Here is a 53,329-nt window from a genome sequence, read left to right on the forward strand (position 1 = left end):
GCCGCACCGGCATCCGGGGCGACGGCGTGGGCGCGTACTCCCGGGTCCACTACAGCAGCGGCTATGTCAACGCCTTCTGGCAGGACGCCTGCTTCTGCATGACGTACGGGGATGGCTCCGGCAACGCCAAGCCGCTGACCTCGATCGACGTGGCGGCGCACGAGATGAGCCACGGCGTCACCGCGGCCACCGCCAAGCTGGTCTACAGCGGCGAGTCCGGCGGCCTCAACGAGGGCACCTCCGACATCTTCGCCGCTGCGGTCGAGTTCTACGCGGACAACGCGTCCGACGTGGGCGACTACCTCGTCGGCGAGAAGATCGACATCAACGGCGACGGCACCCCGCTGCGCTACATGGACAAGCCCAGCAAGGACGGCGCCTCCAAGGACAGCTGGTACTCGGGCGTCGGCAACGTGGACGTGCACTACTCCTCCGGCGTCGCCAACCACTTCTTCTACCTGCTCTCCGAGGGCAGCGGCGCCAAGGTGATCAACGGCGTCAGCTACAACAGCCCGACCTCCGACGGGCTGCCGGTCACCGGCATCGGCCGGGACGCCGCCGAGCAGGTGTGGTTCAAGGCGCTCAGCCAGCGCATGACGTCCAACACCAACTACGCCGCCGCGCGCGAGGCGACGCTGTGGGCGGCGGGCGAGCTGTACGGCCAGGGCAGCCCCCAGTACAACGCGGTGGCGAACGCCTGGGCCGGGGTGAACGTCGGCACCCGTATCGCCGACGGCGTCACCGTCACCCCGCCCGGCGACCAGACCAGCATCGTCGGCCAGGCCACCAGCGTGCAGATCAAGGCCATCAGCTCCAACCCGGGGGCGCTGAGCTACGCGGCCACCGGGCTGCCGGCGGGCCTCGCGATCGACTCCGCCACCGGCCTGATCTCCGGCACCCCGACCACCGAGGGCGCGGGCACGGTGACCGTGACGGTGACCGACGCGGCGGGCAAGACCGGCACCGCGTCGTTCACCTGGACCGTGAACACCACCGGCGGCAACGTCTTCGAGAACACCACGGACGTCGCCATTCCGGACGGAGGGAGCGCCGTCACCTCCCCGATCACCGTGAGCCGGGCCGGGAACGCCCCGTCCGCCCTCCAGGTGACCGTGGACATCACCCACAGCTACCGCGGTGACCTGGTGATCGACCTGATCGCCCCGGACGGCACGGCCTACCGGCTCAAGGACTCCAGCATCTTCGACTCGGCGGACGACGTGAAGGCCACGTACACCGTGGACGCCTCCTCCGAGACCGCGGTCGGCACCTGGAACCTCAAGGTCCAGGACGTCTACCCGCAGGACTCCGGCACCATCAACGGCTGGAAGCTGACCTTCTGACGCGCCGTCCGCACCACCATCCGCACCCCCGCCCTTCGCGGCGGTGAACCACCATAACCAGGCGCCGCCAGGAGTGACCCGACTCCTCCTGGCGGCGCCTCCATGCGCGTTTCCCTGCGCGTTTCCATGAACATTTTCCGCCAGACCCGCCGGGAAACCCGTGACATGTCCGCGGCTTGTATGACAGTCTGCCCACGCATTACGCACCAGTACCTCTTGTTCAGTGCCGAGCCGCGCTTCACGCTGCCCGGCACTGACCCCCCACAGCAACGAGGGAGTTAGCGTGAGCAAGACCTTCAGCATGCCCATATCCGGGGGCGGAAAGCGCCGTTCGGCGATCGCCGCCGGTGCCGCGGTCGCCACCGCCGCACTGCTGGCCACCGGACTGACCACCGGACCGGCCGGCGCCGCACCGGCCGACGCGGGAGCCCGGGCGGGCGCCCAGCCCGTCAAGCTCACCGCGTCCGCCCGCGCCGAACTGCTGCGCGACGCGAACGCCACCAAGGCCGACACGGCGAAGACCCTCGGCCTCGGCGCGAAGGAGAAGCTGGTCGTCAAGGACGTCATCAAGGACGCCGACGGCACCACCCACACCCGCTACGACCGCACCTACGAAGGACTCCCCGTCCTCGGCGGCGACCTGGTGGTCCACCAGGCCAGAAGCGGCAAGGTGAACAGCGTCAGCAAGGCCACGAAGGCCACCGTCGAGGTCGCCACCACCCGGGCCGAGACCGCCCCGGGCACCGCCGCGCGGACCGCCGTGAAGGCCGCCCAAGCGCACAGCAGCACACAGGCGAAGGCGCGGACCCCGCACAAGGTGATCTGGGCCGCCACCGGCAAGCCGGTCCTGGCGTACGAAACCGTCGTCGGCGGCGTCCAGAAGGACGGCACCCCGAACGAGCTGCACGTCATCACCGACGCGGCCACCGGCAAGAAGCTCTACGAGCGCCAGGGCGTCGAAACCGGCAGCGGCCAGAGCGAGTACAGCGGCAAGGTCGAGCTGGGTACCTCCAAGGAGGGCGGCGGCTACACCCTGACCGACGTCGGCCGCGGCGGCCACAAGACCCTCAACCTGGAGAACAAGGAGGACGGCGAGGGCAAGGCGTTCACCGACGAGGACGACGCCTGGGGCAACGGCAAGGGCGACGACCCGCAGACCGCCGCCGTGGACGCCCACTACGGCGCCGCCACCACCTGGGACTACTACAAGAAGGTGCACGGCCGCGACGGCATCGGCGGCGACGGCAAGGCCGCCACGTCCCGCGTCCACTACGGCGACAACTACGTCAACGCGTTCTGGGAAGACTCCTGCTTCTGCATGACGTACGGCGACGGCGAGGGCAACAAGGCCCCGCTGACCGCCATCGACGTCGCGGCGCACGAGATGACCCACGGCGTCACCTCCAAGACCGCGGGCCTGGAGTACACCGGCGAGTCCGGCGGCCTGAACGAGGCCACCTCGGACATCTTCGGCTCCGCCGTCGAGTTCAGCGCCAAGAACACCGAGGACCCCGGCGACTACCTCATCGGCGAGAAGATCGACATCAACGGCGACGGCACCCCGCTGCGCTACATGGACAAGCCCAGCAAGGACGGCGAGTCCGCGGACGCCTGGTCCGAGAAGGTCGGCGACCTCGACGTCCACTACTCCTCCGGTGTCGCCAACCACTTCTTCTACCTGCTCTCCGAGGGCAGCGGCGCCAAGGAGATCGGCGGCGTCAAGTACGACAGCCCGACCTCGGACGGCAAGAAGGTCGAGGGCATCGGGCGGGAGGCGGCCGAGAAGATCTGGTTCAAGGCCCTGACCACGTACATGACCTCCACGACGGACTATCACGCGGCGCGTGAGGCAACCCAGAAGGCCGCGAACGACCTCTATGGGAAGGACAGCCCCGAAGCCAAGGGCGTCGACGCCGCCTGGGCCGGGGTCAACGTGAAGTAGACGCAACGGCGTTACCGATGCGTAACGCACGACATGCGGCCGGTGCCCGGGGATTGTCCCCGGGCACCGGTATGTTTTCTTCACAGCAAAGACACATCTTTGCCCGGTTGACCGACACGTCGGTCAACCTCCCATGACAACAGGAGATACGCGTGGATTCACGCTCGACGTCTGCCATATCCGGTATATCCCGTCACAGACGCTCGCGTACCGCCCTCGCCGCCGGAGCGGCCACCCTGGCCGCCTCCCTGCTCGCCGCCGGTGCCACCGCGGCTCCCGCGGGCGCGGCCACTCCCCCGTCCGGCACCGCCGCGTCCCTCGGGCTGGGCGGCAAGGAGAAGCTGATCGTCCGTGACGTCGTCAAGGACGCCGACGGCTCCGTCCACACCCGCTACGAGCGCACCTACGACGGACTCCCGGTCCTCGGCGGCGACCTGATCGTCCACCAGACGCCGAGCGGCGCGGAGGAGGGCGTCACCAAGGCCACCGACGCGCGCATCAAGGTCGCCGACACCCGCGCCTCCTTCGCCGCCTCCGGTGCCCAGCGCACCGCCCTGGCCGCCGCGAAGGCCGCCGACGTCACCGGCGCCACCACCGAGCGCGCCCCGCGCAAGGTGATCTGGGCTGCCACCGGCAAGCCCGTCCTGGCGTACGAGACCGTCATCGGCGGCCTCCAGAAGGACGGCACGCCGAACCGGCTGCACGTCATCACCGACGCCGACAGCGGCAAGAAGCTGTACGAGTACCAGGCCATCGAGACCGGCACCGGCACCGGCCAGCACAACGGCAAGGTCGCCGTCGGCTCGGTCAAGAGCGGCAGCCAGTGGCTGATGAAGGACACGGCGCGCGGCGGCCACCTGACGTACAACTCCAAGCACTCGTGGGACGAGAACAAGAAGGGGTCGGCGTTCTACGACCCCGACAACGTCTGGGGCAACGGCAAGCCCACCATCGCGCAGACCGCCGCGGTGGACGTGCAGTACGGCGCCGCCATGACCTGGGACTACTACAAGAAGGTCCTCGGCCGCAACGGCATCAAGGGCAACGGCAAGGCCGCGTACTCCCGCGTCCACTACGGTGACGCGTACCAGAACGCCTTCTGGGACGACGCCTGCTTCTGCATGACCTACGGCGACGGCGAGGGCAACAAGAAGCCGCTCACCTCGCTCGACGTCGCGGGCCACGAGATGAGCCACGGCCTCACCTCGGCCACCGCCAACCTGGAGTACTCCGGCGAGTCCGGCGGCCTCAACGAGGCCACCTCGGACATCTTCGGCACCGCCGTCGAGTTCTACTCCAAGAACGCCAAGGACCCCGGCGACTACCTCATCGGCGAGAAGATCGACATCAACGGCGACGGCACCCCGCTGCGCTACATGGACAAGCCCAGCAAGGACGGGCTGTCCTACGACTACTGGAAGAGCGGCGTCGGCGAGGACGACCCGCACTTCACCTCCGGCATCGCCAACCACTTCTTCTACCTGCTGGCCGAGGGCAGTGGCCGCAAGGTCATCGGCGGTGTCACGTACGACAGCCCGACCAAGGACGGCCGGGTCGTCAAGGGCATCGGCCGCGCCAAGGCCGAGAAGATCTGGTACAAGGCCCTGACCACGTACATGACCTCGACCACCAACTACGCCAAGGCCCGCACCGCGACGCTCAGCGCCGCGAAGAAGCTGTACGGCGCCAACAGCACCGAGTACAAGGCGGTCAACAACGCCTGGGGCGGCGTCAACGTCAAGTGACGCCCTTGAGGTGACGCCCGGCCGGGCGGGTCCCAGGGCCCGCCCGACCTGGCTTTCCGGCCGTGTGGGATGTGCTCGTACGGGTTAGGTGGTGTCGTGGTGACGAATCCGACCGGCGCACCATCGGCGCTATCGGCACTGACGAGGCTCCACCCGCCGTCGCGCAGCCGGTCCTCGACGACCTGCGCACACAGCTGCGTGCCTACCGGCGGGTTCGCGGGCGGCGCGGTGTAGGTGTACGCGTACTCCGGCTCCCAGAAGGGGTAGCTCCGCTCGCGCACCGCGCGAATGGAAGGCTTGCGGTGAGCGAGGGCCACCAGATGGAGATCCCCCTGCCGCGCGCTCTCCTCGGCGGAATGCAATTCGGCGTAGCCGATCGCGCCGGGTGTGTTCGCCACCGTCTTCAACACCTCGCCGGTGCTGTCGAGTTCACAGCGGACGACCGTGTCCCCGGTGAATTTCGGGGCCCGGCAGTTGTCGGAGGTCCGCGAGATCTCGTTACGCTCCAGCACTCGGCTCTCGAGCACCCCGCGGGTCCCGGATTTCGCGTCCCGGCTCACCAGCCGCACCGGCAGATCGGGCCCGCCGGGCAGCTGGTTCCAGTTGGCGATCCGGCCCGAATAGAGCCTGCGGAGATCGTCGAGCGAGAGATCCGATACCCGGACGTCCTTGTTCACCACCACGCTGAAGACGGACAGCGCCACCAGATGCTCTGTTTGAGCTTGCGGTTCCCGTCGCCGTCCGGGCCGTCGGAGAAGGCCAGATACGACGGGAACCCGCCCTTCGCCCCCTCCCCGGCGTCGATCAGCGTCTTCGTACCGCGCCCACTGCCCTGCGCCTCCACGGTGACGTGGGCATCGCGGCAGTCGCCCTGATACGCCTTCCCCGCGTCCTGCGCCACCGGCTTGAACGGCACGTTCACGGAGCTTGCGCGGTTCGGCACCCAGGCGAACCTGGCGTGCGGTCGCACTCTGTGACCCAGGCCACTTCATCGGGCAGCGGTGTTCAACTGCCGCCCGACTGGCCTCCACTCCTCCCAACTCCACCTCCCAGCAGGGAGACACGCATGGCCACCGTATCCCCCGACCGACCCGCCTCCGAGCCCTTCGACCTCGGCAAGGAACTCCGCGCCCTCGTCCTCGCCACCGCGCCCCGTCTCTTCGCCGTGGCCCGGATCCATCCGTACGAGGACAGCGGAGAGGCCGATGTGGGGATCGCGGCATGGGGCATGGCCTACGAGGAGGGGCGTACCGAAGTGGTGGGTCCGGGGCAGCGGTTGGTGCTGGCCTCGCCCGAGCGGGTGGAGGCGTGGTTCTCGCGGGACGGAGTCACCGCCCAGCTCGTATGGCTCGCCCCGGCCACCGCCGCCTCGCTCGGCCCCGACCTGGCCGCCTAGCCACGGTCGCCGCCGCGCCATGTCGCACGAACCCGGCGCCACGCCTCAATGACGGCCGAAATCTTGGACAGGAGCTCCCCTGCCATGGTGAGGCTCCAGACGTCGAGGCTGGGTCGATGCGGTTCGTTTCTCCATCCTCACGACAGCCCCTTGGATCCCAAGGTCCCCGCCACCCACTTCTGCCCCCTGCATCCACAGGGAGAGCGGGACCACCTGCTTCGAAATCCCCCTCCGGGCGGCCGAGTGAGAGGAGAATCGACGGGGATCCGGGCTCTACGGGTCAGAATCGGGCCCAAGGCCCGGCGCTACGAAGGGGGAACGTAGTGAGATGGAAGGCGCTGAGCCCGTCGCTTGATGCCAATGGGCGTCGTTTCGTGAGTCGGCTAAGGCTGTTGAAGGACCGCAGCGGGCTGAGCTTGGTGTCGCTCCAGGCAAAGACCCAGTTCAGCGATTCGTCGTGGGAGCGGTATCTCAACGGCAAGGTCCTGCCTCCTTCGACGGCCGTCGAAGCCTTGGCCAGGCTCTCCGGCGAAGACGTCGCACGGCTAATGGAGTTGCGGGACGCCGCCGCAAAGACCTGGTACACCGCCTCCGACGCTGATTCCACGCCCGGAAGCGATACGGCGCGAGGTGTGGCGGAATCCGAGGCGCCGCGGATACGGGCCGTGGCGTTGTCCCTGGCGGCGGGTGGGCTCCTGCTGTCTGCGGCCGTATCCATGCTGCTGGTCATGGATGCCCGGCAGCCGAATGACGGGAGCAATCGAGGGTCCACCGTCGATGTCGGGACATACACCTGCACGTACAGTCGGCGCGGCGATGAGTTGTTCGCCGGGAACAGCACCACCACATCCCGCCTGGTCATGCTCAACAGCACCGGCCCCGACACCGCCGAGGTGCAGTGTCTCCTGCGGCGCCACAAGCTGTCCCCGGGAGACATCGACGGATACTTCGGACAGCAGACAGAGGCGCAAGTCAGGCGACTGCAGCGGCAGGGCCATGTGCCTGCCGACGGCATCGTGGGAGAGCAGACGTGGACACTCCTGCGCCACGTGGAGTGAAACACCCGGCCACAGAGCGGAGGAGGCCAACCGTGGAGAACTCACGGAGCACGTCCCACTGGCGCGAACTGCCCCCAGCCCTGCCCACCGCATACGTGAACCTGGTCACCGACCTGCGGGAGCTGAAACTCCGCAGCGGCCTGAACCTGGCCGGGCTGGCGGAAACGACAGCCATCAGTAAATCCTCCTGGGAGCGGTATCTCAACGGAAAGCAGTTTCCGCCACGCCACGCCGTCGAGGCCTTGTGCCGGGTAGTGGGCGAGGCCGAGTCCGGAATCATGGCGCGGTGGGCACTGGCGGATGCGGCCTGGAGCGGCCGCGAACACTGCATGACGGCCGACCGCGTCCGCCCGTCGCCCGCCGTTGACCACTCCCCTGCCGCCGGGACAGGCACCCCGGCCCCGGGGCCGCGCCCCGGACCGCTGCGCAGAGCGTTACTTGCCACCTCTCTCATCATGACCAGACGTCCCCGGACCGCCGCGGCCGTCGTTCTGCTCGCGTGCGCGGCGATGCTCACCCCTGCCGTCATCTACCACATGTCGCACAGCGCCGCCCCGGCAGCGCCCGCCCGTCCGCCCGTCTGCCGACTGACGTTCTGTGAGGGCCGTAACCCCCGCACCACGGCTTGTGAGGATCCCCTCACCGTGGCATCGCACAGGGCCGCTGACGGCGCCCAGATCGAGATCCGCCTCAGCCCGAGCTGCCAGGCGGGGTGGATCCGCGTACGGCCCACGCACGAAGGTTTCCGTATCGAGATCACCGGACCGGGAGGAGACCGCCAGGCCGCCGTGGTGCCCACCCTTCCGTCGGACCAGGGCCCGGTCACCACGGCCATGATCGCCGCAGCTCATCCCGCACGCCTTCATGCCTGCTATTACCCGTCCGCTCATCGACCCGACAGGGAGTGCTTCGAAGGCACCGATCCCCCAGAGTGAAGCGACGCCGCGCCACACCGCATCATTTCCGCGGCACCATGCGCTCGAGGTGTCCCATGACATCCCATGACGTCCCGAGCCGTCCCGAGCCGTCCCGAGATATCCCCAACCGAATGGAGAAGCTAGCGGCGTTCCTCAAACATCGAGCAGGTTTGATCCGTCATCCGCCGGCACGTGTCGTTCCGGCGACGGTCATCAAGAGGTACGCAAAGGAATCCCATGACATCCGAACGTCTGCGGAACCGCACCGGGTTCGCCGCTCTCACCCTGACCACTCTCGCGGTGCTGACCCCCCTGACGCTCGCCAGCCCGGCCGACGCCAGCGGCACCAAGCTGACGCACGCCCAGGCGGCCAGCCGTCTGCGGGCGGCCGGAATCAGCTGGACCTCCAGCGGCCACTGTTCCAACCGCAACAACCGGCACTGCACCTCCTTCACTCAGATCAACTCGGGTACGGTCAAGGGCATCACCACCTTCAAGCAGTCGAGCCACTGTGCGATCACCATCACCGGTGGCACCGAGACCGGTCACGCCTCCGGGCGCTACAGCCACTGGAACGGCTACAAGGTCGACATCGCGCCGACCAGCTGTGTCACCAACTACATCAAGCGCAACTTCCGCTATGTCGGGCGGCGTGGCGACGGCGCTCCCATGTACAAGTCCTCCGCGGGCAACATCTACGCCCGCGAGAGCAGCCACTGGGACATCACGTACCTGTAAGTGGGAGGGCCGAGATCACCATGAGCACAAGCGCCCACCTCGCGGCCACCGCCATCGCGTCCCTGCTGCTGGTCTCTTCGGCGGCCACAGCCCCCGCTGTCGCGTCGCCCTCCATCGGGGCTTCCGCCTGTTCGGGAAGGAGTTGTGCGGGCAAGAGCCCCGTGACCACTCGCTGCGAGCGCACAGCCCGCACGGTCCGTCGCACCGCCGAAATCGGTCCCCTGGTCGAACTGCGGTACAGCTCCGCATGCCGTGCGGCCTGGGTGCGCGTCACTCACGCACGCGGCGGTGACCGAATCGAGGCACGGAACAAGGCCGGCTCCTGCCGCCACCCGTCGTGCTACGCCGCGACGGTGGCCTCGGGCCGTTCCTCCACTTACACCGCCATGGTCAACGACAAGGGCATCAAGGCCTGGGCATGCCTCGAACGCCGTAACGGCAACATAGTGTGCACCGAGGCGTACTGACCCTCGCGACCGGCCGCCGAAGCGCCTGTGCGCTTCGGCGGTCAAGGACGTCATTCACCGATGCGCCGAGCCCAGAGACGGCCAGGACGAGTGCGGGCTCAGCGCATCAGTACTCCCGCGGCCTCGGAGGTGGATTCCGACGGGAGGGCGGTGAGGCCGAGTTCGGCGGGGGTGGCCAGGAGCGGGTGGATGGGGAGGACGCGGACGGTGTAGCCGAAGGGGCCCGTGCGGTCCAGCGCGAGGGGGCCTTCGTAGAGGTGGCGGCCCTCGTCGTCGGGGCCGGAGGTGGGCTTGAGGGGGATGGCGGTGGTGTCGGTCAGGCGGTCGGCCTCGTCCACCCGGCCCGCCACGGCCTGGACCTCGACGTCGGCGGGGTCCAGGCCGCCGAGGCGGACCTGGACGCGGAGGGAGAGGGCGGAGCCCAGCTCGGCGGCGCCGCCGGGGGCGGGCGGGGTGAGCCGGGTTTCGACGTGGTCGACGGCCACCTCGGGCCAGGCCGCGCGGACCCGGGTCTTCCAGGCGGACAGGTCACGGGCCGTGGCGGGGTCGAGCGCGCGGTGGGCGCGGGCGGCCGGGGCGTAGAGCCGCTCGACGTACTCACGCACCATGCGCCCCGCGTGCACCTTGGGGGCGAGGGTGGTGAGGGTCTGGCGCACCATGTCGATCCAGTGGCCGGGGAGGCCGTCGGGGCCGCGGTCGTAGAACTGCGGTGCGACCCGGTTCTCCAGCAGCTCGTAGAGGGCGGCCGCCTCCAGGTCGTCGCGGCGGTCGTCGTCGACGGCGGAGCCGTCGGCGGTGGGGATGGCCCAGCCGAAGTCGGGTTCGTACCACTCGTCCCACCAGCCGTCGAGGACCGAGAGGTTGAGGCAGCCGTTGAGGGCGGCCTTCATGCCGCTGGTGCCGCACGCCTCCAGCGGGCGCAGCGGGTTGTTGAGCCAGACGTCGCAGCCGGGGTAGAGCTTCTGGGCCATGCCCATGCCGTAGTCGGGCAGGAAGACCAAGCGGTGCCGCACCCGGGGGTCGTCGGCGAAGCGGACGAGTTCCTGGACGAGGCGCTTGCCGCCGTCGTCGGCCGGGTGGGCCTTGCCCGCGACGACGATCTGGACGGGCCGCTCGGGGTGCAGCAGCAGCTCGGTGAGCCGGTCGCGGTCGCGCAGCATGAGGGTGAGCCGCTTGTACGAGGGGACGCGGCGGGCGAAGCCGATGGTGAGGACGTCGGGGTCGAGGACGGAGTCGATCCAGCCCAGTTCGGCGGTGCCCGCGCCGCGCTGCCGCCAGGAGGCGTACAGCCGCTGCCGCACCTCGGCGACGAGCTGCTTGCGCAGGGTGCGGCGCAGCTCCCACAGTTCGGCGGCGGGGAGGTGGCCGAACTGGCGGGCGCCGAGGCGGGTGACCTCGGGGGCGCGCCAGGTGGGCGCGTGGACGCCGTTGGTGACGGAGGTGATGGGCACCTCCTCGGCGTCGAAGCCGGGCCACAGACCGGCGAACATCTCGCGGCTGACCTCACCGTGGAGGGTGGAGACCCCGTTGGCGCGCTGGGCCAGCCGCAGTCCCATGACGGCCATGTTGAACAGGCCGGGCTCGCCGCCGGGGTAGGTCTCCCGGCCGAGGGCGAGGACGCGCTCGACGCCGATGCCGGGCAGTTCGCCATCGTCCCCGAAGTGGCGGGCGACGAGGTCGCGGTCGAACCGGTCGATCCCGGCGGGGACGGGGGTGTGGGTGGTGAAGACGGTGCCGGCGCGGACGGTCTCGTGGGCGGACTCGAAGTCCGCGCCCGTGGTGTCCACGAGTTCGCGGATGCGCTCCAGGCCGAGGAATCCGGCGTGGCCCTCGTTGGTGTGGAAGACCTCGGGCCCGGCGTGCCCGGTGATACGGCAGTACGCGCGCACCGCGCGCACCCCGCCGATGCCGAGCAGCATCTCCTGCAGCAGCCGGTGCTCGCTGCCGCCGCCGTAGAGCCGGTCGGTGACGTCGCGCTCGCCGGGTCCGTTGCCCTCCACGTCCGAGTCGAGCAGCAGCAGCGGCACCCGGCCGACCTGGGCCTGCCAGATCTGGGCGTGCAGCGGGCGGCCGCCGGGGAGGGCGAGCGTGACCCGTGCCGGGCGGCCGACGCCCGCGCCGGGCTCGTGCAGCAGGGTGAGCGGCAGCTCGTTGGGGTCGAGGACGGGGTACTGCTCCTGCTGCCAGCCCTCGCGGGAGAGGGACTGCCGGAAGTAGCCGTGCCGGTAGAGCAGCCCGACGCCGATGAGGGGGACGCCGAGGTCGCTGGCGGCCTTGAGGTGGTCACCGGCGAGGATGCCGAGCCCGCCGGAGTACTGGGGCAGGGCGGCGGTGATGCCGAACTCCGGCGAGAAGTAGGCGATGGCGGCGGGCAGCCGGGGGGACGCGTCGGCTTCCCCCGGCTCCCGGCCCCCGGCCGCGCCGGCCGCCGGAGCCGCGCCGGCCGGCCAGCCCGCCGGGGGCGGGGCGTCCGGCCGGTCCGGGGCGGCCGCTGTGCGGCCCTGGTACCAGCGGGGGGCGTTCATATAGTCGTCCAGGTCCTCGGCGGCCGCCCCGAGCCGCCGCAGGAAGCCGCGGTCCGCGGCGAGTTCCGCCAGCCGGGCGACGGGTACGGCGCTCAGCAGCCGCACCGGGTCGCCGCCGGCCGCCCGCCAGCCCTCGGGGTCCATGGCCTCGAACAGCTCGCGGGTCTCGGGGTGCCACGACCAGCGCAGATTGCGCGCCAGCCGGTGAAGCGGTCGTAGGGGTTCCGGGAGCACGGGACGCACGCTGAAGCGACGGATGGCCTTCACACCTTCGACGGTAGCGGCCGACGCGCCCCCGTTTCGGCTGTTTCGCCTTAGGGAGTGTCTTGCCGGTCATGCCGGGCTCCCGCCTGGCCGACAAGACACCCCCTCGCCCCTTGAAGTTCGGTCGGGAGGCGGCAACCTTTCCGGCCAGGGCGACGACTAGGGGGCGTTCACTTCCCCCCATGCCTTGGAGGCCCCGTGCGTACCCGGGACAGATCGCAGCCCCCACCAGGTCATCCGACCGGACACGCCGCGCGCGTGCCGCTCGGCCGCCCGCGGACGCTGGCCGCGGCGCTCGCGGCGGGCGCGCTGACCGTCACCGGTCTGGCGGGCGTCTCGGGAGCCGCCGAGACGGCGAACGAGACCGGTAAGCAGGCCGGGGCGAAGGCCGCGGCCGCCCAGCTGGAGAAGCTGGACCGGGGCCTGGTCAGCGTCCGCTCGGGCAGCGACAACCTGGTCAGCTGGCGCTGGCTGGCGACCGACCCGTCCAACGTCGCCTTCAACGTCTACCGCGGATCCACGAAGGTCAACGCGTCCCCGATCACGGGTTCGACCAACTACCTGGACAAGGGCGCGGCGGCCACGGAGACGTACACGGTGCGCGCCGTGGTGAACGGCGCGGAGCAGGCCGCCTCCCCCGCCGCCCTCCCGTTCCGCTCGGGCTACCTCGATGTCCCGATCTCGCCCCCGGCCGCCGGGTCCGACTACACGTACGAGGCCAACGACGCCTCCGTGGGCGACCTGGACGGCGACGGCGACCTCGATCTCGTCCTCAAGTGGCAGCCGACGAACGCGAAGGACAACTCGCAGTCCGGCGTCACGGGCAACACGATCGTGGACGGCTACACCCTCCAGGGCAAGCGGCTGTGGCGCATCGACCTGGGCCGCAACATCCGCTCCGGCGCGCACTACACCCAGTTCCAGGTGTACGACTACGACGGCGACGGCCGGGCCGAGGTCGCGATGAAGACCGCGGACGGCACGGTCGACGGCACGGGCAGGACGATCGGCAGCGCGTCCGCCGACTACCGCAACTCCAGCGGCTACGTGCTGAGCGGCCCCGAGTTCCTGACGATGTTCAACGGGAGCACCGGCGCCGCGATGTCCACCATGGACTACGTCCCGGCGCGCGGCACGGTCTCCTCGTGGGGCGACTCGTACGGCAACCGGGTGGACCGCTTCCTGGCCGGGACGGCGTATCTGAACGGTTCCACGCCCTCCCTGATCGCGGCGCGCGGCTACTACACCCGCACCGTCATCGCCGCCTGGGACTTCAAGGGCGGCCAGCTGACCCGCAAGTGGACGTTCGACACGAACAGCTCCACCAACAGCGGCAAGGGCTACGACGGGCAGGGCAACCACGCGCTGGCGATCGGCGATGTGGACGGCGACGGCAAGGACGAGATCGTCTACGGCTCGATGGCCGTGGACGACAACGGCTCCGGGCTGTGGACGACGAAGAACGGCCACGGCGACGCGGCCCACCTCGGCGACCTCGACCCGTCCCGGCCGGGCCTGGAGTACTTCAAGGTGGACGAGGACTCCTCCAAGCCGTCCTCGTACCTGGCCGACGCCAGGACCGGCCAGGTGCTCTGGACGACCCCGGCCAGTGGCGACAACGGGCGCGGGGTGGCCGGTGACATCTGGGCGGGCAACGACGGCGCCGAGATGTGGTCCGCGAAGGACGACCAGATCCGCTCGGCCTCCGGTGCCGCCAAGGGCCGCAAGCCGTCGTCCATGAACTTCCTGTCCTGGTGGGACGGCGACCCGGTGCGCGAGCTGCTGGACGGTACGCACATCGACAAGTACGGCACGTCGGGCGAGACCCGGCAGCTCACCGGCTCCGGGGTGCACTCCAACAACGGCACCAAGGCCAATCCGTCGCTGTCCGGCGACATCCTCGGCGACTGGCGTGAGGAGGTGATCTGGCCGACCAGCGACAACAAGGCGCTGCGGATCTACTCCACGCCGTACGAGACCGACCGGCGGATCACCACGCTGCTGCACGACCGGCAGTACCGGGAGGCGCTGGCCTGGCAGAACACCGCCTACAACCAGCCGCCGCACCCCAGCTTCTTCCTCGGCGACAAGATGGCCACCCCTCCGCGGCCGTCGATCACCACCCCCTGACCCCCTTTCCCCGGTACATCCCTTCCGCACAAGGAGCTGTGACATGGCTGAACCACGCATGAGACGGCGGGCGATCGGCGGCGCACTCGGCGCCATCGCCCTCACCGCGGGCGCGATCACCACGGGTCTCTCCCTGCCGGCCGCGTCGGCCGCCACCTGGCCCTCGCCCAGCGGCACCCCGCAGGCGGTCACCAAGACGATCCCCGTCAGCGGGACCACCGACGGCGGCATGAAGCGCTACTACGGCTCCGGCGACCTCGGCACCGGCGGTCAGAACGAGGACCAGGACCCGCTGTTCGAGCTGGCCGACGGCGCGACCCTCAAGAACGTCATCATCGGCTCCCCGGCCGCCGACGGCGTCCACTGCAAGGGCAGCTGCACGCTGCAGAACGTCTGGTGGGAGGACGTCGGCGAGGACGCCGCCACCTTCCGCGGCACCGGCAAGACGTACAACGTCATCGGGGGCGGCGCCCGCAAGGCCTCGGACAAGGTCTTCCAGTTCAACGGCGGCGGCACGCTCAACATCTCCAACTTCGCCGTGCAGGACTTCGGCAAGCTGGTCCGCTCGTGCGGCAACTGCTCGTCGCAGTACAAGCGCACGATCAATGTGAGCAACACCGAGGTCACCGCCCCCGGCAAGGCCATCGGCGGGATCAACACCAACTACGGCGACTCGCTGACCCTGCGCAAGATCACGATCATCGGGGACAGCAGCAAGAAGATCGTCCCGTGCCAGAAGTACATCGGGAACAACACGGGCAAGGAGCCGACCGAGAACGGCAAGGACGCGGACGGCACGTACTGCAAGTACAGCGCCTCCGACATCACCTACAAGTAGGCGCCCGCACGTAGGCATCGCACGTAGATGAGGTCCGCCGCCCGGTCCGTGATTTTTTCGCGGGCCGGGCGGCAACGTCTTCCGGACCGGCGGCGACTTCAGGGCGTACATCATCCCCCCACTCCCCCCACTCCCCCCACTCCCCCACGGAATGGATACACATGGCACGGCAGCACCACAGACCGCGTCCCACCCGCAAGCGCGCCCTGATCGGCGGCCTCGGCGCCGCCGCCCTCACCATCGGCGCGATCACGGCCGGGACGATGCTCTCCTCCGCCTCGGCGTCCGCAGAGTGGCCCACCCCCGGTGACGACAAGCCGGTCAGCGAGACGCAGAAGATCTCCGGGGTCGTCGACGGCAAGATGCTGCGCTACGTCGGCGAGGGCGAACTCGGCGACGGCGGCCAGGACGAGGGCCAGCCCGCGATGTTCGAGCTGGCCGACGGCGCCACGCTGAAGAACGTCGTCATCGGCTCCCCCGCCGCCGACGGCATCCACTGCGAGGGCAGTTGCACCCTGCAGAACGTCTGGTGGGAGGACGTCGGCGAGGACGCCGCCACCTTCCTGGGCGGCGCCGACGCCACGTACACCGTCAAGGGCGGCGGCGCACGCAAGGCCGACGACAAGGTCTTCCAGCACAACGGCGGCGGCACGCTCACCATCCGCGACTTCGCCGTGCAGGACTTCGGCAAGCTCTACCGCTCGTGCGGCAACTGCTCCAAGCAGCAGAAGCGCGCGGTCGTGGTGGACGGCGTGGAGGTGACCGCTCCGGGCAAGTCGCTGGTCGGCGTCAACGAGAACTTCGGGGACACCGCGAAGCTCAGCAACATCACGATCATCGGCGACGCGAAGAAGAAGATCGGCCCCTGCGTCCGCTTCAAGGGCAACGACACCGGTGAGGAGCCCGAGGAGACCGGCTCCGGCCCGGACGCCAAGACCTGCCTCTACAAGGAGTCCGACATCACCTACAAGTAGGCGCGTCCGCGGGCGTCGAACGGTTCACCGCGCGCCGCGCCCGCCCCCTCCCCGGGGGCGGGCGCGGCGCGCCGGTTCCGCCCCCTGATGCGCACTTGCCGGGGTCCCCTCCCCACGAGACCCTGGCGCCTGCCGCATCGGGGAGGGCCGGGGAGGGATCGTCCATGGCGCACAGGAGGAGCACCAGGAGGAGCAGAGGCCGCCGCCGGACGGCCGGGGCGCTGGCCGCCGCCGCGGTGGTGCTGGGCGCGGGCGGGGCGCTGCCCGCCCAGGCCGCGGGCGCGGGGGCGCGCCACACCTACATCGTGACGCTGCAACGGGGAGCGGGGGCGCCGTCGGCGTCGTCCGCGCGGGGCAAGGGCATCGTGGAGAAGTACGGGGCGAGGGTGCGCCGTACGTACAGCAGCGCGCTGAACGGCTTCGCCGTGCGGGCGGACGAGGCGCAGGCGAGGCGGCTCGCGGCGGACCCGGCCGTCGCCTCGGTCACCCGCGACGCCGAGGTGTCGCTGCGCGCCGCCGCCGATACCGCCGCCCCCAGCGCCACCCAGGCGTATCCGCCGTCGTGGGGTCTGGACCGGGTCGACCAGCCCACCGGGGCGCTGGACGGGTCGTACACGGCACCGGCCGGCGGCGGGCGCGGGACGACGATCTACGTCATCGACTCCGGGGTGCGCACCAGCCACCGGGACTTCGGCGGCCGGGCCCGCTCCGGCTGGGACTTCGTGGACGACGACCCGGTCGCGCAGGACGGCGACGGCCACGGCACCCATGTGGCCGCGACCGCCGCGGGCACGCAGTACGGGGTGGCGAAGCGGGCGGACATCGTCGCCGTACGGGTGCTGGACGACCGGGGCGAGGGCACCAGCGCCGAGGTGCTGGCCGGTCTGGACTGGGTGCTGAAGCACGCCCGGAAGCCGGCGGTGGTCAACCTGAGCCTGGGGGCGGCGGTCGCGGGGCCGGTCCCGGAGTGGGACGCGGGCGTACGCGCCGGGATACGCGCCGGTCTCACCTTCACCGTCGCTGCGGGCAACGCGGACCGGCCGGCGGGCTCCTTCTCGCCGGGCCGGGTGGAGCAGGCGATCACGGTGGGCGCGACGGACCGGGCCGACCGCCGCTCGCCGTTCTCCAACTGGGGCCCGGCAGTTGACCTGTTCGCGCCCGGCGACCGGATCGTCTCGGCCTCCAACGCGAGCGATACGGCGGCCGCGACGCTGTCGGGGACGTCGATGGCGGCGCCCCACGTCGCGGGCGCGGCGGCGCTCTACCTCGCCGCCCACCCCGCGGCGAGCCCGGCCCGGGTGAGCGCGGCGCTGCTGGCCGAGTCGTCCAAGGGCGCGGTACGGAACGCCGGGCGCGGTTCGCCGAACCGCCTGCTGCGCATCGGAGACTGACAGACCATCTGACAACCATAGATTGCGGTCATATCATCGGCCCCGCACGGATACGCGCGGGGCCGAACCATGCACCCCGCGTTACGAACCGGTAGTTAACGGGAACCCGGATTGTCTCCGGGTGTCCGATGGGAAGGCTTCCCGAACGCGCCCCCATGGCCGACCTCATCCGCCCACCAGAGTGAACGCGGACAGGAGCTGTCATGCCCGCAACCCATCGTCCGGCGGTAAAGCCTATACAAAGGACAGAAGCCGCCGCCGACCATCAAGCGCCCTCTGCTCATCAGCCCGCAACGCCGTCAGGTGATCCTATGATCGGTCGTATTCCCCTTCTGGATATCCGTCCGCTGATCGACTGCGGCCGCCGCCCCGCCAAGGCAGTCGTGGGTGAGACCTTCGAGGTCAGCGCCACCGTCTTCCGGGAGGGCCACGACGCGGTCAGCGCCAATGTCGTCCTCCGCGACCCGGCCGGACGGTCGGGGCCCTGGACACCCTTGCGCGAACTCGCCCCCGGCACCGACCGCTGGGGCGCCGAGGTCACCCCCACCTCGCCCGGCCGCTGGTCGTACACGGTCGAAGCGTGGAGCGACCCCGTCGCCACCTGGCGCCATCACGCCCGCATCAAGATCCCGGCCGGGATCGACACCGACCTGGTGCTGGAGGAAGGTGCCCGGCTGCACGAGAGAGCCGCGGCCGGAGTGCCCAAGAACGACGGCCGGGAGGCGGTGCTGGGCGCCGTCGACGCGCTGCGCGACGAGCGCCGCCCGGTCGCCGACCGGCTCGCCGCCACCCTCGCCCCCGACGTCACCGCCGCCCTCGACCGCCATCCGCTGCGCGAACTGGTCACCGCGTCGCGCCCGATGCCGCTCCAGGTCGAGCGGGAGCGCGCGCTGTTCGGCTCCTGGTACGAGCTGTTCCCGCGCTCCGAGGGCGCCAAGGTGGAGGAGGGCCGGCGGCCGGTCAGCGGAACGCTGCGCACCGCCGCCGAGCGGCTGCCCGCCGTCGCCGCCGCCGGGTTCGACGTCGTCTATCTGCCGCCCATCCACCCCATCGGCACCGCCTACCGCAAGGGCCCCAACAACACCCTCTCCGCCGGCCCCTTCGACGTCGGCTCCCCCTGGGCGATCGGCTCACCGGACGGCGGCCACGACGCGATCCACCCCGACCTCGGCACCCTGGAGGACTTCGACCACTTCGTGGCCCGGGCGCGCGAGCTGCGCATGGAGGTGGCGCTCGACTTCGCGCTCCAGTGCTCCCCCGACCACCCCTGGGTCACCGAGCACCCCGAGTGGTTCCACCGGCGCGCGGACGGGACGATCGCGTACGCCGAGAACCCGCCCAAGAAGTACCAGGACATCTACCCCATCGCCTTCGACGCCGACTTCCCCGGCCTCGTCCGCGAGACCGAGCGGCTGCTGCGGTTCTGGATGTCCCACGGCGTGCGGATCTTCCGGGTCGACAATCCGCACACCAAGCCCGTGGTCTTCTGGGAGAAGGTGATCGGGGACATCAACCGCACCGACCCCGACGTCATCTTCCTCGCCGAGGCCTTCACCCGGCCCGCGATGATGAACACCCTCGGCATGATCGGCTTCCAGCAGTCGTACACGTACTTCACCTGGCGCAACGGCAAGCAGGAGCTGACCGACTACCTCACCGAGCTGTCCGGGGACGCGGCCGCCTGGATGCGGCCCAACTTCTTCGTCAACACCCCCGACATCCTCCACGCCTACCTCCAGGACGGCGGCCGCCCGGCCTTCGCGGTACGGGCCGTCCTCGCCGCCACCCTCTCCCCCACCTGGGGTGTCTACGCGGGCTACGAGCTGTGCGAGAACACCCCGCTGCGCGCCGGCAGCGAGGAGTACCTGGACTCGGAGAAGTACCAGCTGCGCCCGCGCGACTGGGCGGCCGCGGAGCGTTCGGACACGACGCTCACCCCGCTCCTCACCCGGCTCAACCGGCTGCGCCGGCGGCACCCCGCCCTGCGCCGGCTGCGCAACCTGCGATTCCACCACGCCGACAACGACTCCGTCATCGCCTACTCCAAGCGCACGGGCGACTCGTGCGTGCTCACCGTCGTCAACCTGGACCCCCACCACACCCAGGAGGCGACGGTCTCGTTGAACATGCCGGAACTCGGCCTCGACTGGCACGAGTCCGTCCCGGTGCGCGACGAGCTCACCGGCGAGACCTATCACTGGGGCAGGGACAACTACGTGCGCCTGGAGCCGGGCCGTGACATGGCTCCCGCGCACGTGCTCTCCCTGCGACCGTCCTCACCGATCGGAGGGTCACCCACAACATGATCGTCAACGAGCCCGTACCGGACAAGTTCGAAGACACCCCGGCCAAGGACCGCGACCCCGACTGGTTCAAACGCGCCGTCTTCTACGAGGTCCTGGTCCGCTCCTTCCAGGACAGCAACGGCGACGGCATCGGCGACCTCAAGGGACTCACGGCCAAACTCGACTACCTCCAGTGGCTCGGCGTCGACTGCCTCTGGCTGCCGCCCTTCTTCGCCTCCCCGCTGCGCGACGGCGGCTACGACGTGTCGGACTACACGGCCGTGCTGCCGGAGTTCGGGGATCTCGCCGACTTCGTCGAGTTCGTGGACGCCGCGCACCAGCGCGGCATGCGCGTCATCATCGACTTTGTCATGAACCACACCAGCGATCAGCATCCGTGGTTCCAGGAGTCCCGCAGCGATCCGGACGGACCGTACGGCGACTACTACGTCTGGGCCGACGACGACAAGCAGTACCAGGACGCCCGCATCATCTTCGTCGACACCGAGACGTCCAACTGGACCTTTGATCCAGTACGCAAGCAGTACTACTGGCACCGCTTCTTCTCGCACCAGCCGGACCTCAACTTCGAGAACCCGGCCGTCCAGGAAGAGGTACTGGCCGCCCTGCGCTTCTGGCTGGACCTCGGCATCGACGGATTCCGGCTCGACGCCGTGCCGTATCTGTACGCGGAGGAGGGCACCAACTGCGAGAACCTCCCCCGCACCCATGAACTCCTCAAGCGGGTCCGCGCCGAGATCGACGCCCACTACCCCGACACCGTACTGCTGGCCGAGGCCAACCAGTGGCCCGAGGACGTCGTCGACTACTTCGGCGACTACGAGGCGGGCGGCGACGAATGCCACATGGCCTTCCACTTCCCGGTCATGCCGCGCATCTTCATGGCGGTGCGCCGCGAATCCCGCTACCCGGTCTCGGAAATCCTCGCCAAGACCCCCGCGATCCCGTCCGGCTGCCAGTGGGGCATCTTCCTGCGCAACCACGACGAGCTGACGCTGGAGATGGTCACCGACGAAGAGCGCGACTACATGTACGCGGAGTACGCCAAGGATCCGCGGATGCGCGCCAACATCGGCATCCGGCGCAGGCTCGCCCCCCTGCTGGACAACGACCGCAACCAGATCGAGCTGTTCACCGCGCTGCTGCTGTCACTGCCCGGCTCGCCGATCCTCTACTACGGCGACGAGATCGGCATGGGCGACAACATCTGGCTCGGCGACCGCGACGCCGTGCGCACCCCGATGCAGTGGACCCCCGACCGCAACGCGGGCTTCTCCTCCTGCGACCCGGGGCGGCTCTTCCTGCCCACGATCATGGACCCGGTCTACGGCTACCAGGTGGCCAACGTCGAGGCGTCCATGAGCAGCCCCTCGTCGCTGCTCCACTGGACCCGTCGGATGATCGAGATCCGCAAGCAGAACCCCGCCTTCGGACTGGGCTCCTTCACCGAGCTGCCCTCCTCCAACCCCGCCGTCCTCGCCTTCCTGCGCGAGGCCCCGCGGACCCGGGACGGGGAGGACGACCTGGTGCTGTGCGTGCACAACTTCTCGCGCTTCGCCCAGCCGACCGAACTGGACCTCCAGTCCTTCGCGGGCCGCCACCCGGTCGAGCTGATCGGGGGCGTCCGCTTCCCCGCGATCGGCGAACTCCCCTACCTGCTCACCATGGCGGGCCACGGCTTCTACTGGTTCCGCCTACGCCCAGCCGACCCCACCCCCCACCGCCCCCCGCTGTAACGGGCACCCGGCGCACTGTCCCCGACCCCGCCCCGGACTCCGCTCTGCGGACCGCGCCGCCGGTCCGGAACCCGGCCGCACCGTGGCCCCGCGGCCCCCGGGACCGGGCGGGCGCCCGGGGCTGCTGGCTGCGCCCCGAGCGGGGCGAGGCGAGGGCCCGGGCAGAGCCCAAGCCCGGACCCCGGGGCGAAGCCTCGAGCCGGAGTGCGGGACCAAGACCAAACCGGCGCCCCGGGCGCAGCCCCGAGGGGTGCGGGGCGGCCCCGGTGGGGCCCCGGGCCGAGCCCCGAGGCGGGGCGCGGGACGGAGCCCCGGTGGGGACCCGGAGCGCAACCCAAGCCGCGGCCCGGGACGCGGCCCCGAGGTGGGGGCGATGCCAAGCCAGGACCGGCGCCCCAGGCGCAGCCCCGAGCCCGGGCCCCGAGGCGCAGCCTCAACCCGGGGGCCGTGGCCGAGCCCGAGCTGGGGCCCGGCGGCGCAGCCCCGAAGGGGCGCGGGACGGTTCCGGTGGGGGCCCGGGGCTCAGACCTAAGCCGAGGCCCGGGGCGCAGCCCCAAGCCGGGGGCCGGGGCCAAGCCCGGGCCGGGGTCCGGGCTGGGGCCCGGGGCCGGGGTGCGGGGCGGAGCCCCGAAGAGGGGCCGGGGCTGTGCCCCGGGGGCGGGGTGGGGAAAAGGCTTCCGCTCCGGTCGGCTGGGGCGTTTTCGTCAGGGCTTCATGGGCACTCTGACTACGTACCGCCACCGGCGGAGCCGATCGCGTACTCCGTACTCGCCGTACGGACGATCCTCGCCCGACACGTCCCGCACCGTCGCACAGTCAACGCCGCAATCCGGGACACTTTGCCCTGATCTGTCGTGTGCCCGGGGAAAGGACGCGACGCCATGCCGGAAGCTTCATTCTCCCGGGGGGCACACCACCCGCCGACCGTCGCACCGTCAGCCGACCCTGCGTCACCCGCCGCCACGGGCCCGGCCGGGCTGCTCGGGTCGCTCGCGCCGCTGCTCGCCGAGTGGCTGCCCCGGCAGCGCTGGTTCGCGGGCAAGGGCCGCCCCGTCACCGGCTTCACCCTCGTCTCGGCGACCGAGATACTGCCCTGCCCGCCGGGCGGGGCGGCCCCCGGGTTACTCCATCTGCTCATCCGCGCCCAGCAGCCGGAACCGTCCGGCCACCGGCACGGCTTCGGCTGCGGCCACCGCCGTGGCGCGGCCGCCAGCGACTGCTACCAGATGCTGCTCGGCGTCCGCTCGGCCCTGCCGCCCTCGCTCGCCCCCGCGCTCATCGGTCACCCCAGCGGCGGGCCGCTGGACGGCCGCACCGTGTACGAGGCGCTGGCCGACCCCCGGCTCGCCTCGCTGCTGCTGGAGCGGCTGCGGGTCCCCGGCCTCCTGGGCCCGCTGCGCTTCGTACGGGAGCCCTCCAGCTCGATCCCGTCCGTCCTGCCGCCCCGGCTGATGACGGCCGAGCAGTCCAACTCCTCGGTGGTGTACGGCGATACGTTCATCCTCAAGCTCTTCCGGCGGGTCAGCCCCGGCACCAACCCCGACCTCGAACTCCCCCTCGCCCTCGCCCGCACCGGCTGCACCCGGGTGCCCGCCCCCGCGGCCTGGTTCGAGGCGGCCCCGCCGCCGGAGGGGCCGGGCCCGCGCCCGGAGCCGTTCACGCTCGGCGTCCTGCAGCCCTACCTCGCCGGGTCCACCGACGGCTGGCAGCTGGCCCTCGACGCCCTGTCCGTGCAGGCCGAGTTCGCCGACGCCGCGCACGCCCTCGGCCAGGCGACGGCCGAGGTGCACCTCGCGATGGCCCGTGCGCTCCCCGCCTCCGTGCTGCGCCGTCCGCAGATCGAACACCTCGCGGCCGCCATGAGCGAACGGCTCGATTCGGCCGCCGCCGCGGTGCCCGCGCTCCAGCCGTACCGGGGCGCGCTGCACGCCGCGTACGAGGACGTCGCCGCCCTCGGCCGCACCGGGCGCACCTGGGCGGCCCAGCGCATCCACGGCGATCTGCACCTGGGGCAGGCCCTGCTGACGGCGGAGCGGCAGTGGTCGCTGATCGACTTCGAGGGCGAGCCGTCCCGCCCGCTGGCCGAGCGCCGCCGCCCGCAGCCACCGGTCCGCGACATCGCCGGAATGCTCCGCTCCTTCGACTACGCGGCGGCCGTGGGCGGCCCTCACACCCCGCGGGACTGGGCAGGCCGCATGCGTGCCGCCTACTGCGCGGGGTACGCGGAGGCCTCCGGTTCGGATCCGCGCGACGAGCCGGAGCTGCTGCGCGCCCATGAGACCGACAAGGCGGTGTACGAGGTTCTCTACGAGGCCCGCCACCGCCCCGACTGGCTGCCGGTCCCGATGGCCGCGATCCGCCGGCTGGCCGCCGCCGCCCGCTGAGGCCGGACACCTCCGGCACACCCCCGACACGCCCGACACCACCTCCGACACCCCCGGGAGGACCACCCCGTGACCGCACGACCGCCGTCCAGCCAGCACCCGTCCGACGAGGGCCCGGGCCGGGGCCCGGCGGTCCCGCCCACCTTCCGCTCCGGCCCCACGACCCGCCCGGCCGCCGCCCCGGACGTCGAGGCCGGGCTGCGCGAGGACGCGTCCCCGCGCCGGGACCCGGCCTCGCCGGAGTCCGCGGGCATCAAGCCCACCTCGCGGCCGTCGTACGGCGCGCCGCCCGAGCCGCGGGCGCCTCGGGCGGCAGCGGCGGCGGACGCCCCGGAGGACGGACCCGGCACGCAACGACCGACCGCGCCGCAGACCGCGCCGTACGACGACCACGGGGTGCGGGCCGCGCCCGCGCTCGGGGGCGAGGACCGGCAGCGGCTGCTCACCGGTTCGCATCACGACCCGCACGCGCTGCTGGGGGCGCACCCGGTGCGCGGCGGGGTGCTGTTCCGGGCGCTGCGCCCGTACGCGCGGGCCGTCACCGTCGTCGCCGCCGGGCTGCGGGCGCGGCTGCGCGCGGAAGGGGACGGGCTGTTCTCGGGGGTGCTGCCACTGACGTCCGTACCCGACTACCAGCTGCTCGTGACGTACGACGACGCCGAAGTGCGGGCCGGCGACCCGTACCGCTTCCTGCCCGCCCTCGGCGAACTCGATCTGCACCTCATCGGCGAGGGCCGCCACGAGGAGCTGTGGCGGGCGCTCGGCGCGCGGCCGATGACGCACCACGGGGTGACCGGGACGCGGTTCACCGTGTGGGCGCCGAACGCGCGCGGCGTCCGGGTCACCGGGGACTTCTGCCACTGGGACGGCACCGGTTTCCCGATGCGCTCGCTCGGCTCCAGCGGCGTATGGGAGCTGTTCGTGCCGGGGGTCGGCGAGGGCGCGCTGTACAAGTTCGAGATCACCCGGCCCGACGGCAGCCGCACGCTGCGCGCGGACCCGATGGCGCGGCGCACCGAGTGCCCGCCCGCGACGGCCTCGGTCGTGCACGCCTCGCACCACCGCTGGGGCGACGGCGACTGGATGGCGCGGCGGGACGGCGGGCGGGTGCACGAGCTGCCGTTCTCGGTGTACGAGCTGCACCTCGCGTCGTGGCGGCCCGGGCTGACGTACCGGCAGCTGGCCGAGCAGCTGCCCGCGTACGTGAAGGACCTCGGATTCACCCACGTCGAGCTGATGCCGGTGGCCGAGCACCCCTTCGGCGGCTCCTGGGGCTACCAGGTGACCGGCTTCTACGCGCCCACGGCCCGCCTCGGCACGCCGGACGACTTCAAGTACCTGGTCGACGCGCTGCACCGGGCGGGGATCGGGGTGCTGGTGGACTGGGTGCCCGCGCACTTCCCCCGGGACGCGTGGGCGCTGGCGGAGTTCGACGGCCGGCCGCTGTACGAGCCGTCCGACCCGCTGCGGGCCGCGCACCCGGACTGGGGCACCCTCGAATTCGACTACGGCCGCACGGAGGTCCGTAACTTCCTGGTGGCGAACGCGGTCTACTGGTGCGAGGAGTTCCACATCGACGGCCTGCGCGTCGACGCCGTCGCGTCCATGCTCTACCTCGACTACTCCCGCGAGCCCGGCCAGTGGACGCCCAACGCGCACGGCGGCCGGGAGAACCTGGACGCGGTGGCGTTCCTCCAGGAGATGAACGCGACGGTCTACCGCCGCTGCCCGGGCGTCGTGACCATCGCCGAGGAGTCCACCGCCTGGGACGGCGTCACCCGGGCCACCCACCATGTGGGGCCGAGCGGCTTCGGCGGGCTCGGCTTCGGGCTGAAGTGGAACATGGGGTGGATGCACGATTCGCTGGGCTATCTGGCGCATGAGCCGGTGCACCGGAAGTACCACCACCATGAGATGACCTTCTCGATGGTGTACGCGTACAGCGAGAACTACGTCCTCCCCATCTCGCACGACGAGGTGGTGCACGGCAAGCGGGCGCTGGTGAGCAAGATGCCGGGCGACTGGTGGCAGCGGCGCGCGACCCACCGGGCGTACCTCGGCTTCATGTGGGCGCATCCGGGCAAGCAACTCCTCTTCATGGGGCAGGAGTTCGCCCAGGGGGCGGAGTGGTCGGAGCGGCACGGCCCCGACTGGTGGCTGCTGGACCCCTCGTACTCCGCCGAACCCGACCACCGGGGGGTGCGCGACCTGGTCCGCGACCTCAACCAGGTGTACGCGGCGACGCCCCCGCTGTGGCAGCGGGACACGGTGCCGGAGGGGTTCGCGTGGGTGGAGGGGGACGGACACGAGGACAACGTGTTCGCCTTCCTCCGCTACGACGCGGACGGCTCCCCGCTGCTGGCCGTCAGCAACTTCTCGCCGGTGGTGCGGCAGGCGTACCGGGTGGGCGTGCCGGACACGGTCCCGCTGTGGCGGGAGGTGCTGAACACCGACGACGAGCGGTACGGCGGAAGCGGCGTCCTCAATCCGGAACCGCTGAAGGCCGAGCCGACGGCCGCCCACGGCCACCCGGCCAGCCTGCTGCCGACCCTGCCGCCGCTGGCCACGATCTGGCTGCGCCCGGCCTGAGACCCGCGCGCACCGGGGTTCGTTCAAAAGGTTGACGAGTGACGTGGACACGCCTAAAGAGGGGTGTGAGAGCGCTCTCACACCCCCTTCAGGAGGTCCGTCCATGCGCCCCCGCAGACACAGATCCGCCCTCAGAGCGGCCTTGGCCGCCTGCGCCGCCACCGCCGTCGCCCTCCTCGGCGCCACGTCCTCACGGGCCGACGTGCCGCCCACGCCCACCGGCTGGAACCTCCAGTGGAGCGATGACTTCAAGGGCGCGGCGAACACCCTCCCCTCCGCCGCCAACTGGCAGATCGACACCGGCCACAACTACCCCGGCGGCCCCGGCAACTGGGGCACCGGAGAGATCCAGAGCTACACCGGCTCCACCAGCAACCTCAGCCTCGACGGCAGCGGCAACCTCCGCATCACCCCGCTCCGCGACGGCGCGGGCAACTGGACCTCGGCCCGCATCGAGACCAAGCGCGCCGACTTCAAGGCCCCGGCCGGCGGCGTGCTGCGCATGGAGGGCCGGATCCAGATGCCGAACGTCACGGGCGACGCCGCCCTCGGCTACTGGCCCGCCTTCTGGGCGCTCGGCAGCCCGTACCGGGGCAACTACCAGAACTGGCCGGGCATCGGTGAGTTCGACATCATGGAGAACGTCAACGGGCTCAACTCCGTGTGGGGGACCCTGCACTGCGGCGTCAGCCCGAACGGTCCCTGCCGGGAGACCTCCGGCCTCGGCGCCAACCGCGCGTGCCCCGGGTCCACCTGCCAGTCCGCGTTCCACACGTACCGCTTCGAATGGGACCGCTCGACCACGCCCAACCAGCTCCGCTGGTACGTCGACGGCACCCAGTTCCACAGCGTCGGCCAGGACCAGGTCGACGCCGCCACCTGGTCGAACATGACCGACCACGCGGGCTACTTCATCCTCCTCAACGTGGCGATCGGCGGCGGCTTCCCCGACGGGGTCAAGGGCTCGCCGACCCCCACCGCGGCCACCGTCCCCGGGCACCCCATGCTCGTCGACTACGTGGCGGTCTGGACCCGGGGCGGAGGCGGCGGGACCGACCCCGGCGGCTCCGCCACCCTCTACCCGGGCCAGGGCGGCGCCCTCGGCGGGGCCTCGACGTCCGCGAGCGCCACGACCCTGGCCTCGGCGGGCGGCGCCAACCACGACGGGACGCCGTACCAGCCGCAGACCTTCACCTCCTCCGGCATCACCCGGACCTACAACGGCGGCTCGACGGCGTTCGACCTGTTCGTGGACGCGGGCACGACCGTGGCCAACGGGCAGCAGGCGCGGATCTCCTACGACCTCACCGGAGACGGCACCTGGGACCGCACCGAGACCTATCAGTACTTCGCCACCGATCCGGCCCCGGGCTACGAGCACTACACGCAGTCCCGCGGCCTGAAATCCGCCACCGGCACGCTGGGCGACCTGAGGGGCGGCAAGGTCCGGGTCGAGGTGTGGAACGCCATCGGCAACGGCACCAGCACCCTGGGCACCGGCAACCAGTCCACCGTCCGCATCCCCTTCGACTGACCGGGGATCGCTGCGGCGGATCGGGGTCGCTGCGGCTGATCAGGACTCGCCGGGCGCGGGCTCGCCCAGCCCGGCGAGTCCGGCCCGCACCCGGTCCGCGTCCGGGTGGCCGAGGGCGTCGAAGCGGCTCAGCGCCGCGCACCAGCTGGCGCGCGCCCCGGCCACGTCCCCGGCGGTCCGCTGGGCGTCGCCCAGCCGGTGCAGCGACTCGGCCTCCCGCACCCGCTCGTCCAGGCCGCGCCGCAGCTCGACCGCGCGCCGGTAGCAGGTGATGGCCTGCTGGTGGTCGCCGAGGTGGTGGTGGGCGTACCCGAGGCTGTCCCAGGCGGCCGACTCCCCGCGCCCGTCGCCCGCCTCCCGCAGGAGGGCGAGCGCCTTGGCGCAGTGCACGAGGGTCTGCTGGAAGTCGCCCAGCACGGCGTACGCCCAGCCCAGGTTGTTGAGGGCGTACGCCTCGCCCTTGCGGTGCCCGGCCGCCTGGTACAGCTCCAGCGACCGCCGGGCGTGGTACAGCAGTTCCTCGTCGCGGCCCTGGCGCTCGGCCGTCATGTTGAGCGCGACGTGGATGCGGGCCTGGCCGATGGGGTTGGCGGTCTCGCCGTGCAGGTCGAGCGAGCGCAGCAGATGGCCGCGGGCCCGCTCGTACCGCCCCATCCGGAAATCGGCGAGGCCCAGCCCGTGGCAGGCGTAGGCCTGCCCGGCCGGATCGGCGACGCGACGGGCGGCGTCCAGGGCGACGCGGTGGACGGTGTGCTGGTCGTGCCAGTGGCCGAGCTGGTCCAGGAACTCCATCAGCGTCCAGGCCAGTTGCCAGGCGTGGGTCTCGAACCCGGCGTCCGCGGCCCGCTGGAGGGCCGCGATCAGCACCGCGTGTTCGTGGGTGAACCAGGTGAGGGCCTGGGCGTGTGCGGTGAACGTCTCGACGGTGACACCGGAGCGCGCCGGGGCGAGCGCGATCGGCTCCCGGTGCGGGGTGAAGGCGCGTCCGGCGGCGAAGGCGGAGTGCAGATAGTGGTCCAGCACCCGGTGCAGCGCGGCCCGGCGGTCGTCGGCCGGGTCGTACTCCTGGGTCAGCTCCGTGGCGTACGCGCGCAGCAGGTCGTGGAACGCGTACCGGCCCGGGCTGCGCTCGGCGATCAGATGGGCCCGGGTGAGCCTGCCCAGCAGCCTGCGGGCCTGGGGGACGTCCACCCCGGCGAGGGAGGCCGCGGCGGGGGCGGCGATGTACGGCCCTGGGTGCACGCCGAGCAGCCGGAACAGCCGGGCGGCGTCGTCGCCGAGGGTGTGGTACGACCACGAGAACACGGCCCGGACGTCGGTGGTGGCGTCCCCGCCCTCGAACGCGTCGAGGCTGCCGCGGGCGTCGTGCAGCTCATCGGCGAGCGCCGCGATCTGGAAGCGGGGGTGGGTGGCGGCGCGGGCGGCCACGATGGCCAGCGCCAGCGGCAGCCCCGCGCACACCGTGACCACGTCCTCCACGGCCTGCGGTTCGGCGGCGGCGCGCTCGGCGCCGATGCGGCCGATGAGCAGGTCGCGCGCCTCGGCGCGGCCGAGCAGATCCAGCGGCAGCGGCCTGGCCTGTTCCGCGACGACCAGGCCGGTGAGTTCGTTACGGCTGGTCAGCACCACCAGGCAGCCGGGCGAGCCGGGCAGCAGCGGGCGCACCTGCCCGGCGTCGCGGGCGTTGTCGAGCAGGATCAGCACCCGCCGGTCGGCCAGCAGGCTGCGGTAGAGGGCGGTCTGCGCCTCCACGGTGGCGGGGATGCGGTGCGCGGGCACCTGGAAGGCGTCGAGGAAGCCGCGGACCGCCTCGGCCACGGTCATCGCCGAGCCGGTGGGGCCGAAGCCGCGCAGGTTGACGTAGAGCTGCCCGTCGGGGAAACGGTCGCGGACCCGGTGCGCCCAGTGCACCGCGAGGGTGGTCTTGCCGAGGCCGCCGCTGCCCGCGATCACCCCGATGACGGCGGCGGTGGACGCCCGGCCGGGGTTTCGCAGCAGGGCGTCCAGACTCGCGAGTTCGCGCTCGCGTCCGGTGAAGTGGGCGACGTCGGGGGGCAGTTGCTGGGGCACGGCGGCAGCACCGGCGAGGGGGGTGGCGGCCGTGTCGTCGGTGTCCCCGGGCGCGTCGGCCACCTCGGGCGCCGGGTGGGGCTCGGATGAGGCGCCGGACGGGGCCTCGGGCCGGGTGTCGGGCCGGGTGTCGAGTGCCTGCCGGTGCAGCCGTTGCAGCTCCTCCCCCGGTTCGATGCCCAGCTCCTCGGCGTACCGCTGCCGGGTGGCGCGGAACAGCGCGAGGGCGTCGGCCCGCCGCCCGGACCGGCGCAGCGCCTCCATCAGCAGGGCCACCGAGCGCTCGCGCAGCGGGTGCTCGGCGACCAGCGCGGACAGCCGCACGACGGCCTCGTGGTGGCGCCCGGCCCGTACGTCGATCGCGGCGCACTCCTCCATCGCGGCCCGCCGCTCCTCCTCGAGACCGGCCCCGACGGTGTCGGACAGCCAGCCGCCCGCCACATCGGCGAGCGCGGGCCCGCGCCACAACCGCAGCGCACCGCGCAGCAGTTCGGCGGCCCGCTCGTCGTGCGCGGCACGTGCCTCGCGCACCAGGTCCCGGAAGCGGTGCAGATCGACGGCCGTGCGCGGGGCGGTGAGGCAGTAGCCCTTGGCGGAGGTGGCCAGTTCGGTTTCGGGCAGGGCGGCGAGGATGCGGCGCAGCTTGGATATCTGGACCTGTACGGCGTTGCGCGCCGAGCCCGGCGGGTCCTCGCCCCATATGGCCATGACCAGCCGGTCGACGGAGACCACCCGGCCCGGTTCCATCAGCAGCATCGCCAGCACGGAACGCTGCTGCGCGGCGGTGGGGCCCAGGAGCTGATCGTCCCGCCATACCCCCACGGGCCCCAAGAGGCGTAACCCGGTCCCGTCCACGCGCTGCCCCCGTCGGTACCAGAGATTCATAAGTGACAGTCCCGCAGCCTACCGACAGGGCCAGGTCAGCGAGGCATCAGCCGAATATCAGCGCTTCGTAGGACGCTGGGCGTCATGACCACGGCCGGAGGCACTCGCCGCAGGCCCCGGATAGGGGACCTCGTCTACGACATCGAGCGCGAGGCCGTCGGCCGCGTGGCGTACATCGACACCGGTGGCAACATCGCGTGGATCAAGCCGCGGCACGGCGGCCCCGAATGGACCGCGCTCCCCGAACAGCTGCGCCCGGTGGCCGACGGAGAGGGCTGACCGCCCTTCCTCCCCCTGTGCCGGTGCCTCGTGTTCTGCCACGGGGGGAGGACACGGGGCACCACTTGCTCGGCGCGGCCGCGTGACACGACTGCCGAACCATCCCGATGTGCCGGAACACGACCGCGGCCCTGCCCCGATTCAGGAGGGCAGGGCCGCTCAGGGCGTGGGGTGTCAGGCAGGCACGTGTTCCTTGGCCGTGTCACCGTCACGCTGCTCGGGGAGCGCCTTGGTGTCGGCGCCGTCGGAGTCCTCGACGGCCGGGCCGTGGCCGCCGCCGTTGGCCGCGAAGGCCGCGGCGTCGAACGGGAGGCGTCCGGAGAGGACTTCGTTCATCCGGTCCTTGTCGATCTCCTTGGTCCAGGTGCCGACCAGGACGGTCGCGACCGCGTTGCCCGCGAAGTTGGTGAGGGCGCGGGCCTCGCTCATGAAGCGGTCCACGCCCACGACCAGGCCGACGCCGCCGACCAGGTCGGGACGGTGCGACTGCAGACCGCCCGCGAGGGTCGCCATACCGGCGCCGGTGACACCGGCCGCGCCCTTGGAGGCGACGATCATGAAGACCAGCAGGGATATCTGCTCGCCGATCGCGAGCGGCTTGCCCATGGCGTCGGCGATGAACAGCGACGTCATGGTCAGGTAGATCGCGGTGCCGTCCAGGTTGAAGGAGTAGCCGGTCGGCACGGTGATGCCGACGACGGGACGGCTGACGCCCGCGTGCTCCATCTTGGCGATCAGCAGCGGCAGCGCCGACTCCGAGGAGGACGTCGACAGGATCAGCAGGAACTCCCGCGCCAGGTACTTCAGCAGCAGGAACAGGTTCACGCCGGCCACCAGGCGCAGGATCGTGCCGAGGACGACGATCACGAAGAGGAGGCAGGTGGTGTAGAAGCCGATCATGATGACGGCGAGCGCCTTGAGCGCGTCCAGACCGGTCGCGCCGACCACCGCCGCCATCGCGCCGAAGGCGCCCACCGGGGCCAGCCACATGACCATCGACAGCAGCTTGAAGACGAGCTGCTGTATGTGGCCTATGCCGCGCAGCACCGGCTCACCGGACTTGCCCATGGCCTGCAGGCCGAAGCCCACGAGGAGGGCGACGAACAGGGTCTGCAGCACCTGCTCCGAGGTGAACGCGGAGACGAGCGTGGTGGGGATGATGCTCAGCAGGAACCCGGACAGGCCCTCGCTGGTGCTGCTGTCGACCTGGTCCTGACCGGCCTTCGCCACTTCCTGGCTGAAGTGCAGCCCGCTGCCGGGCTCCAGGATGTTGCCGACGATCAGACCGATGCCGAGCGCGACGGTCGACATCACCATGAAGTAGCCGAGGGCGAGACCGCCGACCTTGCCGACCTTGGCGGCCTTCCGCACCGATCCGACGCCGAGCACGATCGTGCAGAAGATGATCGGCGAGATCAGCATCTTGATCAGGTTCACGAAGCCGTCGCCGATGGGCTTCAGCTCGACAGCCGTGTCGGGGGCGACGAAGCCCACGAGGATCCCCAGCGCCACCGCGCCGATCACGGCGAGGTAGAGGTAGTGGATCTTTTCCTTCTTCTTCGCCTTCGGCCGCTCCGGCTCTGTGCGTCCCGATGCGGGCGGCGTGATCTCCGCAGCCACGGTGCTGCCTCCTTCTCTTCGGCCGTCCAACTGTCCCGGCGCTGTACCGTGTGCGGCTCGCACACCGCCTTGAACGGTTCCGGCGACTATGCACCACGCCTGTGACGGGGGTCACCCTTCCGTTCATTTCGTTCACACAAAGATTCGTGTGCAGACTGATGGACATGCGCATCCCCCACCCGCGGAGCCTGGCCGGCCAGCTCTTCGCGATGCAGGTCGTGCTCGTTGCCGCCCTGGTGGCGGGATGCGCCGTCTTCGCGTACATCACCGACCGCAACCAGGCCACGTCCGCCGCGCGCAGTCAGGCCACGGCCGCCGCCGCCGCGGTCGCCGACTCCCCCTCGGTGGCCGGGGCCGTACGGTCCGGCGACCCCAGCGCCCGGCTCCAGCCGTACGCGGAGAAGGTGCGCCGGGACACTGGCGTCACCTTCGTGACCATCATGAACCCGCGTGGCATCCGTTGGACACACCCCGATCCGGACAGGATCGGGGAGCGCTACCTCGGCCACATCGAGCCCGCGCTGCGCGGCCGGATCTTCCCCGAGACCTACACCGGCACCCTCGGCTCGTCGGTGCGGGTGGTCGCGCCGGTGCGCGACCAGAAGGCCGGGGGCCGGATCACCGCGCTGGTCAGCGCCGGGATCACGGTGGAGACCATCAGCGCCCAGGTGCGGCGCCAGCTGCTGGCCCTGCTCGGCGTCGCGGCGGGCGCGCTCGCCGTCGGGGGCCTGTGCGCGTACGTCATCAACGCCCGGCTGCGCCGCCACACCCACGGCATGAACGCCACCGAGCTGAGCCGGATGCACGACTACCACGAGGCGGCGCTGCACGCGGTGCGCGAGGGGCTGCTGATGCTGGACGGGCAGCGGCGGATCGCGCTCATCAACGACGGCGGCCGGGAGCTGCTCGGGCTGCCCGACGACGTGGTCGGCGCCTACGTGTCCGAGCTGGGCCTGCCCAGCCCGCTCACCGGCGCCCTGCTGGCCACCGAGCCGCGCGTGGACGAGCTGCACCTCACCGCGGAGCGGGTCGTGGTGGTCAACACCTCCCCGGTGAGCAGCGGCGAACAGCGCGGCACGGTCGTCACGCTGCGCGACCACACCGAGCTGCAGGCGCTCTCCGGTGAGCTGGACTCCGTACGCGGCTTCGCCGAGGCGCTGCGCTCCCAGGCCCATGAGGCCGCCAATCGGCTGCACGCCGTCGTCTCGCTGATCGAGCTGGGCCGGGAGGACGAGGCGGTCGAGTTCGCCACGGCCGAGCTGGAGCTGGCCCAAGCGCTCACCGACCAGGTGGTGGCGGCCGTCGCCGAACCCGTGCTGGCGGCGCTGCTGCTGGGCAAGGCGGCCCAGGCCAGCGAGCGCGGCGTCGAACTCGTCCTCACCCCCGACAGCCGCATCGACGACGGGCTGCTGCCGCCCGGTCTGGCCGCCCGCGACCTGGTGACCATCGTCGGCAACCTCGTCGACAACGCGATCGACGCCGCCACCGAGGGCGTCGGCAGCGGCGCCGCCCGCAGCGCCCGCGTCACGGTCACCGTCCGCGCGGACGACGGCGAGCTGACCCTGCGCATCGCGGACACCGGCGCCGGTCTGGACCCGGCGGCGACCGAGGACGCCTTCCGCCGCGGCTGGTCCACCAAGGCGGCGGGCCGCGGCCTGGGGCTGGCCCTGGTCCAGCAGGCCGTACGCCGCAACGCGGGCACCGTGGACGTGGCCGGGGCGCCCGGCTCCGGCGCCGAGTTCACCGTCCGGCTGCCGCTCGCCACCGCGGCCGCCGCGCCGTGAAACCGCGCGGGACGGTCGCCGGTGGCCATCCCCGGCGGATTCACCGGGCCCCAGCCCTGGCCACTCTTCATTACGCTCCGTAAATTGGGGCCCCGAGCTTTCCGCCTCCCCCCTGACGTGTCCGTCCCCGAGAGGAATCCCGATCCATGAGCCCGCCGCAGGCGAACTCGGCGACGCCGACCCCGGAGCCGATCCGGGTGCTGGTCGTCGAGGACGATCCCGTCGCGGCGGACGCGCACCGGATGTACGTCGAGCGCGTCCCCGGTTTCGCCGTCGTCGGCACCGCGCGCACGGGGGGTGACGCCCAGCGGCTGCTGGAGCGGACACCCGCCGACCTCATCCTGCTCGACCTCTACCTGCCCGACGGGCACGGTCTGCAGCTGGTGCGGGCGCTGCGGGCGGCCGGGCACGCGGCGGACGTCATCGCCGTCACCTCGGCCCGGGACCTCGCCGTGGTCCGGGACGGGGTCTCGCTCGGGGTCGTCCAGTACGTGCTGAAACCGTTCACCTTCTCCACGCTCCGCGACCGGCTCCAGCGGTACGCCGAGTTCCGGTCGACCGCGGGCGAGGCCAGCGGGCAGGCCGAGGTGGACCGGGCGCTGGCCGCCCTGCGCGCACCGCAGCCCGCCTCGATGCCCAAGGGGCTCACCCAGGCCACCCTGCAGGCGGTCACCGAGGCGCTGCGCGGCGCCGAGGACGGCGTCTCGGCGGCGGCGACGGCGGAGGCGGTGGGGATCTCACGGATCACCGCGCGCCGCTATCTGGAGCACCTGGTGGATGCCGGCCGCGCCGCCCGTACCCCGCATTACGGGCAGATAGGGCGCCCGGAGCTGGTCTACCGCTGGCTCAGCGAACACTGAGCGAGTGCTGAGCGGGCACCGAGCGGTCTCCCTCGGCCACCATTAGGAAAGTTTCCTATCCGACGTCTTGTCGTGGCCATGGCCGCTCGCTAGCGTTCAGCCGCACCCCTCCCCGACCCCCAGGAGGACGCCACATGCGCATACTCCCGCGCCACCACAGACGCACCCTGGCCGCCGCGGCCACCGGACTGGCCGCCGTGATCGCCACGGGCGCGGCCGCCACCGCCCAGGCCACGCCCCCGTCGCCGCACACGGCGGCCGCCGCCACCGGCCAGACCGGCCCGTACCTCTACCTCGGCTGGGGCAGTCCGCCCAAGGCCACGGACGTGATGTCGGCGACCGGCACGAAGCAGTTCACGATGGCGTTCATGCTCTCCGACGGCGGCTGCGCCCCCAAGTGGGACGGCTCCCGCGCCCTCACCGGCGGCACCGACCAGTCGACCATCAACGCCATCCGCGCTGCCGGTGGCGAGGTCACGGTCTCCTTCGGCGGCTGGAGCGGCAACAAGCTCGGCGAGAAGTGCTCGTCCGCCTCCGCGCTCGCCACCGCGTACCAGAAGGTCATCGACGCGTACCGGCTCAAGGCGATCGACATCGACATCGAGTCGACCGAGTTCGAGAACGCGACGGTCCGGCAGCGGGTGATCGACGCGCTGAAGACCGTCAAGCAGAAGAACAGCGGCATCAAGGTCTACGTCACCTTCGGCACCACCACGACCGGGCCCGACGCCAACGGCACGGACCTGGTCAAGCGCGGCGCCACGGCCGGGGTCGACGTGGACGGCTGGACGGTCATGCCGTTCGACTTCGGGCAGGGCTCCGTCGACATGGCGGCGGCCACCAAGTCGGCGGTCGACGGCCTGAAGAACACCGTCGCGAGCGCCTACGGCCTCTCCTCGGACGCCGCCTACCGCAAGGTCGGCTTCTCCTCGATGAACGGCAAGACGGACGTCGCGGGCGAGACGGTGACCCTGGCCAACTTCACGTCGATGATCTCGTACGCCCAGAGCCACCACCTGGCCCGGGTCAGCTTCTGGTCCCTCAACCGCGACCGCAAGTGCGGCTCCGGCACGGACGGGGACGCGTGCAGCGGCATCAACCAGGGCACGTACGACTTCACCAAGGCGCTCGCGGGCTACACCGGCTGAACTCCTCTTCCCGCGCCGTGCGTTCGAGCGCCCGGCACGCCAACCATATCCCCGTGTACGGGGATTGACCTTGCGTTGAAGGCGACCTTACGGTCGGCCCGCAGCCCACAGAGGCCAGCAAGGAGGTCGTGCCGTGCGCCCCGCACCCGCCACACTGATCCTCACCGCCGCCGCTCTCGTCGCCACCGCAGGGCTCACCGCCTGCGGTGGCGGCTCGGGCAGCGACCCGGACACCGTCAAGGTCGCGTACAACCGCAGCACCGACAACAAGATCCGCTTCAAGGACCACCACCTCGCCGCGGTGAAGAAGCAGTTCGAGAAGGCGAACCCCGGCAAGAAGGTCAAGCTGATCCCGATCCAGGCGCAGGACAACGACTACGCCACCAAGGTCCAGCAGATGATGCGGTCCCCGAAGACCGCCCCCGACCTGGTCTACGAGGACACCTTCCGGATCAACGCGGACATCAAGGCGGGCTATCTGCGGCCGCTGGACGACTATCTGGCCAAGTGGAAGAGCTGGGACCAGTTCGTCGACACGGCGAAGACGGCGGCCAGGGCCGAGGACGGCAAGACGTACGGCGTCCCCGACGGCACCGACACCCGCGGGCTGTGGTTCAACAAGGAGATCTTCGCCAAGGCCGGGCTGCCCGCCGACTGGGCGCCGAAGAACTGGGACGACATCCTCACCGCCGCGCGCGCCATCAAGAAGAAGGTCCCCGGCGTCACCCCGCTCAACGTGTACACCGGCAAGGCCCCGGGCGAGACCTCCGTGATGCAGGGCTTCGAGATGCTGTTGTACGGGACCGGCGGCGCGGGCGACGAACCGCTCTACAACCCGAAGACCAAGAAGTGGGTCACCGGCGGCCAGGGCTTCCGGGACTCCCTGGCGTTTATGAAGACGGTGTACGACGAGAAGCTCGGCCCCGACATCTCCGACGCCCTCGACCCCAACGTCGGCACCACCGTCTACAGCGAATGGCTCCCCGAGGGCAAGCTCGCCATCGCCCTCGACGGCTCCTGGCTCGGCCAGAACTGGCTGAAGACCGGCGGCAAGCCCTGGCCCGAATGGTCGAAGACCCTCGGCCAGGCGCCGATGCCGACGCAAGCCGGGCAGGCGCCCGGCAAGGTCAGCATGTCCGGCGGCTGGACCTGGGCGATCAGCGCCAAGTCCAAGAACCCCGATCTGGCCTGGAAGTTCATCGAGCGGTTCCAGACCAAGGAGAACGCGGTCCGGTGGGACATCGTCAACGCCCAGATCGCCGTCCGCGAGGACGTCGCGAAGGACCCCGAATACCTCTCCTCCATGCCCGGCATCCGCTTCTTCACCGGCCTGGTGAAGAACACCCACTACCGCCCGGCGCTCCCCGTCTATCCGCAGGTCTCCTCGGCCATCGGCGAGGCCATGGAGGCGGCGACCACGGGTGACGCCTCACCGAGCGAGGCGGCGAAGCGTTACGACGAGCAGCTGAAGTCCGTCACCGACGGCGCCGTGGGCCGATGACCACCGTGGCCAAAGCCTCCGCTGCGGTCTCCCCCGTACGCCGCCGGGGCCGCCCGCTGCGCTGGCTCCCCCTCGCCCCCGCCACCGTCCTGCTGCTGCTCTTCCTCGGCGGGCCGATCGCCTACTGCTGCTACATCGCGTTCACCGACATGCAGCTGACCGGCACCTCCACCACGGAGTTCACCGGCCTCGCCAACTTCCGCCGCGCCTTCGGGGACGGCGACTTCCGCAACGCGGTCGTCCTCACCCTCGTCTTCACGGTCGTCTCCTCCCTCCTCGGCCAGAACACCCTGGGCCTGGCCCTGGCCACCCTGATGCGGCGGGCCTCCAAGCCGGTGCGCACGCTGATCGGGTCGGTCGTGGTCGCGGCCTGGGTCCTCCCCGAGATCGTCGCGGGCTTCCTGCTGTACGCGTTCTTCCGCCGCGAGGGCACGCTCAACGCCGTCCTGGACGGGCTGGGCCTGCCGTCCCAGAACTGGCTGTACACCCTGCCCATCCTCGCCGTGTCGTTCGCCAACGTCTGGCGCGGCACGGCGTTCTCGATGCTCGTCTACTCCGCCGCCCTGTCGGAGATCCCCCAGGAGATCACCGAGGCGGCGGAGGTCGACGGCGCGGGCGGCCTCCGCCGCTTCTGGCACGTCACCCTGCCGATGATCCGCCGCTCCATCGGCACCAATCTGATGCTGAACACGTTGCAGACGCTGTCGGTGTTCGGCCTCATCTGGGCCATGACCCGCGGCGGCCCCGGCAACCGCAGCCAGACGCTGCCGGTGTTCATGTACGACCAGGCGTTCAACAAGTCCCTGATCGGCTACGGCACGGCGGTGGCGCTGTTGCTGCTGCTGGTGGGGGCGGCGTTCTCGGTGGTGTATCTGCGGTTGATGCGGGAGGAAGTCTGACGTCCGACGTCGTGAGGGCGGGCCCGGCCTCACGTACGCCGAGGCCGGACCCGGGGGCCGCGAGCGCGGCCCCCGTGAGCGCCGCCGAGACCAGCAGGGTGCACAGCGCGGCCGCGGAGGTCTTCGACGGCATGCGTCTCAGCCCTCCCGCGAGGGCAGCCGCTTGTTGCCGTCCACGACCGCGCGCTGGGTGATGGCGCTGGTGAAGGTCACGGTGCCGACCTTGAACACCCCGCTCGTGTCGGGCTTGACCTGGACATTACGCTCACCCAGGAACTCCAGGCTCTTCTTGTCGAAGATCCACTCGGTGCGCTGGCCGTCCTGTTCGTTCAGCCGCGCCACCGCGACCCCGTGACGGCCGGTGGCGTCGACCGCGTCGTCCACCGTGACGACCCCGGGGATCTTCGCCGCGGCCCGGTAGATGGCCGCGGTGAGCTTCGCGGGCGGGTAGCTCTCGGTCAGCAGATCGCCGAGGGCGACGAAGGCCGCCTGGTCGCGGGGGACCTCCTTGTCCCGGTTCTTGTCGGCGTCCTGGCTGATCTTCTTCAGCAGCGCGTCGGCGTCGGTGGGCAGCTTGGCGAGGTTGTCGTACGCCGAGCTCACCGGGTGCTTGCCGGCGAGGGTGATGCCCTCGTCACCGGTCTCGCCCGCCTCGATCAGCCAGCCGTCCCTCCCGTCGGGGGACTGCCAGACCTGACGGTCGTGCAGCTTCTGGCTGACCACCGTGGTCTTGTCGTCCACCGTCTTGGGATAGGTGCTGGCCACCTTCGAGGCGATGTAGATGAACTGGCCGTCGCGCACCGTGGGCCCGGAGGCGTCGGCGGCGGCCAGCGAGATGCGGTCCAGCAGCCGGGCGGCGCCCTTCGCGTCGGCGGTGCCGAGCGGTGTGGTCAGCGCGGGTCCGGTGGCCAGGGGCGTCGTACCGTCCCCGCCGTTGTCCCCGTACAGGGCGACGCCGCCCACGATCGCCCCGGCCAGGGCGCAGGCCGCGACGGGCAGCAGGACCGCCCGGCGCAGGAACGGGTTGCGCTGCCGCGCGGGGGCGGCGGGTGCGGTGGTGGTGCGGATGTCGTCACGGATCTGGGCCATCAGGTGCTCCTTGTGCGACGCGTGGCGGCCCGCCGGCAGATCCCGCTCCTCGGTGCCCCGAAGCTCTCGGGTCTCCGGCCACTCAGCCGGGTGCGGCTGGGAGGGGCTGGCGTTCATCGGTTTCCTTCCTCTGCGGACCGGATCGCGTAGCCGCGATCGCCTGTTATCTGCCGGGCGGGGGAGGCGAGTTCCCGTTTTTTCCTGATGAGTTCGGCATCGGCGAGCTTGCGCAGCTTCGTGCGGGCGCGGGACAGTCTGGAACGGACGGTTCCGATGGGGATGGCGAGGGTGCGGGCGACGTCGGCGTACTCCATGCCCTCCCACAGGCACAGCACCAGCACCTCGCGCTCGGCCCGCCGCAGCGAGGCGAGCGCGGTCAGCGTGGCGTTGATGCGCCGCCGGTCGTCCACCCGGCCCGCCGTCTCCTCGGCGTGGTCGGGAATCCGCTGGGCCTCGGGCCCCGCCTCGGCGGCAGCGGCGGCCGCGGCCCGGTAGCGCCGGTTGCCGCGGCAGTGCGAGCGGGCGACGTTGGTGGCGATCCCCAGCAACCAGGGCCGCAGCGAACCCCCTTCGGCCTCGACCGACGCATGACGCCGCCACGCCTCCAGATACGTCGCCGACATGACGTCCTCGGCGACGGACCATTCGGCGGTCAGCCGGAAGGCGTGGTTGTACACCGCGCGCGCGTACGCGTCGAACAGCTCCGCGAAGGCGTCGGGATCCCCGGCCCGCACCCGGGTTCGCATGTCTGTGGTCACGCCTTCAACTGGCTTCCGGGGACGGGTGAGTTCCGGTGACGTGCGTCACAGGCGCCACTCCAGGCGCGGAATCAGCGGGTCCGGTCGGCGATCCGGTCGAGCCATTCCCGCATGAGGGCGCTTTCGGACGCCGTCAGGGCGTCGGTCCGCGGCAGTACGGCGCGGAGGGTGACGGCGGCCGCGGCGGGCCCGGGCCCGGGGGCGGCGGGGGCGTCGGTGGTGATCGCCGCGAGGACCGCCTCGCGAGCGGTGCGGGACAGCTCCGGGTCGCGCGCGTCCTCGGGTGTGGCGATGAGCGCGAGCGTCGTACCGGACCCGGCGGCGTGCACGAGGGCCGCGGCGCGCTCTTCGGGGATGCGCAGCCGCCCCGCCTCGGCGATGCGCCGGACGTGCCCGGCGAGGACGTCGAACGCGGCGAGGGCCGCCGGTGAGGACGCCCCGGAGGGCTGCTGACCGTACATCAGCCGGTACAGCGCCGGGTTCGCCAGGCCGAGGCCGACGTGAAGGTCCCATCCGGCCCGGAGATCCTCGACCGGGTCCCCGGTGGGCTCCGCGGCGGTCTTGTCGGCCAGATAGGCGGCGAAGCCCTGCGCGACGACGGCGTCGAGCAGGCCCTGCTTGTCGCCGAAGAGCCGGTAGATGGTCGGCGGCTGCACCCCGGCCGCGGTGCTCACCGCGCGCGTCGAGACCGCGTCGACCGACCCCGGCGCGAAGACCAGTCACGAGATCGACGTCGCCGTCTTCGGCCGCGACACCGGCGAGCGCGAGACCCTGCTGGCCATCGGTGAAGCGAAGTGGAACGACATCATGGGCCTGGGACATCTGCGACGCCTGGAGCACCTCCGTGGCCTGCTGGGAGCCCGCAGCGGTGCCCGAGAGCAGGAGACCCGCCTCCTGTGCTTCAGCGGCGCCGGCTTCACCGAAGAGCTGCGGGACCTGGCGAGCCGGGACGAGACCATTCAGCTCATCGACCTGGGACGGCTTTACCACGGGATGTAATGGCCCTGGGTTACGCCACGGCACCATCGGCGCGATGTGACTCACCAGTTGGTCGTAAAGAGTTCGCCAAGAGGGGCCTGCTCGACTACGTGCGGCGGCCCTACCTTCGTCCCTCGTGACCAGTCGGCGACGCTCAACCAGCCATCCATTCCACCTTCTTGATGAAGGAGTAGCTGTGGAACGTCGTGTCTTCCTGCGCGGAGCAGTCATCGGAGCCTCCGCCGCCGCCTTCGGCGGCACCCTCATGCGCGGTGCCGCCTACGCGGCCCCCGCGCAGAAGGGCCCGGGCCCGTACGGTGCTCTGCTCGCCGCCGACGCCAACGGCATCGCGCTGCCCAGCGGCTTCACCAGCCGGGTGATCGCCCGGTCCGGCCAGACGGTGCCGGGCACCTCGTACGCCTGGCACAGCGCCCCCGACGGCGGCGCCTGCTTCGCCGACGGCACGGGCTGGATCTACGTCTCCAACTCGGAGATCAACCCCGGTGGCGGCGCGAGCGCCGTCAAGTTCAGCTCCTCGGGCGCCATCACCGGCGCCTACCGCGTCCTGTCCAACACCCGGCAGAACTGCGCGGGCGGCGCCACCCCCTGGAAGACCTGGCTGTCCTGCGAGGAGGTGTCCCTCGGCTACGTCTACGAGAGCGACCCGTGGGGCGTGAACGCCGCCGTCCGCCGCGACGCCATGGGCAGGTTCAAGCACGAGGCGGCCGCCGCCGACCCGGTGCGCAAGGTGATCTACCTGACCGAGGACGAGACGGACGGCTGCTTCTACCGGTTCATCCCGACCACCTGGGGCAACCTGGCCTCCGGCCAGTTGCAGGTGCTGACCGCCGGCACCGCCACCTCCGGATCGTTCAGCTGGGCCAACGTGCCCGACCCCGACGGCTCGCCCACCGCCACCCGCGACCAGGTCCCGTCCGCCAAGATCTTCAACGGCGGCGAGGGCTGCCACTACGCCAACGACACCGTCTGGTTCACCACCAAGGGCGACAACCGCGTCTGGCAGCTCAACCTGGCCGACAGCACCTACGAACTCGCCTACGACGACAGCCTGGTCAACCCCGGCCCCGCCCCGCTGACCGGCGTCGACAACGTCACCGGCTCCTCCTCCGGCGACCTGTTCGTCGCCGAGGACGGCGGCAACATGGAGATCTGCGTCATCACCCCGGACGACATCGTCGCGCCGTTCCTGCGCATCTCCGGCCAGTCGGGCTCGGAGATCACCGGCCCGGCCTTCTCCCCCGACGGCAAGCGGCTGTACTTCTCCAGCCAGCGCGGCACGACGGGCAGCTCGTCGGGCGGCATCACCTACGAGGTCACGGGGCCGTTCCGCGCCACGGCCTGATCGCGCCCCGGTGACGGTCGGGCGGCACGGCGGTGCCGCCCGGCCATCACCTATGCCGAGTGCTCGACATACTCGAAAACGACGCCGCCGGGGTGTCGCACGGTCGCGTTGCGGCCGGTCGGCACCTGGTCCGGCCCGGACAGAATCTCACCGCCCTGCGCGTCCAGCAGCTCTGGCAGCCCGTCCAGGTCGTCGACGAGCACCGTGCTCTGCACCTGGCGGAAGGGGGCAAGCGCTTCGTCGCCACCGGCCACCACCAGGAAGCCGCCGATGCTCGCCACCTCGACACCGCCGTGCTGAAACCGCATACGGGTGTCCTGGCCGGTCAAGCTGCGCAGCGTCGGCAGTGCGCGGTCCAGGTCGTCCACGTACAGCCGGGCCAGCGTCGCCAGCACCCTCATCCTGCCCCTCCCAAGGTCCATTCGGCTTTCCCGAATCGCCGAATGGGCCTCATCCAAGCACACGCCTGATGGCCGCCGTTCAGCCGAAGAGCGGCCAGGACGGTCCGCTCTCCCGGGTGTCGAGCCATGCGGTGTGCCCGTCGGGAGTGACCGTGAGACCGAAGTCGTGCACGTGCGGACGTCCCGCTTCCTCCCACCAAGCTGATTCCGCTGATGCTTCGTCGAACAGGTCTCGTGGGCCCCACTGGTGCACCCTCTGCCGGGCCGGGCCGTTCACTCACGCCTGAGGGGCCGCCGCGATCCGCCCGCCGGCGACGGCGGCCCGGAAGTCCACCCAGGCGGCGGGGGCCAGGTGGAGTATCGGCCCGTCGGGGCGCTTCGAGTCGCGTATGGCCACGGTGCCGGGCACGTTGGTGGCCGCCTCGACGCACTCTTCATGCCCGTTGCTGTAGCTCGACTTACGGAAGACGAACATTGTCACAGCTCAAAGTCCTTTGATGAGCGTCCCGATGAAGGCTCGGGACTCGGCCTCGGGCAGCGAGCCCCGCACAGTCTCTTCGAACAGTCTTACGTGCTGCGCCGCGCCTTCGCCACCCTCGACCCACGTCGTGGAGAACGCCAATTCCTGGTACACCACGTCCATGGCACCCGGCTCGGCGAACGAGAGAACGTTGAACGAGCCCGCGAGCGCTCGCATCATCCCGGCGCCGAAGGGAAGCACCTGAATCGTGACATTGGGGCGCTCGCTCCAATCAAGAAGGCTCGCCAACTGGTCCCGAAGCATCTCGGGCTCGGCCGTGGGGATGCGCAGCGCCGCCTCCGCAATGACGGCCCAGAGGACGAGCGGCTTGTCCTCGGTGAGCCTCTGTTGACGGGCGACCCGGGAGGCGACGAACGCCTCGACCTCATCGGGGCGATCAGCTGGAGCCGAAGCGCGGCGCAACGACCGTACGTAGTCAGCGGTCTGGAGCAGCCCTGGAATGAACGACACCTGCCACGCCTTGACAGCCGTGGCCGCACTCTCGAGCGGTACGTACTCCCTCATGGTCTTGGTGAGCGGCACGTCGCTCCACCAGCCCTTCGCCTTACGGCGGTCGCGGTCGATACGCGCCAGCTCCAGGAGCCCGCCGACGGTCGCAGGGTCATTCGCGCCGTACAAGGTGCACAAGGCGCGGATATCCGGGTCCCGGATGGGGACCCACCCGCCCTCCATCTTGGCGACCTTGCCCGTCGAAGCGCTCAACACCTTCGCCGCTTGTGTCTGCGTCAAGCCCGCTCCGGTCCGGAGCCTCATCAGCTCGCCACCCAATCTCCGTCCCAAGACGCTTGACGTGCTGTTCGCCTGCGTGGGTTGACCCTCTGTCACCCGACACCTCTCCTCAGTGATGTGCCGCCAGTCTGCTGCGTGACAGGACACCCTCGCAACCGAGATCGGTTGAATTTTCCTCAGTTGAGTTGAACTGAACACCATCACAGGGCTACGGTCCGTGATGAACCGCTTGCACAGGGACGTCAGTTGGCGGATGCGCTCCGCCCTGCCCACCCGGAGGTACGCGATGGAACTCGCGCCCCAAGACCCCGTCATCAACGAAGACCGCGTCGACTACGTCCCGACACCGATAAGCGTGACCCGCGCCCGCCAGCACGCCGCCCGACTGGTGGCCGAGTGGGGCCACGCCGCTCTCGCCGACGACGTCGCGCTCATCGTTTCCGAGCTGGCGAGCAACGCCGTACGACACGGCCGCGTCCCGGGGCGGCTGTTCCGCGTACACCTCACCCTGACGAAAACCGCGCTACGCATCAGCGTCGCCGATCCCAGGGGCGAACGGCTCCCCCACCCCCGGCAGCCGTCCCCCGAGGACCGGCACGGCCGTGGACTACTGATCGTCCGCGCGCTCGCCGCCCGCTGGGGCGTACGGGAGCGCACCGTCGGCAAGGAGATCTGGGCCGAACTCGACCTGACCACCTCGCTCCCCACCGACCAGTGCTCCGACAAGCCGTAGTCAGCCGCGTTGTCGGCGAGCGCGCAGGGCCGCCCAGTGGCGCAGGTGCTCGGTGATCTGGGCCTCGTAGCCGTTGCGGGTGGGTTTGTAGTAGGTCTCGCGGTCCATGGTGTCGGGGAAGTAGTCGGCGCCGGAGAAGCCGTCGGCGGTGTCCGGGTCGTACTGGTAGTCCTTGCCGTAGCCGAGGTTCTTCATCAGCCGGGTCGGGGCGTTGAGGATGTGGGCGGGTGGCATGAGTGAGCCGGTGCGGCGGGCGGCGCGGTGTGCGGCGTTGAAGCCGCGGTGGACGGCGATGGATTTGGGGGCGGTGGCGAGGTAGACGACGGCCTGGGCGATCGCCAGCTCGCCCTCGGGGGAGCCGAGTCGTTCGTACACGTCCCAGGCGGCGAGGGCCTGCTGGATGGCGTGCGGGTCGGCCATGCCGATGTCCTCGACTCCGAAGCGGACCAGGCGGCGGGCTACGAACAGGGGGTCCTCGCCGCCGTCGAGCATGCGGGCGAGCCAGTACAGGGCCGCGTCCGGGTCGGAGCCGCGCATCGACTTGTGCAGCGCGGAGATCAGGTTGTAGTGGCCCTCCTGCGCCTTGTCGTACAGCGGGGCGCGCTGCTGGATGTGGTGGGCGAGCGCGGTGGTGTCCATGGTGGTTTCGGTGTCGGGGAGGGCCTGGAGCTGTTCGGCCATGTTGAGGAGGTAGCGGCCGTCGCCGTCGGCCATGGCGATCAGGGCGCGGCGGGCGTCGTCGTCCAGGGGCAGCCGGTGGCCGGTGAGCTGCTCGGCGCGGTGGAGCAGCGTGGACAGGGCGGCTTCGTCGAGGCGTTTGAGGACGAGGACCTGGGTGCGGGAGAGGAGGGCGCCGTTGAGTTCGAAGCTCGGGTTCTCCGTGGTGGCGCCGATCAGGGCGATCGTGCCGTCCTCGACGTAGGGAAGGAAGCTGTCCTGCTGGGCGCGGTTGAAGCGGTGGATCTCGTCGACGAACAGCAGGGTGCCCTGGCCGATGCCACGCCGGCTTCGTGCGGCGGCGAAGACCTTCCGCAGCTCGGCCACGCCGGAGAAGGTGGCCGACACCGGTTCGAAGGCCAGGTTGCTGCCGTCCGCGAGGAGCCGGGCGATGGTCGTCTTCCCGACGCCGGGCGGCCCCCACAGGATGGCGGAGCCGAGGCGCTGCTGGGCGACCATGCGGCCCAGCGGGGCGTCCGGGGCCAGGAGGTGGTCCTGTCCGACGACATCTTCCAGCCGTGTGGGGCGCAGGCGGTCGGCAAGTGGCCGGGCGGGCTCCTCGTCGAAGAGCGGCAGGGTCGGTTCCATCGGTCTCTCGGATCGGTGGCGGACATGTGCGGGCGTGGCGAGCCTTGCACGGGGCACTGACAGGCGTTGGCTCAGCCGCTGGTGGGAAGGCTCGTGGTGCTCATCGGGCTCGGGGGCGGTCGCGTCGTGGCAGCCGCTCGACGACGAGGTCGTAGGAGTCTTCGACCGCCTCGGTGACCAGTCGCTCGGTGATGCCGGGGCCCGGCCCCAGCGAGATCCAGTGCCGTTTGTCGAGATAGCGGCCCGGTGTGATCGAGGCGTAGCCGTGTACGTGCGCGCGGGCGTGTTCGGGTTCGCACTTGACCGTGATGATCTGCTCGTCCGGGTCGTCGGTGACGATCAGGAACACCTTGCCCGCGACCTTGTACACGTCGAGTCCGGGGGTGAAGGGGCGTCCGTGGCTGACGTCGGGGAGGGCCAGGGCCGCCCGGCGGGCGGTGTCCTGGAGCCGGTCACCGTCCGCGCTCACCGGGCCGCTCGCGTTCCGCTGCCGTAGGTGTGCGGGTCGACGGGCTGCTCGGCCCTGGGCAGGTGAGCCACGACGAGCCGGTAGGACTCGGTGACGAGCTCCCTGACGAGCGACTCGTCGATGCCGTCCCCGCCCTCCAGCGTGATCCAGTGCTTCTTGTTCATGTGGTAACCGGGGGTGATGTGCCTGTTGTGTTCCCGCAGGGCGAGGGCCTCGCCGGGGTCCGACTTGAGGATCACGACGGGACGCCCGGGGACCTCGGTCATCAGCATGAACACCTTGCCTCGTACCTTGAAGACCTCCCAGTCGGGGCCGAAGGGATGCTCCAGCTGGGCTCCGGGAAGCTCCTCGGCGCTGTCGGCGGCGGTCTGCTGCAGGGTCGGTCCGTTCATGGGGCGTTGTCTTCCTTGATGGGGTGATGGAGCGCGGCGTCGAAGGACGCGGAGGGCGTGCCGCGCGGTCGCGGCGGCACAGCCCATCCTTTCCCTGAACCAGACGAAACGGGCAGTAGGCTGCGGACACATGATGGTCGACAAGCGACACCCCGGGCCGAGCGGCCAGGCCGGACCGGCCGCGGTTCCGCTGTACGGTTTCCAGCCCCCGGTCGGCACTCCGTACGGGCTGGAGGTGAGTACCATCGAGGACTTCTTCGCCCAGCACGACGACTGGCCGTGGAACCCGCCCCGTCCGGGCCGCGCCACCTTCCACTACCTCATCCTGGTCACCGAGGGTGAGCTGCGGCACGACGTCGACTACGTCACGCGGACCGTCGCCCCCGGCCAGTGGCTGTGGGTGCGTCCCGGACACACGCAGTGCTGGCATCCGCCCGGCGCCGCCCGCGGCCCGTTCATCTTGTTCGAGCCCGACGTGCTGCGGTCCGACGTCGCCCGCCTCCTGGCCCCGCTCACCGCGCACGAGGCCCCTGCCGTACTGAGCCCGCACCCCGGCGACGCCGCCTGGCTCCAGCAGACAGTCCTCCAGCTCCTGGACGAACACCGAGCCCTCGGGCGCCGCCCCCTCGATGTCCACCACGCCCTGCGCCGCAGCCTGCTCGAATCACTGCTGCTGCGCCTCGCCAACGCCCCCGGCATCACCCCCACCGACACGTCGGCCGGCACGGGCCGCGGTGACACGTACGGACGGTTCGTGGACGCCCTTGAGCTGCACTTCCGCGAACTGCACCGGGCCGCGGACTACGCCGAACTGCTCGGCTGCTCGGTCCGTACCCTCAGCCGCGCCGCCCGGGACACCACCGGCAAGGGGGTGCGTGAGCTCATCGACGAGCGGCGCCTCCTCGAAGCCCGGCGCCTGCTGGGAGGCGCCCGGTGGGACGCCCGGGCTGTGTCTGTTCATCTCGGTTTCTCTGATCCCGCGAACTTCGGCCGCTTCTTCCGCGGACACACCGGTCTCACCCCGGCCGCCTTCGCGGCCGACGAAGGGAGGACCGGTACGTGAGGCGAGCGCGGCGGAGGCCCGCCCCCCACATGGCCGACCCGGACCTGCTGCCGCAGCGGACCGTCACGACCCGACCGGCCGAGCCGGAGAGTCGAGCGCCTCGCGCGCCTCTGGATAGCGGCGGGATACCGGTGTGCCTGACGGAGAGGGCGGTGGCGCCGTGGAGGTTCCGGATCAGGCCCTGATCGGTGCGGCGATGAAGTCGTCCAGGGCGGTTTCGGCCGCCTCCAGGGCGTCGGCTCCGTTGTCGATCGTGTCGTAGGCCACGCGCGCCGTGGCGTCCTCGACACCGCAGTACCGGGAGATACCGGCGGTCAGGTGGTGTTCGAGCAGCCCGTGCACGCCGCCCTCGACGAAGGTGTCCTCCGCTCCGCCCGCCAGGCCCAGCCACAGCAGGCGCTTGCCGCTGAGCCGGGACGGGCGTACGCCGTACGCGAAGCCGTGGTTCCAGACCCGGTCGATCCAGCCCTTGAGGAGGGCCGGGAGGCCGTACCACCAGACGGGGAAGATCACGACGATCTCGTCGGCGGCCTCCACGCGCCGCATGTGCGCGCGAACCTCGGCCGAGCAGACCTTCCCGGGCGTGGAGAAGTCGGGTTCGTCCTCGAGGGACATCCGCGGGTCGAAGCCCTCCGTATGCAGGTCGAGGAAGTCAACCGTGCGGCCGCCGGCCTCCAGCCGGCGCAGGGCCCGGTCGGCGACCTGCGCGGTGAGGGACGACTCGCGCGGGTGGGCGAGAACAAGCAGGGTGTGCATGGAATGCCACATTTCCGGTGGTGGGGATCGCTCCGGCTCGAAAGCCCGTAGGCCCCGTCGCGGTCAGGAAGCGATCTTTTCGGTCACGGTCTGGGAGAAGGCCCAGTTGGAGTGCACGATGCGCCACTGGCCGTCGATGAGCTGGTAGCCGTGGGAGGCGTTCCAGGAGCGCAGCTGCTTCTCCTTGCCGTTCTCGTCGAGGACGTAGGTGTGCAGGTTGTACGCCAGGACGGCGACGTCACCTTCGTCGCTGACGTGCACCTGCGGGTTGAGGTATTCGCTACGCACGATGTGCGGGTTGGAGTAGAGGGAGTTGATCCATGCGATGACCTTGTCCCGGCCGACCAGAATGTTCTCGAGGATCGGGTCGAAGTAGCTGACCTCGTCGGCGAACGCGTCGAGGTAGCCGGTGTTGTCGCCGGCGCTCCACCGCTCGTTGAACGACTTCTCCAGTTCGATGATGGTCTTGCTGATTTCTTCCTTGTGGACGCCCATGGCGTTTCCTCTCGTACAAGGCCCGACCGGCCGGCTCTGGCCTGAGGGGCGCGTCAGATGTGTGTTCTCAGTCGTCGAGGAGCACGACGTGCTTGCCCGGTGAGGTACCGGCCTCGACGCCGGCCTGAGCGGAGCGAACCTGCTCCAGGCCGTGGTAGACCTTCGCCACCGGGGCCTTGAGCCGCCCTTCGGCGATGGCTTGCAGCTGGTGCTGGAACACCTCCGCGGGCAAGTCACTGGCCTCGCCCGCGTAGGCGGTCAGCCGCACTCCGCCCGGGATCATGAACGGGGTGAAGTCGGGGATCGTCCATTGGCCCGCCAGTGCGCCGGTGAAACAGACGGTGCCGTGCGCGCGCACGCACCCGAAGGTGTCCGGCAGGACTGTGCAGCCCACCAGTTCCAGCGCGGCGTCCACGCCCTTCGGCGCGAGGTCCCGGACCTTCTCGGCGATCTTCCCGTCGTCCACGATCGGATGGTCGATGCCCATGGCCCGCAGTTCGTCGGCGCGATCGGCCTGACGCGTGGTGGAGATGACCGTGACGCCGAGGTCTTTCGCGATCGTGGCCGCGCTCAGCCCGACCGTGGAGGTGCCGCCGCGGATCAGCAGAGTCTGCCCGGCCTTGAGGTCCAGGCCGGTGGTCAGCGATCCGTACGCGGTCTGGAACATCTCCGGCAGCGCGCCGACCACGTCCCACGGCAGGCTGGTCTCGAACGGGATGACCTGCGTTACGGGGACGGTGACGTACTGGGCGTAGGAGCCGTCGAAGGAGCGGCCCATGCCGCCCATCATGGTCGCCACCTGCTGCCCCGGGCGCAGCCCGCTGTCCTCCGGGGCCTGATCGATGACCCCCACACCCTCGATACCGGGGACGCGCGGGTAGGTGACCTCCGGGTCCGACTCGCCCTTGCGGGTGGTGACCTCGGATTCGTTGACGCCGAACGCCTTCACCTTGATCCGCACCCAGCCCGGCCGGAGTGCGGGCACCGGCACATCCTTGATCTCGAGTGCGTCGAGGTCGCCGGGCCGGGTGACGACGACGGCTCGCATCGTCGCAGGTGCGGCGTCGCCGACGGCTGTCGGTTGGCTCATGGCAAGCTCCTTGATCGGCCGGCGGCGGCCTTGTGCGGTTCCGTATCGCCTGAGGACCGTCAGGGGCGGTCGATGCCCTCATACCGGTCGAGGACGGACTGGTAGTGCTCGCCGGCCTCGACGGGAAGGTTGCCGACGCCTTCCGCGCTGGGGCGGTCGATGACGGCGGGCCACAGCCGGGTCCGCCGGCCCGTGGCGAAGTCGAGCACGATGTCGCGGATACGCGTGTCACGCTCGGCCTGCTCGGCGCTGCGGCCCGGCTGCTCCTGGCCGACCAGGGCGTACATCTCGGTGCCGTGCACGGCGGGCGCGCCCGCGGAGGGTCCCATCAGGAGGAGATGGGCGTTTCCGCCCGCAGCGGCGTGGGCCAGGGCGCCGCGGGCCGCGGACACGGCGTAGGTGTAGTCCGTCAGGTAGGCGGCGCGGACCTCGGCCGGGGTGCGGCCGTCCCTGTCGTAGGCGTCGACGATCTTCTGGGCGCGGGAGCGGGCGATGCGCCATCCGGCGATTTCGTCGACGACGGCCTCGACGGTGTGCGGGTCGAACCGGTCGAGGTCGTTCGCCACCCACCAGCCCATCTCGTTACTGGCCACGCTCAGCAGGATGTCCACGTCCCGGTGTGTACCGGAGGCCAGCACGTCCATGGGATGGGCACGCAACACCGCTCCGGGCTGTCCGGCGTCCAGGACGACACCGATGCTCGTGCCCAGCATCCCGCCACGGATGCCCATGTCTGTCGGGGTGACCTTGCGCACGGCGGCCACCAGCGTGGCCGTGTCGAGGTCGAGGAGCTTTTCCGGGTTGTCCGCGACTCCGAGTTCGGTGACGAACCGGTGCGCGTGCTCCTCGGCCCACCAGGCCGGCTGGATACGCGAGGGGCCTCCGGAGAATCCGGCCAGGCGCGTGTACAGGCCGTTGGCGGCAGGGGCGCCGAGGAGCCCGAAGGCGGAGAAGGCGCCGGCGCTGTGGCCGTAGACGGTGACGTCGCCGGGGTCGCCGCCGAAGTGGGCGATGTTCTGCTTGATCCAGGTCAGCGCGGCGATGACGTCCTGCAGACAGAGGTTGCTGGCCTCGGCGAGAGCGCCGCCGTATTGCGACAGCGAGACCGCGCCCAGGGCGCCGAGCCGGTAGTTGATCGACACGCCCACCACGCGCCCTGTCGCGGCGAGACCGGAGGCGTTCGAGGTGATCTGCGTGTTGGCGCCGTACTCGAATCCGCCGCCGTGGATGTACACGGCCACCGGGAGTGCCTCCCCGGCAGGCTCTTCGGGGGCCCACACGTTCAGGTTCAGGCAGTCCTCGCCCGTCCCGCTGTCCGCTTCGAGCCAGTCGCCGCTGTCGGGCTGCACGGAGACGACGCCCTTGCGGTCGTAGGGGAGGTCCGGATCGAAGTCCGCGACCACGGGGCGGCGGTATCGCTCGGCGGTGGCATACGGGATTCCCCACCAGGACCGCACCCCTGGTGCGGTCGGGGCCTTAAGTGCGGTGTTGGTCATGGGATGTCCTTCCGGTGCGGTGCAGGAGTTCCGCGAGGTGTCGGCGGCGGGTTGCGCGCTCTCAAATCGTCACCCGGGATCCGCCGAAGCGTCCGGCGGACAGCGGTCACCCGGTGGTCACCAGGTGACACTTCTCTGATCCCTCTTTTCGTAGCCCAGGCCGCCGCGGGCCCGCTGGGGCGACCCGAGGTCTGCCGTCAGCGGGCCCGCTGGATCTCGGGCCGGGCGAAGCCGGCCTAGGGGGTGTCGTGTGGATCATGCCGGGCTCCCGACGCCTGGCACGGCACCTCGCGGCCCCGCGCTCGTCGCACGCAGCGCCGCTGCGCTCTCCTCACGCGGGTTGCGAGG

At 71.1% G+C, this 53,329-nt stretch carries 45 protein-coding genes (1 of these 45 running past the window's edge); 27 read left to right on the top strand and 18 right to left on the bottom strand.

What is annotated here, in order from left to right:
* The 3 genes from ABZ562_RS14935 to ABZ562_RS14945 all read left to right on the top strand — a co-directional run.
* Positions 1 to 1,343, top strand: the 3' portion of a protein-coding gene (locus ABZ562_RS14935; protein WP_361478491.1) for a M4 family metallopeptidase. It extends 889 nt beyond the left edge of the window; 1,343 of the gene's 2,232 nt are visible here — the last part of the coding sequence; its start codon lies off the left edge, out of view; it ends in the stop codon at positions 1,341 to 1,343.
* A 301-nt stretch (positions 1,344 to 1,644) separates the two neighbouring features.
* Positions 1,645 to 3,285 carry a M4 family metallopeptidase gene (locus ABZ562_RS14940; RefSeq protein ID WP_361478494.1) on the top strand — a complete coding sequence of 547 codons (1,641 nt, stop codon included), beginning with the start codon at positions 1,645 to 1,647 and terminating at the stop codon, positions 3,283 to 3,285.
* Positions 3,286 to 3,437: 152 nt separating this feature from the next.
* A complete protein-coding gene (locus ABZ562_RS14945) occupies positions 3,438 to 5,030 on the top strand; it encodes a M4 family metallopeptidase (RefSeq protein ID WP_361478352.1) in 1,593 nt (530 codons plus the stop codon).
* On the opposite strand, the gene ABZ562_RS14950 is transcribed toward ABZ562_RS14945, so the two are convergent.
* Both ABZ562_RS14950 and ABZ562_RS14955 read right to left on the bottom strand, forming a co-directional pair.
* Positions 4,919 to 5,734: a substrate-binding domain-containing protein gene (locus tag ABZ562_RS14950; RefSeq protein ID WP_361478355.1), complete on the bottom strand. Its 816-nt coding sequence runs from the start codon at positions 5,732 to 5,734 to the stop codon at positions 4,919 to 4,921. The genes ABZ562_RS14945 and ABZ562_RS14950 overlap by 112 nt on opposite strands.
* Complete coding sequence (locus ABZ562_RS14955) at positions 5,704 to 5,973, bottom strand: hypothetical protein (RefSeq protein ID WP_361478358.1); 270 nt, start codon at positions 5,971 to 5,973, stop codon at positions 5,704 to 5,706. The genes ABZ562_RS14950 and ABZ562_RS14955 overlap by 31 nt, the downstream gene beginning before the upstream one ends.
* Positions 5,974 to 6,096: 123 nt before the next feature.
* Here ABZ562_RS14955 and ABZ562_RS14960 point away from each other — a divergent pair, with 123 nt between their 5' ends.
* From ABZ562_RS14960 to ABZ562_RS14980, 5 genes are all read left to right on the top strand, one after another.
* Positions 6,097 to 6,426 carry a hypothetical protein gene (locus tag ABZ562_RS14960; protein WP_361478361.1) on the top strand — a complete coding sequence of 110 codons (330 nt, stop codon included), beginning with the start codon at positions 6,097 to 6,099 and terminating at the stop codon, positions 6,424 to 6,426.
* A gap of 116 nt (positions 6,427 to 6,542) precedes the next feature.
* Positions 6,543 to 7,484, top strand: a complete 942-nt coding sequence (locus tag ABZ562_RS14965; RefSeq protein WP_361478364.1) for a peptidoglycan-binding protein — start codon at positions 6,543 to 6,545, stop codon at positions 7,482 to 7,484.
* Between the two features lie 32 nt (positions 7,485 to 7,516).
* On the top strand, positions 7,517 to 8,419 hold the full coding sequence (locus ABZ562_RS14970) for a DUF2690 domain-containing protein (RefSeq protein ID WP_361478367.1): 903 nt from the start codon (positions 7,517 to 7,519) through the stop codon (positions 8,417 to 8,419).
* Positions 8,420 to 8,638: 219 nt separating this feature from the next.
* Positions 8,639 to 9,139 carry a hypothetical protein gene (locus ABZ562_RS14975; protein WP_361478370.1) on the top strand — a complete coding sequence of 167 codons (501 nt, stop codon included), beginning with the start codon at positions 8,639 to 8,641 and terminating at the stop codon, positions 9,137 to 9,139.
* 20 nt (positions 9,140 to 9,159) lie between these two features.
* Positions 9,160 to 9,606 (top strand): DUF2690 domain-containing protein, encoded by a 447-nt coding sequence (locus tag ABZ562_RS14980; RefSeq protein ID WP_361478373.1) that lies wholly within the window; start codon positions 9,160 to 9,162, stop codon positions 9,604 to 9,606.
* A gap of 98 nt (positions 9,607 to 9,704) precedes the next feature.
* Here ABZ562_RS14980 and glgP read toward each other — a convergent pair whose 3' ends face one another.
* Positions 9,705 to 12,398 carry an alpha-glucan family phosphorylase gene (gene glgP / locus ABZ562_RS14985; RefSeq protein ID WP_361478376.1) on the bottom strand — a complete coding sequence of 898 codons (2,694 nt, stop codon included), beginning with the start codon at positions 12,396 to 12,398 and terminating at the stop codon, positions 9,705 to 9,707.
* A gap of 255 nt (positions 12,399 to 12,653) precedes the next feature.
* On the opposite strand from glgP, the gene ABZ562_RS14990 reads away from it, so the two are divergent.
* The 9 genes from ABZ562_RS14990 (at position 12,654) to ABZ562_RS15030 (ending at position 28,277) form a co-directional block, all read left to right on the top strand.
* On the top strand, positions 12,654 to 14,525 hold the full coding sequence (locus ABZ562_RS14990) for a rhamnogalacturonan lyase (protein WP_361478379.1): 1,872 nt from the start codon (positions 12,654 to 12,656) through the stop codon (positions 14,523 to 14,525).
* Positions 14,526 to 14,568: 43 nt separating this feature from the next.
* Positions 14,569 to 15,363 (top strand): pectate lyase, encoded by a 795-nt coding sequence (locus ABZ562_RS14995; protein ID WP_361478382.1) that lies wholly within the window; start codon positions 14,569 to 14,571, stop codon positions 15,361 to 15,363.
* Positions 15,364 to 15,524: 161 nt separating this feature from the next.
* Positions 15,525 to 16,337 (top strand): pectate lyase, encoded by an 813-nt coding sequence (locus tag ABZ562_RS15000; RefSeq protein ID WP_361478385.1) that lies wholly within the window; start codon positions 15,525 to 15,527, stop codon positions 16,335 to 16,337.
* 164 nt (positions 16,338 to 16,501) lie between these two features.
* Positions 16,502 to 17,728 carry a S8 family peptidase gene (locus ABZ562_RS15005; RefSeq protein ID WP_361478387.1) on the top strand — a complete coding sequence of 409 codons (1,227 nt, stop codon included), beginning with the start codon at positions 16,502 to 16,504 and terminating at the stop codon, positions 17,726 to 17,728.
* 311 nt (positions 17,729 to 18,039) lie between these two features.
* Positions 18,040 to 20,034 (top strand): alpha-1,4-glucan--maltose-1-phosphate maltosyltransferase, encoded by a 1,995-nt coding sequence (locus ABZ562_RS15010; RefSeq protein WP_361478390.1) that lies wholly within the window; start codon positions 18,040 to 18,042, stop codon positions 20,032 to 20,034.
* Positions 20,031 to 21,770: a maltose alpha-D-glucosyltransferase gene (treS, locus tag ABZ562_RS15015; protein ID WP_361478393.1), complete on the top strand. Its 1,740-nt coding sequence runs from the start codon at positions 20,031 to 20,033 to the stop codon at positions 21,768 to 21,770. The genes ABZ562_RS15010 and treS overlap by 4 nt, the downstream gene beginning before the upstream one ends.
* Positions 21,771 to 22,651: 881 nt before the next feature.
* Positions 22,652 to 24,154, top strand: coding sequence for a maltokinase (locus tag ABZ562_RS15020; RefSeq protein ID WP_361478396.1), 1,503 nt, complete (start codon positions 22,652 to 22,654; stop codon positions 24,152 to 24,154).
* A gap of 396 nt (positions 24,155 to 24,550) precedes the next feature.
* Positions 24,551 to 26,743, top strand: coding sequence for a 1,4-alpha-glucan branching enzyme (glgB, locus tag ABZ562_RS15025; protein WP_361478497.1), 2,193 nt, complete (start codon positions 24,551 to 24,553; stop codon positions 26,741 to 26,743).
* A gap of 103 nt (positions 26,744 to 26,846) precedes the next feature.
* Positions 26,847 to 28,277, top strand: a complete 1,431-nt coding sequence (locus tag ABZ562_RS15030; protein ID WP_361478399.1) for a glycoside hydrolase family 16 protein — start codon at positions 26,847 to 26,849, stop codon at positions 28,275 to 28,277.
* A gap of 39 nt (positions 28,278 to 28,316) precedes the next feature.
* Here ABZ562_RS15030 and ABZ562_RS15035 read toward each other — a convergent pair whose 3' ends face one another.
* Positions 28,317 to 31,169 (bottom strand): BTAD domain-containing putative transcriptional regulator, encoded by a 2,853-nt coding sequence (locus ABZ562_RS15035; protein ID WP_361478402.1) that lies wholly within the window; start codon positions 31,167 to 31,169, stop codon positions 28,317 to 28,319.
* A 147-nt stretch (positions 31,170 to 31,316) separates the two neighbouring features.
* On the opposite strand from ABZ562_RS15035, the gene ABZ562_RS15040 reads away from it, so the two are divergent.
* Positions 31,317 to 31,511 (top strand): hypothetical protein, encoded by a 195-nt coding sequence (locus ABZ562_RS15040; protein WP_361478405.1) that lies wholly within the window; start codon positions 31,317 to 31,319, stop codon positions 31,509 to 31,511.
* A gap of 174 nt (positions 31,512 to 31,685) precedes the next feature.
* Here the strand turns inward: ABZ562_RS15040 and ABZ562_RS15045 are convergent, their stop codons facing one another.
* Positions 31,686 to 33,131, bottom strand: coding sequence for a cation:dicarboxylase symporter family transporter (locus ABZ562_RS15045; protein WP_361478408.1), 1,446 nt, complete (start codon positions 33,129 to 33,131; stop codon positions 31,686 to 31,688).
* Between the two features lie 164 nt (positions 33,132 to 33,295).
* Between ABZ562_RS15045 and ABZ562_RS15050 the strand changes: the two genes are divergently transcribed.
* The 5 genes from ABZ562_RS15050 (at position 33,296) to ABZ562_RS15070 (ending at position 39,323) form a co-directional block, all read left to right on the top strand.
* Positions 33,296 to 34,915 carry a sensor histidine kinase gene (locus tag ABZ562_RS15050; RefSeq protein WP_361478411.1) on the top strand — a complete coding sequence of 540 codons (1,620 nt, stop codon included), beginning with the start codon at positions 33,296 to 33,298 and terminating at the stop codon, positions 34,913 to 34,915.
* A 146-nt stretch (positions 34,916 to 35,061) separates the two neighbouring features.
* Positions 35,062 to 35,775: a response regulator gene (locus ABZ562_RS15055; protein ID WP_361478414.1), complete on the top strand. Its 714-nt coding sequence runs from the start codon at positions 35,062 to 35,064 to the stop codon at positions 35,773 to 35,775.
* 134 nt (positions 35,776 to 35,909) lie between these two features.
* Complete coding sequence (locus ABZ562_RS15060) at positions 35,910 to 36,923, top strand: chitinase (RefSeq protein ID WP_361478417.1); 1,014 nt, start codon at positions 35,910 to 35,912, stop codon at positions 36,921 to 36,923.
* A 133-nt stretch (positions 36,924 to 37,056) separates the two neighbouring features.
* Positions 37,057 to 38,424, top strand: coding sequence for an ABC transporter substrate-binding protein (locus ABZ562_RS15065; RefSeq protein ID WP_361478420.1), 1,368 nt, complete (start codon positions 37,057 to 37,059; stop codon positions 38,422 to 38,424).
* Positions 38,421 to 39,323, top strand: coding sequence for a sugar ABC transporter permease (locus tag ABZ562_RS15070; RefSeq protein ID WP_361478423.1), 903 nt, complete (start codon positions 38,421 to 38,423; stop codon positions 39,321 to 39,323). The genes ABZ562_RS15065 and ABZ562_RS15070 overlap by 4 nt, the downstream gene beginning before the upstream one ends.
* A 138-nt stretch (positions 39,324 to 39,461) precedes the next feature.
* Here ABZ562_RS15070 and ABZ562_RS15075 read toward each other — a convergent pair whose 3' ends face one another.
* The 3 genes from ABZ562_RS15075 to ABZ562_RS15085 all read right to left on the bottom strand — a co-directional run bounded on the left by ABZ562_RS15075 (position 39,462) and on the right by ABZ562_RS15085 (position 41,844).
* Entirely contained in the window at positions 39,462 to 40,529 is a 1,068-nt protein-coding gene (locus ABZ562_RS15075) for a CU044_5270 family protein (RefSeq protein WP_361478426.1), read from the bottom strand.
* Positions 40,526 to 41,158, bottom strand: a complete 633-nt coding sequence (locus ABZ562_RS15080) for an RNA polymerase sigma factor (RefSeq protein ID WP_361478429.1) — start codon at positions 41,156 to 41,158, stop codon at positions 40,526 to 40,528. The genes ABZ562_RS15075 and ABZ562_RS15080 overlap by 4 nt, the downstream gene beginning before the upstream one ends.
* Positions 41,159 to 41,241: 83 nt before the next feature.
* Positions 41,242 to 41,844: a TetR/AcrR family transcriptional regulator gene (locus ABZ562_RS15085; RefSeq protein ID WP_361478432.1), complete on the bottom strand. Its 603-nt coding sequence runs from the start codon at positions 41,842 to 41,844 to the stop codon at positions 41,242 to 41,244.
* Here ABZ562_RS15085 and ABZ562_RS15090 point away from each other — a divergent pair.
* Positions 41,810 to 42,169, top strand: a complete 360-nt coding sequence (locus tag ABZ562_RS15090) for a hypothetical protein (RefSeq protein WP_361478503.1) — start codon at positions 41,810 to 41,812, stop codon at positions 42,167 to 42,169. The genes ABZ562_RS15085 and ABZ562_RS15090 overlap by 35 nt on opposite strands.
* Before the next feature lie 175 nt (positions 42,170 to 42,344).
* Complete coding sequence (locus ABZ562_RS15095) at positions 42,345 to 43,511, top strand: alkaline phosphatase PhoX (protein WP_361478435.1); 1,167 nt, start codon at positions 42,345 to 42,347, stop codon at positions 43,509 to 43,511.
* A gap of 50 nt (positions 43,512 to 43,561) precedes the next feature.
* Here ABZ562_RS15095 and ABZ562_RS15100 read toward each other — a convergent pair whose 3' ends face one another.
* From ABZ562_RS15100 to ABZ562_RS15110, 3 genes are all read right to left on the bottom strand, one after another.
* Entirely contained in the window at positions 43,562 to 43,912 is a 351-nt protein-coding gene (locus ABZ562_RS15100; RefSeq protein WP_361478438.1) for a hypothetical protein, read from the bottom strand.
* A 277-nt stretch (positions 43,913 to 44,189) separates the two neighbouring features.
* A complete protein-coding gene (locus ABZ562_RS15105) occupies positions 44,190 to 44,393 on the bottom strand; it encodes a DUF397 domain-containing protein (protein WP_361478441.1) in 204 nt (67 codons plus the stop codon).
* A gap of 3 nt (positions 44,394 to 44,396) precedes the next feature.
* Complete coding sequence (locus ABZ562_RS15110) at positions 44,397 to 45,329, bottom strand: helix-turn-helix transcriptional regulator (protein WP_361478500.1); 933 nt, start codon at positions 45,327 to 45,329, stop codon at positions 44,397 to 44,399.
* A 73-nt stretch (positions 45,330 to 45,402) separates the two neighbouring features.
* On the opposite strand from ABZ562_RS15110, the gene ABZ562_RS15115 reads away from it, so the two are divergent.
* Positions 45,403 to 45,915, top strand: a complete 513-nt coding sequence (locus tag ABZ562_RS15115; RefSeq protein ID WP_361478444.1) for an ATP-binding protein — start codon at positions 45,403 to 45,405, stop codon at positions 45,913 to 45,915.
* Here ABZ562_RS15115 and ABZ562_RS15120 read toward each other — a convergent pair whose 3' ends face one another.
* The 3 genes from ABZ562_RS15120 to ABZ562_RS15130 all read right to left on the bottom strand — a co-directional run bounded on the left by ABZ562_RS15120 (position 45,916) and on the right by ABZ562_RS15130 (position 48,081).
* Positions 45,916 to 47,220, bottom strand: coding sequence for a replication-associated recombination protein A (locus ABZ562_RS15120; RefSeq protein ID WP_361478447.1), 1,305 nt, complete (start codon positions 47,218 to 47,220; stop codon positions 45,916 to 45,918).
* A gap of 100 nt (positions 47,221 to 47,320) precedes the next feature.
* On the bottom strand, positions 47,321 to 47,689 hold the full coding sequence (locus tag ABZ562_RS15125; RefSeq protein WP_361478450.1) for an MmcQ/YjbR family DNA-binding protein: 369 nt from the start codon (positions 47,687 to 47,689) through the stop codon (positions 47,321 to 47,323).
* Positions 47,686 to 48,081, bottom strand: coding sequence for an MmcQ/YjbR family DNA-binding protein (locus ABZ562_RS15130; protein ID WP_361478453.1), 396 nt, complete (start codon positions 48,079 to 48,081; stop codon positions 47,686 to 47,688). The genes ABZ562_RS15125 and ABZ562_RS15130 overlap by 4 nt, the downstream gene beginning before the upstream one ends.
* A 130-nt stretch (positions 48,082 to 48,211) precedes the next feature.
* On the opposite strand from ABZ562_RS15130, the gene ABZ562_RS15135 reads away from it, so the two are divergent.
* The gene (locus ABZ562_RS15135) at positions 48,212 to 49,144 is read left to right on the top strand and encodes an AraC family transcriptional regulator (RefSeq protein WP_361478456.1); all 933 of its coding nucleotides are present in this window, start codon (positions 48,212 to 48,214) and stop codon (positions 49,142 to 49,144) included.
* Positions 49,145 to 49,318: 174 nt separating this feature from the next.
* On the opposite strand, the gene ABZ562_RS15140 is transcribed toward ABZ562_RS15135, so the two are convergent.
* The 4 genes from ABZ562_RS15140 to ABZ562_RS15155 form a co-directional block, all read right to left on the bottom strand.
* Complete coding sequence (locus tag ABZ562_RS15140; RefSeq protein ID WP_361478459.1) at positions 49,319 to 49,900, bottom strand: NAD(P)H oxidoreductase; 582 nt, start codon at positions 49,898 to 49,900, stop codon at positions 49,319 to 49,321.
* Between the two features lie 63 nt (positions 49,901 to 49,963).
* Entirely contained in the window at positions 49,964 to 50,395 is a 432-nt protein-coding gene (locus tag ABZ562_RS15145) for a nuclear transport factor 2 family protein (RefSeq protein WP_361478462.1), read from the bottom strand.
* A gap of 67 nt (positions 50,396 to 50,462) precedes the next feature.
* Positions 50,463 to 51,485 (bottom strand): zinc-binding dehydrogenase, encoded by a 1,023-nt coding sequence (locus ABZ562_RS15150; protein WP_361478465.1) that lies wholly within the window; start codon positions 51,483 to 51,485, stop codon positions 50,463 to 50,465.
* A gap of 59 nt (positions 51,486 to 51,544) precedes the next feature.
* Positions 51,545 to 52,981: a carboxylesterase family protein gene (locus tag ABZ562_RS15155; RefSeq protein ID WP_361478468.1), complete on the bottom strand. Its 1,437-nt coding sequence runs from the start codon at positions 52,979 to 52,981 to the stop codon at positions 51,545 to 51,547.
* Between the last annotated feature and the right edge of the window lie 348 nt (positions 52,982 to 53,329).

This window comes from Streptomyces sp. NPDC019937, assembly GCF_040631655.1.
GTDB lineage: Bacteria > Actinomycetota > Actinomycetes > Streptomycetales > Streptomycetaceae > Streptomyces.

Bases quoted from the DNA above. Each gene is read 5' to 3' on its own strand.
- ABZ562_RS14940 (WP_361478494.1), top strand. From the start codon at position 1,645: ATGCCCATATCCGGGGGCGGAAAGCGCCGTTCGGCGATCGCCGCCGGT.
- ABZ562_RS14960 (WP_361478361.1), top strand. From the start codon at position 6,097: ATGGCCACCGTATCCCCCGACCGACCCGCCTCCGAGCCCTTCGACCTC.
- ABZ562_RS14965 (WP_361478364.1), top strand. From the start codon at position 6,543: ATGCGGTTCGTTTCTCCATCCTCACGACAGCCCCTTGGATCCCAAGGT.
- ABZ562_RS14975 (WP_361478370.1), top strand. From the start codon at position 8,639: ATGACATCCGAACGTCTGCGGAACCGCACCGGGTTCGCCGCTCTCACC.
- ABZ562_RS14980 (WP_361478373.1), top strand. From the start codon at position 9,160: ATGAGCACAAGCGCCCACCTCGCGGCCACCGCCATCGCGTCCCTGCTG.
- ABZ562_RS14995 (WP_361478382.1), top strand. From the start codon at position 14,569: ATGGCTGAACCACGCATGAGACGGCGGGCGATCGGCGGCGCACTCGGC.
- ABZ562_RS15000 (WP_361478385.1), top strand. From the start codon at position 15,525: ATGGCACGGCAGCACCACAGACCGCGTCCCACCCGCAAGCGCGCCCTG.
- ABZ562_RS15005 (WP_361478387.1), top strand. From the start codon at position 16,502: ATGGCGCACAGGAGGAGCACCAGGAGGAGCAGAGGCCGCCGCCGGACG.
- ABZ562_RS15010 (WP_361478390.1), top strand. From the start codon at position 18,040: ATGATCGGTCGTATTCCCCTTCTGGATATCCGTCCGCTGATCGACTGC.
- treS (WP_361478393.1), top strand. From the start codon at position 20,031: ATGATCGTCAACGAGCCCGTACCGGACAAGTTCGAAGACACCCCGGCC.
- ABZ562_RS15020 (WP_361478396.1), top strand. From the start codon at position 22,652: ATGCCGGAAGCTTCATTCTCCCGGGGGGCACACCACCCGCCGACCGTC.
- ABZ562_RS15030 (WP_361478399.1), top strand. From the start codon at position 26,847: ATGCGCCCCCGCAGACACAGATCCGCCCTCAGAGCGGCCTTGGCCGCC.
- ABZ562_RS15040 (WP_361478405.1), top strand. From the start codon at position 31,317: ATGACCACGGCCGGAGGCACTCGCCGCAGGCCCCGGATAGGGGACCTC.
- ABZ562_RS15050 (WP_361478411.1), top strand. From the start codon at position 33,296: ATGCGCATCCCCCACCCGCGGAGCCTGGCCGGCCAGCTCTTCGCGATG.
- ABZ562_RS15055 (WP_361478414.1), top strand. From the start codon at position 35,062: ATGAGCCCGCCGCAGGCGAACTCGGCGACGCCGACCCCGGAGCCGATC.
- ABZ562_RS15060 (WP_361478417.1), top strand. From the start codon at position 35,910: ATGCGCATACTCCCGCGCCACCACAGACGCACCCTGGCCGCCGCGGCC.
- ABZ562_RS15070 (WP_361478423.1), top strand. From the start codon at position 38,421: ATGACCACCGTGGCCAAAGCCTCCGCTGCGGTCTCCCCCGTACGCCGC.
- ABZ562_RS15075 (WP_361478426.1), bottom strand. From the start codon at position 40,529: ATGAACGCCAGCCCCTCCCAGCCGCACCCGGCTGAGTGGCCGGAGACC.
- ABZ562_RS15080 (WP_361478429.1), bottom strand. From the start codon at position 41,158: ATGCGAACCCGGGTGCGGGCCGGGGATCCCGACGCCTTCGCGGAGCTG.
- ABZ562_RS15090 (WP_361478503.1), top strand. From the start codon at position 41,810: ATGGTCGGCGGCTGCACCCCGGCCGCGGTGCTCACCGCGCGCGTCGAG.
- ABZ562_RS15100 (WP_361478438.1), bottom strand. From the start codon at position 43,912: ATGAGGGTGCTGGCGACGCTGGCCCGGCTGTACGTGGACGACCTGGAC.
- ABZ562_RS15115 (WP_361478444.1), top strand. From the start codon at position 45,403: ATGAACCGCTTGCACAGGGACGTCAGTTGGCGGATGCGCTCCGCCCTG.
- ABZ562_RS15120 (WP_361478447.1), bottom strand. From the start codon at position 47,220: ATGGAACCGACCCTGCCGCTCTTCGACGAGGAGCCCGCCCGGCCACTT.
- ABZ562_RS15130 (WP_361478453.1), bottom strand. From the start codon at position 48,081: ATGAACGGACCGACCCTGCAGCAGACCGCCGCCGACAGCGCCGAGGAG.
- ABZ562_RS15135 (WP_361478456.1), top strand. From the start codon at position 48,212: ATGATGGTCGACAAGCGACACCCCGGGCCGAGCGGCCAGGCCGGACCG.
- ABZ562_RS15140 (WP_361478459.1), bottom strand. From the start codon at position 49,900: ATGCACACCCTGCTTGTTCTCGCCCACCCGCGCGAGTCGTCCCTCACC.
- ABZ562_RS15145 (WP_361478462.1), bottom strand. From the start codon at position 50,395: ATGGGCGTCCACAAGGAAGAAATCAGCAAGACCATCATCGAACTGGAG.
- ABZ562_RS15150 (WP_361478465.1), bottom strand. From the start codon at position 51,485: ATGAGCCAACCGACAGCCGTCGGCGACGCCGCACCTGCGACGATGCGA.
- ABZ562_RS15155 (WP_361478468.1), bottom strand. From the start codon at position 52,981: ATGACCAACACCGCACTTAAGGCCCCGACCGCACCAGGGGTGCGGTCC.